Raw genomic sequence first — 57,671 nt, 5'->3', positions numbered from 1 at the left:
TTCAAATACTGGAGGATCTTTTACCTTAACTGAAGACTCTATTTTTGATATAGCCGCGATATTTTTTGAACGTAGCGGCGGCGACTATTTAGAGATATCTATTTCAAATGACATCCGCAGTAATGCCGCGCCTTCAGGTTATGAAATCTTAAAGCACGGTGCTCTCAGCTATAAGGTGAAATTTGGAGCTTGTGTTGGTCTCTCACAAATAAATCATTATCAAATAATTCATGATGGCAATGGCTTAACCTGCGCAGCAGAAGAAGTTATCATTAAAGCCTGCACTAATACTTATGACGGTACTTGTACACAAAGTGATGAAGCCGTAACGCTCGTCGTTAAAACTACAGGCTCTAATGTTGTCACTGATACTATCAGTTTTACTGGTGAGGGTACCGCCAATCTTGCATATACAAAATCTGAGTTAACCATTTTATCGATCGAAAGTGCATCGATAATACCAACAAGCCCAGCAGTCTGTTTTGATAGCAGTACCACCAGCTGTAACTTGTTTTTTGCTGACACTGGTTTTAGGTTTTATGAAAATATAGAAACGAACCCTATACCCACACAAGTATCTGCCAAGCCATCAAACATATTGAAGATTCAAGCGATTGAGAAAAATTCTGATACAGGAGCTTGTCAAGCTGCCTTTATTGATACTACTGCGATTGAAATGGCCGCTACTTGTATTGACCCTATTGCGTGTGCGGGCAGCCAAGTGGCAATAAACAATTTAAGCACATCAGCCAATATAGTTACTCTCGATAATAATGCGGTACTCTCATACAGTTCAGTTGGCCTAGATTTTAGTGATGATAAGGTGAACAGTGCTGAGTTTATTTTCACTTATCCTGATGCGGGTAAAATTCAGCTTCATGCTCGTTATAATATTCCAGATGATAATGGCGATCCAAGTGGTAATTATATGCTTGGTTCATCTAATAAATTTGTTGTTCGGCCTTTTGGATTTTTTATTGATGTTATAGATAACCCAGATCCTGTAACAACGGATGAAAATGGTGATATATTTAAAAAGGCAGGGGAAGATTTTAAAGTACAATTAAAAGCGGTTGTTTGGCAAAGTACTGATGATAGCAATGATGATGATGTACCTGATATTGGCGCTGATTTATCTAATAATAACGTAACGGTAAACTTCGGTAAAGAAAACTCACCGGCAACTGCAGAGGTGTCACATGCTTTAGTTGCACCAAGTACGGGTGTACTAGGTGCCTTAACAATAAGTGATACATTTAGTTTTACCAATGGCATTGCCAGTGATAATACAGTTAGCTATTCCGAAGTTGGTATTATTAGTTTTGCGGCTAATCTAAAGGGTAACAGCTATTTAGGAGCCAGTGATGTGCAAGGTAATGAGCCCTATATTGGGCGTTTCACTCCTGCATATTTCGAAATAACTGAAGTCATTAATGGTGACTTAACTGCAACCTGCAGTACTGGTGGAGCATCAGGTCTACTCTTTGCTTATAGTGGTCAAATGTCAGCGACGAATGTTGGTGCTATAGGTTATGAAGTGCTGTTGGGTGATATTCCGGGTATTATTATTGCAGCACGTAACAAAAGTGGTAGCTTGACCAAAAACTATATTGAAGGTTTTTTCAAGTTATCAGAAAGCAGTTATCAGCGCTTAACACCAACTACAGATGCAAGGAGAACTGGTAAGGATGGCAACTTTGTCAACCTACAGGCTCATTTATCTCCCCCCGTCATTACTGATTCTGCCGGTAAGATTACCTATCGTTATGCCAATAACGATAATTATGTTTATTTAAAAGAAACTAACAGTGAAATCAATGAATTTCCTTCTGATATTGACTTGGCAATGACATCAATTATTGATGGAGATGGTATATCAACAGAGGATTATGATGGTGATATTAATAATGGCTTGATAGTCACGCTACACCCGAGAGAAATACCGATTCGCTTTGGTCGAGCTCAGTTGGAAAATAGCTATGGCCCAGAAACGTCTAGCTTACCTCAGCCACTATCCGTGAACTACTTTAAAGATGGTCAATATGTGCTGAGTGTTGATGATAATTGCACGCAGTATAATGCTGTTAATATGAGTTTAACTAATATTGATTTAATCAACTTTAGTTTAGCTCCGCCTTTACCCAATATTCTACCTGCTTTGGGTGAATTTATCTCTGAAGTGTCACCGGGGATCACACGCGCCATTGAATTAACAGCTCCAGGGGCCGGTAATATAGGGCAAGTATGTGTTAGTTACGCTATAGCTCCTTGGTTGCAATATAAGTGGGCCGTTGATGAAGATAACTTACAATGCCCATTTGTGACGACAGATGTTGATGGTTTGTTTAATGATAACCCCTTTTCTGTAGCAACCTTTGGCATTTACCGCGGTAACGACCGTATTATTTACCAACGCGAGATAGCGAAATAAAGTAAGCAAATACTACTAAATTAAAAAATGAGACTTGCGTCTCATTTTTTTTACGCTTCTTTAGGGCTTTCTTTTAAAAAAGCAACACATTAGCTAAATACTAAGGTATGATTATCCGATCTGTTATGCGCATCTTAACAGCGTCTATTTAATTAGCACTTTACAGGACATTTTGAGCTTATGTTTAAAAAAATACGCGGCATGTTTTCTAACGATCTTTCCATCGATTTAGGTACCGCAAATACACTTATTTATGTAAAAGACCAAGGTATAGTGTTAAACGAGCCTTCTGTAGTCGCTATTCGTCAAGACCGCTCTGGTGGCTCTAAAAGTGTTGCCGCTGTAGGCACTGCGGCAAAAGCCATGTTGGGTAGAACTCCTGGGAATATTGAAGCGATTCGCCCAATGAAAGATGGTGTAATTGCTAACTTCTTCGTTACCGAGAAAATGTTACAGCACTTTATTAAACAAGTGCATAACAATAATTTCTTGCGTCCAAGCCCAAGAGTTTTAGTTTGTGTTCCATGTGGCTCTACTCAAGTTGAACGCCGTGCCATTCGTGAATCAGCCATGGGTGCTGGTGCTCGTGAAGTTTACTTAATTGATGAGCCAATGGCAGCCGCTATTGGTGCCGGTATGCCAGTATCTGAAGCAACAGGCTCTATGGTGGTCGATATCGGTGGTGGTACTACCGAAGTAGGTATTATTTCACTGAATGGCGTGGTTTATTCATCATCTGTTCGTCTTGGTGGTGATAAATTTGATGAAGCCATTATTAACTATGTTCGCCGTAACTTTGGTAGCCTAATTGGTGAAGCAACGGCTGAGCGCATTAAACATGAAATTGGTTCTGCTTACCCAGGTGAAGAACTTATTGAAATTGAAGTACGTGGCCGTAACCTTGCTGAAGGTGTGCCACGTAGCTTTACCTTAAACAGCAATGAAATTTTAGAAGCATTACAAGAACCATTAAGCGGTATTGTTAGTGCCATTATGGTGGCCTTAGAGCAAGCACCGCCTGAGCTAGCCTCTGATATTTCAGAGCGCGGCATGGTATTAACCGGTGGTGGCGCTTTATTGAAAGACCTTGACCGCTTGTTAATGGAAGAAACCGGTATTCCTGTCGTTGTGGCTGATGATCCTCTTACCTGTGTTGCCAGAGGTGGTGGTAAAGCCTTAGAAATGATTGATATGCATGGTGGCGACCTCTTTTCTTACGAATAGTCGCTGGAAGTTTTTATTGCTACTTAGTCCAATTACTTCGGTAAAAGTACTCATTGACTAGCGTCAACTCCGTGCTATTGTCTTGTACTTGAGCTAAATGCCTTTGAATAAGTAATTGATCAAATGTAGTTAAAATTTTTTATTCTTATGGTGCTGTCTTACTTTTTCTAGACACCTTTAAGTACGAAAGCCTTACACTTCTACCTGTAACTTTTTATGAACCCAATCTTTAATCAAGGCACATCCCCAGCACACCGACTTATCTTGGTACTTTTCTGCTCGGCGGCCTTGATTTTTTTCGACCATAAAATGGCAAGTTTTGAAACCGCCCGTGGTTATTTACAGTCGTTAGTGAGTCCTTTGCAATATATGGCTAATGCGCCTAAGCAAATGATGACTTGGGCTGCAGAAAATATAGTTATTCGTCAGCAATTGATGAAAGAGAATCAAGCCTTTCGTGAAAATGAACTGTTTTTCCATGAACAAGGGATGCAGCTGAGTATGGTTCGACAAGAAAATGAACGCTTACGCTCATTACTTTCCTCTCCAGTTCGCGATGAAATAAAAAAAATGTTTGCCGAAATCCTCTCGGTAGATAGCGACCCTTATTCCCATCAAGTGGTGATTAACCGTGGTGCTAATGATGGTGTCTACGAAGGTCAGCCGGTCCTAGATGAAAAGGGCATTGTTGGGCAAATACTGCATGTCGGTGTTAGTAGCTCCCGAGTGATTTTAATCAGTGATATTTCTCATGCTATTCCAGTGCGTATTCAACGTAACGGCATAAGGCTTATTGCCTCGGGTAGTGGCCAAATTGATCGTCTTATTCATAACTTTGTGCCACACAGTGCCGATATAAAAGAAGGTGATTTATTAGTTACCTCAGGTTTAGGTGGTAAGTACCCAGAAGGTTATCCAGTATCTCGCGTAGTATTTGTGCGCACCGATGAGTCACGCGAATTTGCCACTATTTATAGCAAGCCAGTCGCGCAAATCGATAGATTACGTTATATGTTATTGCTTTCTAAAGAAGAGTCTAACAAGCAGTCAACATCACCGTCAGTTAATGATGCTAACTCTGCAAAGAGTATTAAAGCAATTGCGGGTAAGTCCTAATGTTTAGTAATAACGGTTTTATTATTCTGCTAACGTTGCTTATCGCCTTGATGGCCAGCATTACCCCTATGCCACTTAGTGTCGATGCTTTTCGCCCTGATTGGGTACTTATTGTTTTAGTCTACTGGTGCTTAGCCTTACCGAATAAAGTAAACATTATTACCGCTTGGGTGATGGGCTTTATTCTTGATGTACTACTTGGCTCTGTGCTTGGCGTTCACGCTTGTGCAATGGCTTTATCTGTTTATATTGTTGTCGTTAATTTTCAAAAAATTAGAAATTTTTCAGTTTGGCAACAGGCACTCATTATTGGTGTACTGTCAGCACAATATCATCTGGTGGTTTTTTGGCTACAACGTTTCTTAAGTGATGTAGTTTTCCTGCCGAATTATTTATATCCAGTGTTAACGACTATAGTCTTGTGGCCTTGGGTATTTTTATTGTTACGCCGTGTTCGTCGTCACTTTCGTATAAAATAACAGTGCATCAAGTAACCATGTTTTAAATGACAATGTTTCAAGTAATCATGCATTAAGTCACTGAGCGCTATCTACTAACTAACAATAAGCAAGTAAGCAGCACATAATCCGACATTTCTTCAAGGGCTAGCTACAACAGCAGTAAATGATTTTTATGACAAACCCTATAGCTAATTCAAAAAATACTAGTCAAAAGCTTATTTTAGCTTCGCAATCACCAAGGCGTAGGGAGTTGTTAGCTCAATTAGGCTATCAATTTACCGTACAGGTCAGTGATATTGATGAGACAGTAGCCGATACTGAAACCGCTTATGACTATGTACTACGCTTAGCCAAGCAAAAGGCGCAACATATACAGAATTTATTGCCTGAAACAGAGCAAGCCAACAGCCAGGTTTTAGGCTCAGATACTTGTGTGGTATTAAATGGCCAGATTTTAGGAAAGCCTGATAACGAAGCCGATTGTATTAAGACTTTATCGCTATTATCCAATAATCAGCACCAAGTATTAACGGCCGTTGCCCTAGCTAGCCAAGCAGGAGTGCAAGGGCAAGTAATTACCACCAATGTTGTTTTTAAAACGCTGACAACAGCAGAGATTAAAGCTTACTGGTTAACTGGTGAGCCGCAAGATAAAGCCGGTTGTTATGGTATTCAGGGGATTGCCGGACAGTTTGTTAAATCCATTAACGGTAGCTACTCAGCTGTAGTGGGTTTACCGTTATATGAAACAGCCCAACTGCTGGCTAAGGCCGGTTTTATTGGCGCAATTAATACCAATCCGTATGAGAAAGTGATCACTTAGCGAGAGTTTAAAGGCTTATAGGCAAGGCATTGATTGTAGGCAATGGTTATTTCCCTTATCAAAATCAATAACGCAGTATATAAGCCTTTAAAACTCGCCCTATGGGAGCACATGGAACACCATGATAACGTCACAAAATAGGCTTGATGTAGAATAACTATAACTACGCCTATTTTGATTGTTCTAATGTCGCCCATGTCGTTCTAAGTAATCACTTCTTTATACGGAATGGTATAATACAAATAATTTATTGAAGTAAGGGTTATATATGAGTGCCGAGTTATTAATTAATGTTACTCCTAGTGAAACACGTGTTGCTTTGGTTGAAAATGGTTCACTGCAAGAAGTGCATATTGAGCGTCAAGGCAAGCGTGGCATTGTTGGCAATGTTTATTTAGGTAAAGTGATTCGTGTTTTACCGGGTATGCAAGCCGCTTTTATTGATATTAATTTAGAAAAAGCGGCGTTTTTGCACGCTTCTGATATTAAAAGTAAACTTATTTTAAATGAAGATAATGAGCAAGTAGCAGATATTCGCTCTTTAGTGCACGAAGGGCAGAAAATTATGGTGCAAGTGGTTAAAGATCCGCTTGGCTCGAAAGGCGCTCGATTAACTACAGATATAACCATAGCTTCACGTTATTTAGTGTTGATGCCTCATTCTCAACATGCCGGTATTTCATTACGCATTGAAGATGAGAAAGAGCGTGAACGACTAAAAGACATTGTTAGCCCCTATTGTGATGAGCAACAAGGCTTTATCGTCAGAACCGCTGGTGAAGGTGCCGGCGAGCTTGAGCTACAACATGATGCCGAGTTCTTACGCAGAGTATGGCAAAAAGTATTAACCCGTAAACAACGTAAACAAACCAAGTTACCTTTATATCAAGATTTGTCATTGTCATTTCGTGTGCTACGAGATTTTGTTGGTATTGAATTAGAACGCATTCGGGTTGACTCTAATCTTACTTACCAAGAGTTGGAGGTTTTTACCAAAGAATTTGTCCCTGAATTGACGCCACTGTTAGAATATTACCCAGGTGAACGTCCTATTTTTGACTTGTTTTCTGTCGAGAACGAAATTCAGCGAGCATTGCATCGTAAAATAGAGCTTAAATCGGGTGGCTACTTGATCATAGATCAAACCGAAGCTATGACTACCATAGATATAAATACCGGCGCTTTTGTTGGCCATCGTAACTTAGCGGATACTATTTTTAGTACCAATATTGAAGCGACTCAAGTTATTGCAAGGCAGCTAAGGCTAAGAAACCTCGGTGGTATTATCATTGTCGATTTTATCGATATGCACAATGAAGATCATAAACGTCGGGTATTACACAGCCTAGATACGGCGATGAGTAAAGATAAAGTAAAATACAGCCTACATGGTTTCTCAGCCCTTGGTTTAGTTGAGATGACAAGGCAACGAACCCGCGAAAGCTTAGAACATGTATTGTGTGGTGAATGTCCACTTTGTACTGGCCGTGGCCACCTTAAAACAGTAGAAACAGTTTGCTTTGAAGTCCTTAGAGAAATCGTGCGGGTAAACCGTGCCCATGACGCAGATAAATTCACTGTCTATGCTTCAAGTGCGGTTAGTGAGTCTTTGGTTAATGATGAATTCCATAACTTAGCTGAAGTTGAAGTTTTTATTGGTAAGGTGATTAAAGTACAAGCCGAACCCATGTATAATCAGGAACAATTTGACGTTGTTATGATGTAATGCCCCAGCACGATTACAACATAACAAATATAGGACTATCTAAGCTTTAATGAGTATTGTAAGCACTTCTAATCGTTGGCTAAATCGCCTTTATAAAACAGTTGCCATCTTATTGGTGCTGTTAGCGGTATTAATTAGTGCCTTTCGTTTATTTTTACCTTATGTGCAGCATTACAAGATCCCTCTGCAAGATTATTTAAACGAAATATCGCAAACGAATATTTCCATTGGCAGCTTAAGTATGACTTGGCAGCGGTCAGGGCCTATTCTTGTCATTGGTGATGTGCAAATACTTGAAACTGAAAGGGCTTCTGTCTTTATTAAACGACTTGAATTGCAAGTCGATTTTTGGCGAACTCTGACAGAACAAAGCCTTATCACTAAAAACCTTATTCTTTCCGGTGCTCAAGTTGATATCTCCCAAAGCTTGTGGCTATCAGCAAAAGAAGACAATATCCCCGAGATCGTTGATACAAAAAATGAAGCCAATGATATTGAAGTTATAAGTAATATTTTTCTGCATAGTATAAAACGCTTTTCTATTCGTGAAAGCCAATTGACGGTTCGAAATAAGGCCATTGCCCGTAACATTGGCCTTAATCAATTAGATTGGTTAAATACCGATGGACGTCATCAAGCACAAGGCAGTGTGGTCTTAAATGGCTTAAGTTCGAATAATTTACAGTTGAAGGTAGATTTGCAAGGAGAGCAGGGCCGTACTTTATCTGGACAAGTTTACTTACAAGCTAATCATATCGATATAACTCCCTGGTTAGATAGTGTTTTAGTACTTGAAGATGATAAAACTAAAACCGATATTAATTTTTCCGCTTGGTTACGTGTCAATAACGGTGAGTATGATCGCTTACAAATAGATATCGCACAAAGCAGCATGAATTGGTTATTTGACCAAAAAAAGCAAAAGCTAGTGTTAGATAACGGGCAAGTATTACTGGTTAAAGGTAAGGCAGAGCAAAGTTTTAAGCTTTATAGTACGCCGTTATCATTACAGTTTAACGAACAAGTACCTCAACAATTTACCGCTATGTTAGCTAAAAAAGGTGATGATTTTTCACTACACCTGTCCGAAATAGATGTTGCTATGTTAGCGCAATTAGCGCCGTTAATCGTGGCGAAGCAAGCAACACGTAATGTACTAGCAGAGATGAGTTTAACGGGTAAAGTTGAAAATCTACATATTCGTAAAGATAATGACGAGCTGCAAATACTGACAAATTTTTCCTCATTCAATAACAACTTTAGTCACGGTATACCGGGCTTAGAAAATGTGTCTGGCAAGCTAAGTTTTGTTGGCAATTATCTATCTGTTGATTTTAACGCCGAGCAGGGTAAGTTAGATTTTGATAAGTTGTTTGTACAAGCCTTTCCCTATCAAGGTTTATCAGGACAGCTCAATGCTGAATTTGATGATAAGGGTTGGGCATTAACGGTTGAAAAATTTGATTTTACTTCAAAAGAAATTAACTTATCGGCACAAATTAAAGTCGAGGCGCCGCTTGATGGCGAAGTGAATCTAGCGCTACTGGCTAATGTCTCCAATGCTAATGCGGGCTTAGTGGGCCGTTACTTACCTTTACCTATTATGAGTGATAACTTAGTTGGCTATCTTAATTCCGCAGTTGTCTCTGGCCGTGTTGAAAATGCCCAGATCTTGATAAATGGTCCTATCAGTCGTTTTCCTTTCAGCGATGGTAGTGGTATTTTTGTCGTTGATGCTGAATTAAGTAAAGCTGAGTTTAAGTTTGTTGAAAACTGGCCAGCCATCACTGACTTTGTTGCTAATTTAAACTTCACTAATAATTCTATGTTAATTACCGGTCGAGCGGGAAAACTGACCGGCTTGGATGTAACCGGTGTGCGTGCAGGCATTGCTGATTTAGCTCATGGCCAAATTTTAACGGTAGATGCAGAGATAAAACCAACAGAGCCACGCTTTATTGGCGATTTGATGAATCAAAGCCCTTTTAAAGATAGCGTTGGTAGTGTCTTAGAGCAATTAAAAGTAACGGGTGAGGTCAGTGGTGAATTTCATTTAAATTTACCACTGAACGATAATGAGCAAGCATTGGCAAGTGGCATTATCTACTTTGATAATAATAAAGCTAGTTTGCAAACACCACAGATGAATTTTACTGAGGTTAAAGGTCAATTAAGTTTTAGTAACGATAAAATTAGTACTAAAAATTTAACCCTTGTTTGGCAAGGCTTACCTATTGCCCTTGATATTTCTGGCATGGATAAAACGGATTATTACGATACTGATATTAATCTTTCTGCTTTATGGCAAGAAGAACAATGGTTGGCTTATGTACCGCAGCGATTACGACGATATACCCAAGGTGAGCTGCCGTGGCAAGGGGATTTATCCTTACACCAGCACCACCAAGGTGGCTTTTCTTACAATGCCAATTTTTATTCTGACTTAAACAAAACTCAGTTATTGTTACCGCCCCCTTATGATCGAAGCGAGAAACAAGAAAATCACTTATCGGTGCAAATTAATGGTCAGATGGAGCAGTCTAAAGTCGTGCTCAATTATGGCGATAAAATGCAATTCTCGGGCTTATTAGATCACGACACTACGGCATTCACTCGTGCTAATTTGATGTTGGGACAAGGCACTATGGCATTGGCAAGTGACGGATTTCATATAACTACTAAGTTAGAGCAAGCTGATTTTTCATTATGGCAACCACTGATCAGCGATATTTTCGACAGTATTAATCAACCCACTATAAGCACAAGTATAACTGCAACTACAGAGTTAGAAGACACCATCCCTTTTTTAGCGAAACCTAAAAGAATAAGAGGCTCAATTGGTCAGTTACAAATACTAGGCCAGCAACTCAATAATGTTTCTTTTAACTTGTTAGATAAGCCAGAGTGGTGGCTATTACAACTCAATGCCAATGAAATTCGCAGCCAAATAAAAATTTATCCAGATTGGCTAGCCCAAGGTTTAGATATCAATGCTGAGTTTTTAAAACTGACACCAGCTAAAAAAGCAGTAGCGGAGATTGAGCTGCCTTTACTAAATAAACAGCCAGATAAAGCGGAAAACGATATTATCTTTGCCAACATTCCGCCAATAAAATTTCATTGTGATAGCTGCGCTATGGGTTCAGTAGACCTAGGGGAAGTTGATGTAAATATTAAGCGCGTTGACCAACAAACCATAGAGTTTACTAACTTAACCGCTAAACGTGGAGCAACAAAATTAAACCTTACTGGTAGTTGGCTTCATAACGAGCAAGAATCGATAACCTCGTTAGCGGGTAATCTATCGGTGGCTGATATAGAGACAGAATTAAAAGCCGCGGGTTATGAATCAATTATTAAAGACAGTGGTGCTAAAATCAACGTAAACCTTAACTGGGCTGGAGGTCTACATGACTTCGATGTTAGTCAATTAAACGGTACTATCAATGGTCGACTTGATGATGGCTATTTAGCGGATGTCAGTGATAAAGCAAAGATCTTTTCTGTGCTAAGTTTGCAATCTTTAGTACGTAAGCTCACGCTGGACTTCCGTGATATCTTTAGTGACGGTATGTTTTACAGTAATATCACCGGTGACTATCAATTAAGTCAGGGGCTGTTAACGACCAATAATACCGAAATGAAAGGTACTGCCGGTGATTTGTTTATGACGGGGCATACTAACTTAGTAACAGGTGAGCTAGCTTATGATATGTCTTATAAACCGAATTTGACCTCTAGTTTACCTGTACTTGCTTGGATAGCTACATCTTTGAATCCAGTGACTTTTCTCGCGGGCGTTGCCATTGATCAAGTCGTTAGGTCTCAAGTTATCTCTGAATTTAAATTTGAACTAACTGGCACTGTGGATAATCCTGACTTCAAAGAAGTTGATCGTAAAAGTAAGAGTATTAGCCTCAAGGGCACAGTGCCAACGGAAGATAAAAAACAAGATGAGTCAAAGGGTGATAAGCCACTAGCAGCTATAAGCAATGAGGTAATTGATGGTTAAATTGACAGCGATACAATTATCATCAGCGGCTAATGTCGCCACCAACCTTGCTAAAATAGCTGAGTTACTTGCTAAAATTACCGCGCCTCCGATAAGGGCTAAAAACGGCAGTACTAACATAGTTAAACATGATGATACTGTTAATGAGCCGGTTCAGAATTTAGTGGTTTTACCCGAGTGTTGTTTATACTTTGGTGGTAAAGACAGTGAACAGCTAAGCTTGGCAAAAGAATCGGCACTCGCGAACGATCTTTGTTTTGCGCTTGGACAATTAGCTAAGCGCTTTAAGGTATACCTAGTCGCAGGTACTGTGCCTATTCTAACGTCTTCAGCTAAAAAATTTACTAACAGCAGTTGTGTCTTTAGTCCTAATGGCGAATTAATAGGGCAATACGATAAAATTCACTTATTTGATGTCAATGTCAGTGATAGTACTAACAGTTATTGTGAATCGCGTTATACCCAAGCTGGTAAAGAAATAAAGGTTGTTAACACCGAATTTGCTAACATTGGTTTATCAGTGTGCTTCGATTTACGCTTTCCTAACTTATTTCAACAGCTAGTAAAAGCTGGGGCAGAGATAATTACCGTACCCAGTGCCTTTACTAAAGTAACAGGCAAAGCACACTGGCAAACATTATTGCAAGCACGCGCGATAGAAAACCAAGTCTATATTGTTGCCGCAGGACAAGAAGGCGTTCATGAAAATGGCCGGGAAACTTGGGGACATTCAATGATCATTAACCCTTGGGGTGAAGTTGAACAGAGTATCGCCACGGGTGAAGGTTTTATTACTGTTGAATACCAAAAACAAGAAGTAACACGTATACGTCAAAGCATGCCTTTGACTACACCTTTAAACACGCCGCTGAATAATTAATTGCAGCGCTTATAATTAAAGAACATAGAAGTAGAGCTTATACCTAATGAATAGTGTTGAAAAATCCTTATTAAGTGATAGTCATATTGATGATGAAGTATTAGCAAAAACCTTAAGAAGCATGATGGGACGAAAAGTTGATTATGCTGATTTATATTTTCAAGCGAGTCAGCATGAATCTTGGGTGCTAGAAGACGGTATTGTTAAAGAAGGCTCGTATAATATTGAGCGTGGCGTTGGTGTAAGAGCAATTTCCGGCGAAAAGACCGGCTTTGCATATTCGGATGAAATATCTCCTGAAGCACTGCAACAGGCCGCTGATGCAGCTAAAGGTATTGCTGATAGTGGTACAGGCGCTACCGTTAAAGCTTTTACTCGTCAATCACCTATTCAGGTTTATCAAGCCGTTGAGCCACTTGGCAGTTTAACCCAAGAACAAAAGATTGATTTACTGCACAAGATCGAGGCACATGCGCGTCAAACTGATAGTCGGGTTAAACAGGTTATTGCGAGTATTTCCGGTGTATATGAAACTATTTTAATCAGTGCCAGCGATGGTACTTATGGTACGGATATCCGTCCATTAGTACGGTTAAACTGCTCAGTGTTAGTTGAAGAAAATGGCAAACGAGAGCGCGCAAGTGCTGGAGGTGGAGCACGTACTGATTACAGTTACTTCTTTGAAGTTGAACCTGGCGATAACAAAGCACGTTACCTGGCTTATGCCGAAGAGTCGGTTAGACTAGCGTTAGTTAATTTAGTTGCCATTGAAGCCCCAGCAGGTACTTATCCAGTGGTGCTGGGAGCCGGTTGGCCTGGAGTATTATTGCATGAGGCCGTTGGTCATGGTTTAGAGGGTGACTTTAACCGTAAAGGTTCGTCGGCTTTTTCTGGTAAAATTGGTCAGCAAGTTACCTCCGAGCTTTGTACCATTGTTGATGATGGCACCTTAGCTAATCGTCGAGGCTCTATTACTATAGATGATGAAGGTACACCTGGACAATATAACGTCTTAATCGAAAAGGGTATCTTAAAAGGCTACATGCAAGATAAACATAATGCCGGTCTAATGGGGGTAAAACCCACAGGTAATGGACGACGTGAATCTTATGCGCATTTACCTATGCCTCGCATGACTAATACTTATATGTTAGCTGGTGAGTCTAGCCCTGAAGATATTATAAAGTCAGTGAAAAAAGGTATTTATGCGCCAAACTTTGCCGGTGGTCAGGTTGATATTACCTCTGGGAAATTTGTTTTTACCACTTCAGAAGCGTATTTAATTGAAGATGGTGTAATAACCTCACCAGTAAAAGGCGCTACCTTGATAGGTAATGGTCCTGAAGCGATGAAACGAATCAGCATGGTGGGTAATGACTTAAAGCTTGATGCCGGTGTTGGTATCTGTGGTAAAGATGGCCAAAGTATACCTGTTGGTGTCGGTCAACCGACGCTGAAAATTGATGAGATGACTATTGGTGGTACCCAGTAATTAGCTAGTTTAATAGTTCAGCAAGCACTATTAATAGTGCTTGCTGATACTTACTGGTTTGCCTTTTAGGCATTAGCTTTTAGGTAAGTGAACAAGTTTTTATAATGTTTACCTAGTTTTTCAGCTTTTTTCTCTTTCGCGGCATTGCGAACTAACTGCTTGATTTTTTGTCGTTCAATTTTAGGAAATTCACTTATTAATGCTTCAACAGCGTCATTACCTTGCGCTATTAATTCATCTCTAATAGTTTCTAAACGGACAAATTTTGCCGATTCTTGTTGATGCTTATTAGCCATAACTTCGATAGCATGATGAATTGGCTCTAGGTCAGTTTCCAATAATATTTTAGCTATATGACGAATGTGGCGACGCAAAGCTTCATGTTTATTGGAGATCTTGTCAGCTAAAACCATGGCATATTTTAGGTCTTCACTTAAAGGCAGACGACTACGCTGATGCTTAGACATGTCCACTAAGCTTTGGCCGAAATCTTGCAGTTTATGCATTTCACGCTTTATTTCGGTTTTACTTTTAAATTCTTCTTCCATTTCTTGTGATGAATCGTCGATATCGTTGGCTGACTGGGGCATAATAATGTCTAATACCATGGTAAAATAAATAATAATTACCCTTATTATATCACTAAATTTATAGGGGCTGTTGATCTTTTGCGGTCAAACCTTGTTCGAGATAAAAGCGTTTTAATCACGGCGAGCGGTATCCAGCTTAGTCGCGCCAAGAAAATAGCTTAATATAATCTCGATAGTTCACAGTACTTAATATGTAAAGTTACTGTTTTAACCTTGTTACTCCTTAAAAAGAAAAGAGAAAGTAGAAACCAATATGACCCCAGCCTCCAAATCGAATGATCTAATCTACCAACAACTCAGTGAAGTAAAAGCACGTGTTGCTACTGTACTTGAACTCGCTAAATCTCTTGGCGCAGATGGCGCTGAAGTGGCAATGAGCCGTCAACAAGGTTTAAGTGTTAGTACTCGCATGGGTGAAGTAGAAAATGTTGAATTTACTAATGATGGCGCTTTAGGTATTACTGTTTATCGGCAGGGGCGTAAAGGCAGTGCTTCTACAGCTGACTTATCCGAACAAGCACTCACTAAAACGGTTACCGCTGCAGTAAATATTGCTAAGTATACTTCGGTTGATGATTGCTCAGGTTTAGCGGATAAAGCACTGTTAGCAATGCAGCCACTTGATTTAGATTTATATCATCCACATGAAATCAGTACCGAAGAAGCAATTGAACTGGCTAAAGAATGTGAGGAAAGCGCCTTAGCAGTAGACCCACGTATTAGTAATTCAGACGGTGCGAGCTTTGATAGTTTTTCTGGCTTTAAAGTCTATGGTAATAGCCATGGCCAGTTGGTGGGCTACCCAAGCACTCGCCATAGTTTAAGCTGTGTGATGATTGCCAGCGATGGTGACGATATGGAACGCGACTATGCCTACACGGTTAATCGAGATTTTTATTTACTTGAAAGTGCAAAAAATATTGGTCTACAAGCTTCGAAAGAGGTGCTATCTCGCTTAAAACCGCAAACAATAGCGACTGGAAAAGTACCGGTATTATTTAGAGCGGATATTGCCAATACCATTTGGGGACACTTTATTGCCGCGATTAGTGGCGGGAATTTATATCGTAAATCGTCATTTTTACTTGATGCCATTGGTAATGATGTATTCCCTAAGTTTTTGAATATCAGTGAAAGACCTCATATTGCTAAAGCGTTAGCCAGTAGCGCTTTTGATAGTGAAGGCGTATTAACCCAAGATAGGGAGATAATTAGCCAAGGTGCATTACAAACCTATTTATTGACTAGCTACTCAGCCCGTAAATTAGGACTAACTACTACAGGCCATGCCGGTGGTATTCATAATTGGTTCGTCGACGCACAAGGTCATGATGGTAGCTTTGATGCTATGTTAAAAACACTAGGAACAGGTTTACTGGTAACTGAATTAATGGGCCAAGGCGTTAATGTTATTAATGGTGATTACTCTCGCGGCGCGGCAGGATTTTGGGTCGAAAACGGAGAAATTGCTTACCCAGTGAGTGAAATTACTATCGCTGGAAATTTAGCGCAGATGTTCAAAGGAATTGTTGCCGTTGGCTCTGATGTTGATTTACGCGGTAGTATCAGAACTGGCTCTATTTTGATTGATGAAATGCAAGTCGCGGGACACTAGTTCCTCTATTGCTAAAATAAAAAGCGTTATCAATGGTTTCATTGATAACGCTTTTTTATAAGTGAGACTAGCTAAATTATTACTAGGTATCCTGTATCAAGTACTAGAAAAACTGTAAATAGATAACAGTTACTAGGTAAGACTTTTTTATGTAAGTAATAACGTTGCTGTTCCTAGGAAAGCAAAGATACCCACTACATCCGTGACTGTGGTAATAATCACACTACCTGCCAGCGCAGGGTCTATCTTCATACGTTTTAATATCAATGGAATACTTACACCAGCAAGTCCTGCGGCAGTCATATTCATCAACATGGCGAAAGCAATAACGCCACCAAGCATTAAATCTTGTTTCCAAATAGCTACGACAGTAGCAATTAACGTCGCCCAAATAATGCCATTTAAAAAGCCAATCGCTACTTCTTTACTCAATAGTGCCCGAGCATTACTGTCACCGACATGGCCTAATGCCATACCACGAATAACCAATGTTAAGGTTTGATTACCGGCAACACCACCCATACTTGGTACTAAAGAATTTAATACGGCTAAAATGGCTAGTTGTTGAAATACACCTTCAAACATACTGGTAACGGCTACAGCCATCAATGCGGTAATAAGGTTAACACCCAGCCACAATGAGCGCTGCTTAGTACTCTTGAGTACCGGAGCAAAGGTATCTGCTTCATCGTCTAAACCGGCCATACTCATCATGGAATGCTCTGCGTTTTCACGAATGATATCGATGACGTCATCAATGGTTATACGACCGAGTAAGTGACCATGTTTATCAATAACGGGGGCAGAAAACCAATCGTGACGTTCAAAGAGCTGAGCAACATCTTGCTCATCCATATCGGCTTGTACCGCTTCAACTTCCGCCTTGATTAAACGAGAGACAATCACATCTGCTTTGGCTGTCACTATGGCAGCAAGTGACACTACACCAATAAAACGATTACTACGATCAACAACATAGAAGGAGTCGGTTGCCTCGGGCAAGTCACCTTTTAGACGCAAATAACGTAACACTACATCAACACTTACGTCGGGACGTAGGGTAATAGTGTCGGTATTCATTATGCCGCCAGCAGTATCTTCTTCATAAGATAATGCCGTTTCGACTCTGCTACGGTCTTGCGAGTCCATCGAATTAAGTACTTCGTTAAAAGTACTGTCAGGTAGGGTACGTAGAACTTCAGCTAAATCATCAACGTCCATGCCTTCGGCAACAGCCGCAAGCTTTTCCGGTCGCATGCTTTTAAGAATGCCTTTGCGGACTTCTTCATTAAGCTCTTCGAGTACCTCACCATGAAAATCAGGATCAATAAGTTGCCAGAGTACCGGTCGACTTTTTGCGGTGGAGGATTCTAATATAAGGGCTAGATCGTAAGCAGGCATGTTCTGCAGCAGTTTTCGTACATAGACGAACATACCACTGCCAAGTGCTTCGTTAACTTGCTGTAGTCTTTTTTGGTTAAATTCTTGTTCTGATATTTCTGGCATAGCGACTCTGCTTCTTTAGTGTATACCCGTTCAACTTGAAGATGCTCGTTTCAGGAAACTTGAGCGAATCATAATAAGGCACATTTATTGTTAATGGCTATTCCCTTAAAAACAAATGTAACAACGAATATGGTTTGCTCAGTTTTCCCTCAAAAGGCTGGTTTATAAACGCTTTATGCTACGTTATTGATTTCGACAAGGGAGCAACCATTATCTTCAATCAATGTCTTGCCTAAAGGCACTTATAATTCCAGCTGAACCCTGCACTTTCAAGTGGAACGGGTATATATTACACAGAAAACCCTTCAAGAGAGTATCGCTGAGGAAATTGGCGATACTTAGGGGTATTTGATGATGAAAAGAAAAAAGCTTTCTTTGGAAAACAGTTTAAGTTTATCGTAACTCAGTGGTTTTATCAGCTTTTTTATCTTGAGCTAGGTGCTGCTTTAGTCGTTTTATGTTATTCGTTTTCATCGAATTTATCAGAAATAAGTTGGCATATTTCAGTTAAAGCTAGCTGCGCATCCTCGCCTTGAGCGGTAATGTTGACGGTTTTTCCTTGGCCACCCGCTAATAGCATCAGCGCCATAATACTACTAGCATCGGCTTGTTTACCTGCCAATTCTAGGGTGATTTTTGCGGAAAACTTTTGGCTTAATTGCGCGAGTTTAGTAGCCGCACGAGCATGTAAGCCTAATTTATTACAAATGGTCACTTGTTGAGATTTTTTTTGCAATACTATTGCGCTCATTGACTATCCGTTTAGCTAGGTTGATTTAATATGAATATCTCTATGATGCGTTTGAATATCTTCGCGCTCTTTACGGAAGTTTTTTGCTAACATTTCTGCGATATAAACAGATCTATGTTTACCACCAGTACAACCAATAGCTATGGTGACATAACTACGATTATTACGTTCTAAATGCGGTAACCATGTCATCATAAAGCTGTTAATTTGCCATATAAACTTAGTAACTATTGCTTGGCTAGCAAGAAAATCTTTGACCTCTTGATCGACGCCTGTTTTACCCTTAAGAGATTTCTCCCAAAAAGGGTTAGGTAAAAACCTTGCGTCAAAAACATAATCAGCATCGGCAGGAATACCATGTTTAAAACCAAACGACTCAAAGACTAGGACCATGGAACCAGTCTTTTTGCCTAAAATCCTTTCCCTAACTAAATCAGCTAGTTGATGAGGAGTCAGCTGGCTAGTATTTATGTATAAACCGGCATTAGTTGATATTGGCTCTAATAATGATTTTTCTAGGGCAATTGCTTGCTCAAGGGCCATATTCTCTTTAATAAGCGGGTGTAAACGACGTGTTTCACTAAAACGTCTGATTAACTCTTTATCGTCGGCATCAAGAAATAGCGTATTAACGTCAACTGCTTTGGGTAAGTAAGCAATAATTTCCGGAATATCTTGCGGGTCTTTAGGTAAATTACGCACGTCTAAACTGACCGCAACGTTTTCATAGTCATTAATTACAGTATGAGTTAATGCCGGAAGGAGATTAATAGGGATGTTATCGACACAATAGTAGCCAAGGTCTTCTAACACGCGTAGGGCAACTGATTTACCTGAGCCTGAGCGGCCACTGACTATAAGTAGTTTCATTCTTGAATTCCGTGTACGTTACTATATGGCATCTATGGTATGACTAGCTTGTTGAATTAAGTTATAGAGGGCTTGATTATCATGGCACCTTCGCACTTGCTTAATCACCTTTTTATCACTAAATAACTGAGCGATACTTTGTAAGGTCTTTAAATGTTCTTTGCAGCTGTTTTCTGGGACAAATAAAGCAATAAAGATATCGACGTTTCTATTATCTATGGCGTCAAAGTCAATCGCTTGCTCGGTTGTTATTAACACGGCGACAGCTTTACTGGTATTAGGTAATCGACCATGCGGTATGGCAATGCCGTTACCTATACCTGTGCTACCCATTTTCTCTCTATTGAGTAGACTTTCTAATAGCTCATCTTGTTCTATATCTCCAACTTGATTGGCGGCGAGTTGACAAATTCTTTCTAGAATGCGTTTTTTACTGGTAACTTTTACATCACAGCTGGTACAGCTGATAGTTAATATTTCTGATAATTGCATAATGGTGTTAGTGGTATTTAGGCGCCCAATAGTGCTAATTCATTTAGCTTAGGGCGCCAGGTTTTACATGCTTTAATTACATTTAAAGCGTTGTTATAGTTTAGTTCAGCTTAGTGCTGAGCTAGCTTACCTTTATACTTAAGGATTTGTCGATCAAGCTTATCAACTAAAGTATCAATAGAGGCATACATATCGCCGTTAACCGCTGAGGCAAAAACTTCACTACCATTTATATGGACATTGGCCTCTGCTTTTTGGTTAAGCTTTTCTACGGTAAGTACGACGTGAATATTATTGATATGATCAAAATGTCGCTCTAGTTTTGAGAATTTAGTATCTACATATTCGCGTAATGAACGTGTTACTTCTACATGATGGCCAGAAAGATTAATTTGCATAAGCATGATCCTTTTATTGTAGTACTCTAAAGTAAACTCTTACGTTGGTTAGACGGCGGTATCGCTAATGATTCACGGTATTTAGCAATAGTGCGTCGTGCCACTTTTATTCCCTGCTCGGCCAATATATCAGCCATTTTACTATCACTTAACGGTTTAGCAGGCGTTTCCGCTAAGATAAATTTTTTAATTAAAGAGCGAATTGCTGTAGACGAACACTCACCACCATTTTCAGTACTAACATGGCTGGAGAAGAAGTACTTCAACTCGAAGATGCCTCTAGGGGTGTGCATATACTTTTGTGTAGTAACTCGCGATATGGTCGATTCATGCATATCAACTGCTTCGGCAATATCGTTTAGTACCATAGGGCGCATCGCTTCAGCACCATGTTCTAAAAAACCTTGCTGGCGTTGCACAATACAGTTAGAAACTTTAAGCAGAGTGTCATTGCGAGACTCTAAGCTCTTAATAAACCATTTAGCTTCTTGTAAGTTAGATCTAATAAATTGACCATCATTGGTTGATGATTTCATTGTTTTAGACATGGCTGCATATTGCTGATTAATAGATAGCTTTGGCGCTGTGTCAGAGTTTAATTCAACCACCCAACGACCATTTTTCTTTTCAACGGTTACATCAGGAATAACATATTGATCATCGCCTTTAATAACAGCATCACCTGGGCGAGGGTTTAAGCTTTGGATCAAGCGCATCACTTCACGCAGTTGATCTTCTTTTAGCTTAGTTTTCCGCATTAACTGACGATAATCTCGGTTACCAAGTAAATCAATATGCTCATTGATAATTAATTTACTTTCTTTTAGGTAAGGGGTATCGACACTAAATTGATTTAATTGAATAAGTAAACAGTCAGGAATTGAGCGAGCGGCGACACCAATGGGGTCAAACATATTAATACGTTTTAAGACCGCTTCCACTTCATCGAGCTCAAGGCCTTCGGTACCAACACTTTCAAGAATATCTTCTGGTGATACTGTTAAGTATCCGGCATCGTCAACCGCTTCAATAATAGCAATAGCAATGGTTTTATCGGTATCAGTGAACGGCGTTAATTCCATTTGCCACAAGAGATGATCTTGAATGGAATCAGTGGTTTCACCTTGATAGGTATAATCATCTGCGGGGCTGCTGACTGCGCCGGTATTGGAAACCCCTGCACTGTAACTTTCTTCCCAGGTAGTATCGATATTAAGCTCTTCTGGGATGTCCTTTTTTTCCATGGCCTCAGTGGTGCAAATTTCGTCAATACTTGCCGGTTGCTCTTCACTGCCGTCACTTGTTGGCAACTCAGTGCTAGTTTCAGAGGTACTGGTTGTAAAAGCTTCTTCGAGGTTGTTTTGTTCACCAGTACTTTCACTTTGAATTTTTTCATCAAGCTCAAGTAATGGATTGCTTTCTAAAATTTCTTGAATTTCTTGTTGTAACTCTAATGTCGACAATTGCAGCAGCTTGATTGCTTGTTGCAATTGGGGAGTCATGGTTAATTGTTGTCCAATACGGAGCTGTAATGTAGGGCGCATCTAGGTTATATGTTTTCCTATTTATTATTCTTAGCAGTTATCACTGGTAATGTTTAACTACTTTGCTATTAAACTGTTCTGGCTAGAGCTACTTTATATAGCTTTACTATAGCGTGAATTGTTCGCCTAGGTATACATCTCTCACTTTTTGATTAGCAAGAATTTGCTCGGCGTTGCCTTGGGCAATTATTTCACCGTGGCTAACTATATAAGCATGTTCACAAACGTCTAAAGTTTCTCTTACATTATGATCGGTAATTAATATACCGATACCTCGTTGCTTTAATTGTAATATTATTTTTTTAATATCGCCAACCGAAATAGGATCAACACCGGCAAAAGGCTCATCTAATAAAATAAATTGCGGGTCTGCCGCTAATGCTCGGGCAATTTCAACACGTCGTCGTTCACCACCTGATAAGCTCATACCGGTATTATCTTTGATATGACAGATATGAAACTCTTCTAAGAGATGTTCAAGCTTTTCTGCGCGTTGTGTTTCATTAAGCTCTTTACGTGTTTGTAATATAGCCATGATATTGTCAGAAACGGTGAGTTTTCTAAAAATTGATGCTTCTTGCGGCAAATAACCTATGCCACGACGAGCTCTTTCATGCATAGGAGCAAGCGTTAAGTCTTCGCCGTTCAGTTTAATGGTGCCATTGTCATTAGGTACTAAGCCAACGATCATATAAAACGAGGTGGTTTTTCCTGCACCATTTGGCCCTAATAAACCAACTATTTGCCCAGCATCAACTTGCAAACTGACATTTTTAACAACCTGCCTGCTTTTATAAGACTTAGATAAACCCTCGGCAATTAAAGTGTTTTTAGGGGGATTACTATCGATATTAGTTGTCACTGCCATTACCTTTTTTTTCTGATTTTTTATCAACTACTTTATCAGAGGTTTTTTCTGCTTTAGACTTTTCGTAAGTTTCTTTTTGTTTCTTTAATATTGTTGGTTGCAGTACGGTAGTAACAGACTGATTCTCCGAGCCTTGTGCTTCTAGTTTTTCGCTTAAGGTATTGTAAGTAATTTCATTACCTCTAACTTCACTACCCGCTTGCTTGACTAAGGCATTTCCTGAAATTGTGATCATATTAGCGTTAGGGATATAGGTGATTTCATCGGCTTGTAATTTAATTAAGCTACCGTCTTCGAGTTTCTGCTGAAAGACCGCTGGATTACCTTTGGCTAGATAGGTATCAGTTTTTTCACCGCTGTTTTTATCGATACTGCTAAAGACCTTAACTATATCGGCGGTAATAGAAATAGAGCCTTGTTGGATGCTAACATTATCCAAATAACTGGCGATTTTATTTTTAAGATCGGCAGATTGGCGTTGTGACTTAATAGTTATTTCTTGCTCTAAATCTTTTTTAGCAGCTTGGGCGCTAGTGAATAAGAATAGGCTGCAAGTTAGGGCGAGTACTTTTAAGGTACCTGAGTTTAAATTAGCTTTTATCATGTTTTTTATAAATAGTACGTTCATGCTGGGTTATTGTCATTTGTTTAGTGTTTAAATCGATAATTAATCCTGAGCCGTAGATGGTCAAGTCTTTACCGACCACAATAACGGCTTGCTCTGAACTAATTATATTGGTTTTTAAATCTAATGTTATTTTTTTGCAATGAATCTCTTTTATTAAGCTATCAACTTCAGTTGCCTGAATAAGGACCTGTGTTTTGAGTTCAACACGATTATCTTTGTACAGTGTCGCTTCTTGAGCACTAACTTTCCATGGCTGGCCATCTTTTTGCGGGTACAAAGTATAATGTGGCGCTTCAAAGTAACTCACCTCTAAATCAGCATAATGCTCCATTCGCTCTGCTTCGATAGTGTGAGATAATTGCCCCATTTCATTATAAATTCTACTTTTTAGTTTCTCAGCGATAAAGTCAGGGCGCTCTACATCAACAATTAAGGTGTCTTGTTCAATGGCTGCGGTACGCCATTCGATAATGCCATATATTAGCGCACTAAGCAGTAAAACAAATAGCGTGAGGCTATTTAACCGGTTCATACACTAGCGCCTGTCGCACTGGTTAAGCTACCCTGAGTTTGCATGATTAAATCACATGTTTCCCTTACTGCGCCAAAACCGCCACGGGTAAAAGTAATGTAATTTGCGCCACGCATTACCAGAGGATGACCATCAGAAACACAAATACCAAGGCCTACTGCTTCAATACAAGCCAGATCAGGCACGTCATCGCCAATATAAGCCACTTCGCTAAGGTTAATGGCTAATTTTTTTGCTAATTCGATTAGTGCTGGCAGTTTATCTTCTTGACCTTGAATAATATGCGCAACATTTAAAGCTTTCATACGATTTGCTACGATAGCAGAATTCCTACCGGTAATAATTGCTACCGCAACACCACTTGCACCTAAAGCTTTTATGCCAAAGCCATCTTTAGTGTGAAAAGCTTTTAGCTCTTCACCATCATTACCTAAATATATTCTGCCATCAGAAAATACACCGTCAACGTCACAGACCAGTAACTTTATTTGCTTAGCTTTGACTAAAATGTTGCTCTGAACATTACCGTATAAAGTGTTCATTAAAGTACTCCAGAGCTTAAGAAGTCATGCATATTCATCGCACCAACGACCTGGTTATTATTATCAACAATGATAAGACCATTAATTTTTTTATCTTCCATTATTTTTAGCGCCTGAGCCGCGAGCATATCACTTTGCGCTACCTGCGGGTTGTGGGTCATTACTGTGCTAATACTATCGCTGTGAATATCTATTCTGTTATCCAGTACTCTGCGAAGATCACCATCAGTAAATAAGCCGACTAATTGCTGCTCATTGTTAACTATCGCGGTCATGCCTAAGCCCTTCAATGACATTTCAACCAAGGCATCTTTGATAAGTGCATGCTCAGAAACCACTGGCACTCGTTCACCTTGATGCATAATATCGTTGAGGCGCAGTAATAAGCGTTTACCTAAACTACCACCAGGGTGAGATAAGGCAAAATCATCAGCGGTAAAGTCACGGGCATTTAATAAGGCTACAGCTAAGGCATCACCCATTACTAGGGCGGCGGTCGTGCTTGATGTTGGCGCTAAACCAAGTGGGCAAGCTTCAGCAGAGACTTTAATGCAAACATGGGTGTCGGCTAATTTAGCTAGGGTAGAGTCCTTATTACCCGTCATTGAAATCAGTTTCGCGCCAATGCGCTTAATCACCGGGATGATAGCGAGTACTTCACTGGTTTCACCTGAGTTAGAGATGGTTAACACCACATCGTTACCGGTGATCATACCTAAGTCACCATGACTGGCTTCGCCTGGGTGAACAAAAAATGACGGTGTGCCAGTGCTAGCAAGAGTGGCTGCTATTTTTCCACCAATATGACCTGACTTGCCCATACCGATAACAATCACTCGACCTTTACAATGGAACATAAGTTGGCAGGCAAGTTCAAAGCTATCATCAATGAATTGCACTAATTCAGCAATGGCTTGCTGCTCAATCTCAATTACGTTTTTTGCTAACTGTTTGAAATTTTTCATAATGATTAATTTATATCAACTCTGCTTATGATAATCGACTAAAAAGTAATACTTGATAAGCAATAAAGCTTAACAGTAATAATACGCCTTTTGCACGAGTAATTCTAAATGCGCCCAATCGGCGACTAAAACATAAAATAAATAGTAATAAAGTAACACCTAACATATAGGGTGCATCTCTACTGGCGGCTGAGGGATCAATATCACCGGGAGAAATGAGGGCAGCTAGTGGCAATACCGCTAAAATATTAAAGATATTTGAGCCAATGATATTACCTAAGGCTAAATCGTCTTCTTTTTTGATTATGCTCATAATACACGCGGCTAGCTCTGGTAAGCTAGTACCTATAGCAATAATGGTTAAGCCAATCACTAGGTCACTAATACCAAATGCTTTAGCAATAAATACCGAAGAATCCACCAAAAAGCTCGCACTTAATGGTAATAAAATGATTCCAACGCCTAACCAAAGTAAAGATAACTTCATACTTACTGCTGGGGCAACATCATGTTCAGCTTCAATAATTAAGGGGTCATCACTGGGCTTTCCTTGGGTTCTCTTTAATGTGATAACGAGTAGCGCAATGATGTAAATAGCAAAGCCGGACATTAAAATAATGCCTTCATAAAAACTAAAGTGGTTATCACTAAGTACCCAATAGCCTAATGCGGTGATGGCTAAAATCAGTGGGATTTCACGTTTTATTGTTTGTGATGATACAGTTAAAGGTTGTAACAAGGCGGTAATACCAAGCACCAAAGCAATATTAGTAATATTTGAGCCAATGGCGTTACCAATGGCGGTATCTGGATTACCTTGCAAAGATGCCGTTGCCGCTACCATCATTTCGGGGGCTGAAGAACCCATTGCAACAATGGTTAAACCAATAATCATGGGTGAAATGCCTAAATTTCTCGCTAATGATGAAGCACCAAATACGAATTTGTCTGCGCTCCAAACTAAAGCAATAAGGGCAATGAGTAATATAAAAATTTGTTCTAGCATTAATGACTCCAAGGTGATACCTAGTCGACTAAGTCTTTTCCCGCTCAGCGAGAATTAAAAAGGTTTAGAGGCAAGAAATTGATTGCAGAGAATGGTTATTCCCTTGTCAAAATCAATAACGCAGCATATGAACCTTTTTAAACTCGCCCTTTAGGAGCTTATTAGCAAACTGATAACTGCCCAAAATTAATGAAATATAGAATGACTATGTTTAATCAATTTTTCTTGTTTTAAGCTCGCTAATATAGCTCTGAGTTGGGAGCAAACTGAATCGAATTGGTATTATGAGTAAATTGTCGCTGGTTGTTGAGCAAAAAAGAAGTAAATAATGTCAACAACAGGGAAATAGTATTAATTTGTCTTAGTTTTAAGCGAAAACGATCACTTTCTTACAAATTAGCTTAGAGTTTTTACACTTATTGCCTCGTTATTGGTTTATTTCTAATGAACAATTGTTATGGCTCAGGTAAAATCATCGGCTACTAAAGAAATTATATTGCGGACTTAGTCTAATGGTCTGCGGCAATAAATTAACAGTGACGTTGAATAATGACAAAGCCTGCATCTGAAGAAAATTTGGTTGAAATTGAAAACCTAACCTTTAAACGGGGTGAGCGAGTTATCTTTGACGATCTCAGCTTGTCTATTCCGAAAGGAAAAGTGACCGCAATCATGGGACCCAGTGGTATAGGCAAAACAACCTTGCTGCGTTTAATTGGCGGTCAAATAAAACCAGAAAGTGGTAAAATACTCTTTGCTGGCAAAAACATACCTTTGCTATCACGTAGCGAGTTATATGAAGCACGTAAACATATGAGTATGCTTTTTCAAAGTGGCGCCTTATTTACCGATATGAATGTTTTTGACAATATAGCCTTCCCCATTCGAGAACACACCAAATTATCTGAAGCCATCATTGAAAAAATAGTATTAATGAAGCTAGAAGCCGTTGGCTTACGTGGTGCAAGGCATCTACAGCCTAGTGAACTTTCTGGCGGTATGGCTCGTCGAGTAGCATTAGCACGCGCAATCGCTTTGGATCCCGAGCTGATCTTGTATGATGAGCCCTTTGCTGGCCAAGACCCTATTTCAATGGGGGTTATAGTGCGATTAATACGTTCATTAAGTGACGCGTTAGGATTAACTTCAGTGGTCGTTTCACATGATGTTCCCGAAGTTATGAGTATCGCTGATTATATTTATATTGTAGCGGAAAAGAAAATCATTGGTCATGGTACCCCAGAGCAAATACGCCAAGATACCTCGCCTTTGGTACAGCAGTTTGTACAAGGTGAAGCTGATGGTCCAGTACCTTTTCATTATGAAGCTCCAGCTTATCGTGATGAACTTATTAAAATATCTTAAGGGATAGTGAGTAAATGAACCTTATTCGAAGTCGTAAAATTCGAGGCGTTAACTAGTGCAGCAGTTACATTATTTAGGTAAAAAAACCCTTAGCATGATAAGTGGTTTAGGACGCGCAGTAATTTTGTTGGTATCAGCGTTAATGCATGTGCCTAATATAAGGAAGGGTACACCTTTACTTATCCAGCAGCTTTATAGTGTCGGTGTTTTATCTTTATTGATAATTATCGTCTCGGGTACGTTTATAGGTATGGTGTTAGCTTTACAAGGCTATACTATTCTTGTCGGCTATGGCGCAGAAGCTAGCTTAGGTCCTATGGTTGCGCTGTCGTTATTACGAGAGCTTGGTCCTGTGGTTGCTGCGTTATTATTTGCTGGCCGAGCAGGCTCTGCTCTAACAGCTGAAATAGGTTTAATGAAAGCTACTGAGCAATTATCAAGCTTAGAGATGATGGCTATTGATCCGTTAAGACGAATTATTGCGCCACGCTTTTGGGCCGGTTTTATTAGTTTACCTTTATTGGCCGCTATTTTCTCAATGGTGGGCATACTCGGTGCTTACGTCGTTGGTGTTGATTGGTTGGGTGTTGATGGCGGAACCTTTTGGTCAGTGATGCAAGATCAAGTCGATTTTGAAAAAGATATCCTCAACGGCGTAATCAAAAGTGTCGTCTTTGCTTTTGTAGTGATGTGGATAGCGGTATACAAAGGTTATGATTGTGAGCCAACCTCTGAGGGCATTAGTCGGGCAACTACCTCTACTGTGGTACAATCATCATTATGGGTTTTGTGTCTAGATTTTATTTTAACGGCGTTAATGTTCGTAAAATAATCACGGAAATAGTTAATCAGTCAGATGTTTATATTGAATTTTTTATTACAAGGCGTTGGTGAAAGACATGGTGTCTAAGAAAGTAGAGTTATTAGTAGGTTTTTTTGTTGCATTAGGCATAGCTGCCTTATTAATGTTGTCGTTAAAAGTTGCAGATGCAGGTCTTGGCGGGGGTAGTGAAAGTTATCAGCTTTTTGCTAAGTTCGATAATATTGGCGGTTTGAAAGTACGTTCGCCGATTAAAATTGGTGGCGTTGTTGTCGGCCGTGTCAGCGATATATCGTTAGACGACGAAGACTATACACCCGTAGTCACTCTTGATATTTATATTCAATACAATAAGTTATCAGAGGCTACTTCTGTGGCAATATTAACTGCCGGCTTATTAGGCGAACAATATTTAGGTGTGCAACCAGGCTTTGTCGATGAGTCGGTTGATACTTTGCAAGCAGGTGATTTCATTGAAGATACTAAGCCAGCCTTAGTATTAGAAGAGTTAATTGGACAGTTTTTATTTAGCCAAGGAAGTGGTGATGAATAAGTTAGTGAATATAAGTAAGCTATATATAGGTAAGCGCAACAGTAATATTTTTGCAGGCTTAGTTTTAGGCCTGTTACTGAATAATACGGCTATGGCTAATACAGAAGTAGCAACTAAGTTACCTGCAGAGGCTACTAATCTCTCTTCGCAGCCTACTCGACTTATTGTTGACCAAAGTAATCCTTATAACATGGTACGAGGTGCTGCCGAGCAGACCTTTAAGCGCTTTGCTGCCGAGCAACAAGCTATCCAAGCAAATCCCAATTTGCTAAAAGATATAGTTCGTGAAGAGCTTATGCCTTATATCAATCATAAATATTCTGCTTTTAAGGTTATTGGTAAGCATTTAAAGAAAACAACCGACGCTGAACGTCGCGCGTTTGTACCGGTTTTTCGTGAATACTTAGTGAGCTCTTATGCACAAGTCTTTACTTTATATGATAATCAAGCGGTGGAGTTTTCCCCTGAAAAGTCTTATGAGGGTAAAAGAATCGTTGCGGTGAATACTCGCATTATCATGCCAGGTAGAGCTAATATTAATGTTGCTTTCAAAGTTAGACTTAATAAAAAAACTAAAGAGTGGCAAGCATTTGATATGGTGGCAGAAGGCATAAGTTTACTTGACTCAAAGCAAGCCGAGTTAGGTAGTATCATTAGGCAAAAGGGCCTACCTTATGTGACTGAATTATTAAAAAGAAAAAGCACTCGAGACATTGTATTTAAAAGTCGTGCAGCTAAAGACAGTGGCGCAACTGCAAAAAAAGCACAGCAAGGGTAAATCGTGAGTAAAGCGAATATAGTTCTAAATCATGGTACTCTTGCTATTGCGGGGGAATTAACCCGTCATAGTGTCGCCGAAATTAAAAAAAATGCCTATGTTAACTGGTTTGCCCATGGTGCGGTGAACGTTGACCTAAGCCAAGTGAACAAGGCCGATACGGCTGGACTTGCTTGGTTGTTTTACCTTTTGGAGCAGGCATCTCATCATAGCTGCGAATTAAGCTTTAGTAATGTTCCTGAGAAATTAACTAAACTAATTAGTTTAAGTGGTGTGGACGGTTTATTGCCCTTAGCATCTGATTAGTAACCATAAAATAACGTACATAGGAGACTCCCTTGGAAGTTAAAGAAATTGAAGAATTAGTAAGTAAACTGATTAATGACGCACTAGAACTTGATGAAGTGCATGTGAAATTTGATGGCTCACAATGCCGTATTAATGCAGTGAGTGATATGTTTGATGACTTAAGCCGCGTCAAGCGTCAACAAGCTGTGCTTAAGCCGTTAGCTGATATTATAAAAGACGGCACAATTCACGCCGTAACCGTGAAAACCTTTAATAAGGCGCAATGGCAGCGTGATAAATTATTTAATTAATGGTTAAGTTGTTACTTAATTGTATTTTTAATGCCTAGCTTTTTAATGCTGGGCATTTTTGTGTATACTGGCTGAATATTGTTTCATCATTTTAAGTAAGTAGTAGTTATTTTGGACGCATTTAAAGTTATTGGTGGTAATCCACTTCGCGGCGATGTCGTGATCTCTGGGGCAAAAAACGCAGCTCTTCCTATCTTAATGTCGGCATTGTTATCTAAAACGCCGATCGTTTTTAGTAATGTACCTCAGCTTAATGATATTTTAACTACGGTTAAGTTATTGGGTCAGCTAGGCGCTAAAAGTGAGTGGCTTAGCGAAGACAAATTAATGATCGATGCTAGTACTATTGATACTTGTCGCGCACCTTATGATTTAGTTAAAACTATGCGTGCTTCAATCTTAGTACTTGGTCCTTTACTTGCGCGTATGGGTCATGCTGAGGTTTCTTTACCAGGTGGTTGTGCTATAGGCGCAAGACCGGTAAATCTTCATATTCAAGGTTTAAAACTGATGGGTGCCGATATTACCGTTGAAGACGGTTATATAGTTGCCAAAAAAGAAGGTCGCTTAACTGGTGCCACTATTTTTATGGATACGGTTAGTGTAACCGGCACAGAAAACTTAATGATGGCAGCAGCGTTAGCCGAAGGTACCACCGTCATTGAAAATGCGGCGCGTGAACCTGAAATTGTTGATCTAGCTAATTGTTTAACAAGTATGGGTGCTAAAATTACTGGTGCTGGTAGTGATACTTTAACTATTGAGGGTGTGAGTGAGCTGAAGGGCTCAGAGTACACAGTGATGCCTGACCGTATAGAAACAGGTACATTTTTAGTGGCTGCTGCCGTTACTCAAGGCCATATCAAGTGTTTAAATACCGACCCTACTGCATTAGAGGCAGTGTTAAGCAAGTTGCAAGAAGCAGGCGCTAAAATCACTACTGGTAAAGATTGGATTGAGCTTGAAATGACAGCACCGGCGAAAGCGGTAAATGTTAGAACGGCACCACATCCGGCGTTTCCTACCGATATGCAAGCACAATTCATGACCATGAATGTTTTGGCTGAAGGTACTGCAACCGTTATCGAGACTATTTTCGAAAATCGCTTTATGCATGTTCCAGAATTACAACGTATGGGCGCTGATATCACGCTAGAAGGTAATACTGCGATAGTTAAGGGTGTTACTAGCCTTAATGGTGCACAAGTGATGGCGACAGATTTACGTGCTTCAGCAAGCCTGGTAATTGCAGGTTTAGTGGCTAAATCACCTACCCAAGTTGATCGTATCTATCATATCGATCGTGGCTACCTTTGTATCGAAGGAAAGTTGCAAGGCTTAGGCGCTGATATTATCCGTTTTAAAGTGGATTAATTATCCACTAGGGTTTTAATTAATACCGCTAGTGGCAGTGTTAATTAAAAAACTATAAAGGCTAGTACTTGCAAAAGTTCTGGCCTTTTTTGTGTCTGCAGAAAGTGCATAAAATAAAAGTTGCAGAGATTATTATGGAGGTTAGAATCTTGTATGGTTACAAAGTACTTAAAAATTTTCCCTAGTAGTTAAGGCTATATACAGAGACGTGGTCAGATACTGAGAAGAGTATAGCTTAAGTTAATTAGTTGTATTGAAGGGATCTGTTTGAGAGCTAAATTTTTAAAGGCATAAATTAAAGGCAATAAAAAAGGACATCCTTTACAGGAATGTCCTTTTTCAAACATCTAATGTAAGTTAGCTGATAGCTAACTTAACAAGTGCTAATTAAAGAGCAACGATGTTTTCAGCTTGAGGGCCTTTTTGACCTTCAGTAACTGTAAATTCAACTTTTTGACCTTCAGCAAGAGTTTTGAAACCGTCACCAACGATAGCGTTGAAATGAGCAAAAACGTCTGGACCGTTTTCTTGCTCGATAAAACCAAAACCTTTAGCTTCGTTAAACCATTTTACTGTACCAGTAGTAGTAGACATAATGTATCCTATAAATATTTAAGAGTAATTGTGCTGCTAATTGCTTATGCAAGTAGCTCGCGGGTTTGCTAAAAAGAGTTGCTATTACTTATAAATCAGGACGTGTTACAGATATCTTATCTAAGGTAAGCATGAGATAACATCGAAATGGTGTACAAAAAAATAAACTAACTTCAAGCTGGGGGCATTATATAGTTAGCGCGTCATATGTCAACCATAAGTGTGTTTTAAGCTGCAAGTAAATTAGAATATTATACTTACAGCTTATGTTTATCCTTATAATTTAAACTCTTGCACCGATTGTTGTAGTTCTTCCGCTAAACGAGCAACCTCACTGCTTGATGCTGCAGTTTGTTGCGAGCCAGCAGTGGTTTGCTCGGCAATAGTCACAATAGACTCAAGGTTTTCACTAATTTCATGGGCGACAACACTTTGCTCTTCGGCTGCCGTAGCAATTTGTGTACTGCGATCAAATGCCTCATGTACTGCATGGGTAATGACTTCTAGTGCTTGATCTGCTTCTTCGCTTTGGCTGACACAGTCACTGGCTTTAGCTTTACCGGCATCCATTACCGTTACCGCTTTACCTGCGCCGGTTTGTAGCGCCTCTATCATGGTTTGAATTTCTGAAGTCGACTCTTGAGTTCTGCTCGCTAATGTTCGTACTTCATCAGCAACTACGGCAAAGCCTCGACCTTGTTCACCCGCTCGAGCTGCCTCAATGGCCGCATTCAAAGCTAGTAAGTTTGTTTGTTCGGCAATTCCACGAATTACATCTAAAATGCCACCAATTGAAGCACTGTCTTGCTGTAATTGATTGATAACCTGAGATGCTGAGTCAACCTCACTGGCTAATAATTCTATCGTCTGGCGGTTTCGCGCTGAAATAACTTTAACACGCTCGGCTTCGTCATCGGCATGCTTTATTTCGCTCAAGGCATCATTAGCACTTGCCAGCACGCTTTGAGCGGTACTGCTCATTTCTGTCGTGGCAGAAGCGGCTTGTTCTACTTGATTGCGTTGCTCTTCAATTGCCGTGGTACTTTGCGCGGTAACTGCAGATGTTTGCTCTGCGGCGGCAGCCAGTTGGGCGGAGCGATTAACAATACTTTCGATCAGGTTACGTAAACTATCAATCAATAAGTTGCAGTTTCTTGATAACTGAGCAAATTCATCAGTGCCACTTTCATCAAGTTTCATTGAAAGGTCACCAGAGGCAACAATATTAAGCATTTCATTAACGCGAGCTAGTGGACGAGTAATACCGATAAGCGTTGCTCTAGCAATAAATAGGGCGACAACAATTGAGATAAGCATGATAATTGTTGTTTGGGTATTACCACTACTCACAGCGTCTTCTATCAACTGACTTGCTTTGATGGTAGTTTGATTAGCTAACTCAATTTGTTTTTCTAAAGCGCTATTAACTTGTTTAGCCGATAGCTCTTCTTGTTTGAGCATACGAGCTGCTTTTTTATTGGCGGCAAGTTGCGCTGTTTTATGAGCAAGAATGCCATCTTCTCGAGATAAAAGTGCTTGGATTTTGTTAAAGGCAAGGCTGACTTGCTGTGAAATGTCGCTGATATCATGGGTATCTAATTCAGAGATGATATCGTCTACAGACTTGTTTGCTTCACTTAGGCTGCGTGAAAGTTCACTTTCGATGAGTTTGGCGGTACTTGCATCGAGGATATCTCGGTATTCAAATGAGGAAGAGACTATGGAGTTAAATTGGTTTTCTAAATGCTCGCTCAAACTTATAGCGCGCTGAAGTTTAGTGTCTGCTAAATCATGATCTGCTAAATCTAAAAGTAACATCACTGTGTCATCAGCTTGCTCTTCTAAAGTATCTACTTTTTCTATTAATTGTTGCTGTTGTTCGATACTTGTTTTATGGCTACTAAATAAACCAAGGCCAGCACGGTGAAAATTAGCGGAAAGATTGTCTACCTGTCCCAAGTTTGCTAACAAATTTTGCTCTGTAGCAACAATCTGTTTAAGCTCTGATAATCCTTTTGAGAAAAGACTATTGATTTTCTTATAATCTCTCAGCTGTTGAGCTAACAGATTAAGATCTGTTAGATAGTAACCTTCTAAAGTTAAATTACTCATTTGGCTCAATTCAAGGGCAAGTTTATTACTGGCTTTAAGGGTTGGGATTGCCAAAGTATTTTGTTGCTGAGTGGCCTCACTTATAGTATCTAAGTTCGATAGCGATATGATACTAATTACTACCAGTAAAATTGAAATAATGGCAAAGCCACCAATAATTTTTACAGCTACAGTTAAATTCATAGAATCCACCCAATTGGTAGGCTACTTGCCTAGTTAATACGTTAATTTGTTTTGATATTTATCAAGTTTAGCTTGTATCGGCGCGCAATAGGAAATATTTAATTTTATTTCCAACTACTGTTAACATTATACTAAGTGAAAATATATCCGCTATGGATTCTTTGTTTTTATCTGATATAAAATTCTTTATTATTCTATATGCTCAGTATTGCCGCTTGACTGAAGTGTTTTTTATCATGCCAGCGTAGCATGGTCAATTGATTCCCCCAGACACACCCGGTATCTAAGGGATAAATATTAGTGTGTGAACATTGGCCCATTAACGAAGCCCAATGACCAAAAACCCAAGCAGTATCCTTGATAGTATGTGATAACTCATACCATGGCACTATGCCGCTAACATTAATATCATCAGGAGATTCTTTTTGGGTAAACTCTAGAGAACCATCACTAAAGCAATAGCGCATACGGGTAAAGGCATTAATACTGAAACGAAACTTGTCAATTTCACTTTTTACTTGTCGCCAACTATTAGGTTCTTCGCCATACATTAGTGCTAACCAGGTATTACGCTCACTACTGGCAAGTTTAGAGTGGACAAACTGAGCTTGCTCTATGGCATCGGCTAGTTGCCATTGTGGGGATATTCCCGCATGACTCATGTAGGCATCATTAGTTATGTTTTGCTGTTCTGCTTGAGAATTAAGCTGGGGTATTTTTTGTAATAAAGGTTGCGCCGCGAGCCAGTCCATCAAGTCATCAATATCATCAGCAGCCAATAGTGCCGCTAAATGATCTGACTTTTTTGCTTTTTTAATGCCAGCATAAACCGCTAATAGATGTAAATCGTGATTGCCTAAGACAACCTTGGCACTTTCACCAAGAGACTTTACTAAGCGTAAGGTTTTTAAAGAATCAGGGCCGCGAGCGACTAAGTCGCCCGCAAGGTAGAGGGTATCTTTCTTGTCATCAAAATTAACTTGCACTAACAGAGCCGTTAATTCGTTAAAACAACCTTGTATATCACCTACCAGATAGATCGCCATAAGCTATACCATTTTGATTTAGTTTCTTTTCACTCAGCGAGAGTTAAAAGGTTTAGAGGCAAGGCATTGATTGAAGAGAATGGTTATTCCCTTATCAAAATCAATAACGTAGGATGTCAGCCTTTTAAACTCGCCCTTCGGGAGTTTGTCAGCGACTCGATAACCGCACTGAATTTCTTTCATATAGAAATAACTATAATGTAAAAAATTCAATTTGTTCTCAAACCGCTGATAAGCTCTGAGTGGGAAAAAACTGAGTCAAATTGGTATTACTCTGCTTCTGGCGCAGAGCCCTTATTTAAATCGTTTTTAGCACGTTGAGCGAGTCTGCTTTTTGACATGTGTCTTTTTTCTTTTACTGGCGCAACCTCGGGTGGGTTATCAACAATAAAGTTGGCAAGCTTTATATATTCATCAATACTTAGGTTTTCTGGGCGTAAATTAGCATCAATATTTAATTCAGCTAACTGCGCTACGCTAACTAAGTTCTTAAAACTATTACGAATAGTTTTTCTGCGCTGACCAAAGGCGGCTAAACAAATAGTATTTAAGGCCTTGATATCTTTAACAGGGTTAGCAATATGTTCGTGCGGGATCAACCGAACAATGGCAGAATCAACTTTCGGTGCGGGTTTAAAGGCTTCTGGACCAATTTCCATCACTGGGAATACTTGGCACTGGTATTGAGTCATTATTGATAAACGACCATAGGCTTTACAATGAGGGCCAGCCGCCATACGCTCTACCACTTCTTTTTGCAGCATAAAGTGCATATCTTTCACTTTATCTTTGAAAGTAAGTAGGTGAAATATTAGTGGCGTGGAAATGTTATAAGGTAAGTTACCAAAAATTCGTAATGGCTTTTCTTCGCTAGCTAACTGAGCAAAATCAAATTTCAAGGCATCTGTTTCATAGATGGTTAAGTCATCGGCTATAAAAGGATGGTGACGCAGTCTATGAGCTAGATCTCTATCTAATTCTACTACCGATATTTTACCTGCTCGTTCAATAACTGGCTCAGTTAATGCGCCTAAACCAGGGCCAATTTCTACAAGGTTTTCACCGGGCTCTGGATTAATAGCATCGACAATATCACTGATAACAGCTTCATTATGGAGGAAGTTTTGTCCAAAGCGTTTTTTGGCTTGGTGACCTAAATGTTTTTTATCGTTCATAACTCTTTCTTTGTTAATCTATTTGTTACTGGCTAAGTTGATAGCATTGCGCATCGCTTCAATGAAACTACCTGAATCTGCGGTACCTGTACCAGCAAGATCTAGTGCTGTGCCATGGTCGACCGAAGTGCGAATAAAAGGTAGCCCAAGGGTAATATTTACCGATGAACCAAAGCCTTTATATTTTAGCACGGGCAGACCTTGATCATGGTACATGGCTAAAATAGCATCCGCTTCAACAAGGTACTTTTCTTGAAAAATGGTATCCGCAGGCAAAGGACCAATGATATCAATGCCATCGGCACGAAGCTCGGCAAAGGCAGGCTCCATTACGTCAATTTCTTCACGGCCTAAATGACCGTCTTCTCCGGCATGAGGATTGATGCCACAGGCATAAATTTTAGGTGATTTAATACCAAATTTTTCTTGTAAATCTTGGTGTAAAATACGGGTTACTTTTTGTAAACGTTCAGCCGTTATAGCTTTAGCAACATAGGCTAGCGGTATATGTGTGGTAACTAAAGCGACCCTTAAGCCTTCAGTCGCCAGCATCATCACCACGTCGGTACAATTAGCTTGATTAGCAAAGTATTCAGTATGACCACTAAAGGCAATGCCAGCTTTGTTTATCAAGCCTTTATGTACTGGGCCAGTAACTATGGCATCGAATTCGCCAGAGATATTTTTTTCACTGGCTATTCGCAACGTTTCTACCACATAAGCACCGTTGGCACTGTTTAAGGTCCCAGGGATAGAGGGCTCAGCCAGTTCGACATCAAGCACGGTTAAACTTCCAGCTTTTTGTGGGCTTGCGGGAGTATGCTGATCATAATCGATTATGGTCAATGGTAAAGAGAGTAGTTTTGCACGCTCTAATAGTAATGATTTTGAAGTAATCACCACCATTTCTACTGGCCAATCTCGCTGGGCGATACTAATGACTATATCGGGACCTATACCTGCAGGCTCGCCTGGCGTAATTGCAATGCGATGAGTCATTACTTGTCATCCTGTTCGAAAATTTCAATGTAGGCTTCATCTCGAGTCTCTTTCAACCAGCGAGTACTCTCCATACCATACTTACGGTTAAAGAGAATTTGATGAGCGCGATTTGTATTCATTTGTGAGGTGGCATCAACCATGCGGCGATCGTTCAACTGAATTATATGCCAGCCAAAAGATGAGCGGAATGGTTTATGTAGTTCGCCTTTTTTCATTGACGCTAACGCATCTTTAAAGGCTGGATCGTAGCTGGTTGGATCTGCCCAGCCTAAATCACCGCCACGTACAGACGTCGGCCCTTCAGAGTGCTCTTTAGCTAAATCTTCAAAAGTGGCTTCTCCAGCGTTAATTTTGTTTAAGAAACCTTGCAGTAGGTCCTGTGCTTTTGCATCACTTAAAATGATCGAAGGTTTAATTAATATGTGACGTGCTTTTACTTCTTCGACTTCAACAATTTTTCGTCCTCGGATGTCCAGTACTTTAACTATGCTGAAGCCTAAGCCGGTACGGATAGGGCCAACAATAGTACCTTTAGGCTTTTCGTTAATTAACTCGGAGAAAAGTGTCGGCATTTCATTAATATTTTTCCAACCCAAATCACCACCTTTTAAAGCATTAGCATCACCTGATGAAGTAATGGCTATTCTAGCAAAGTCTGAGCCATCATTAAGTAATTCAACAACTTTATCGGCGCGAGTTTTTGCTGCTGCTAAGTCCTCTTGACTCGCGTTAGCTGGAAACTCAATTAAAATGTGACCTAAATGATATTCAACATTATTAGTGCGTTGTTGTTTCATTATATCTAGTAGGTTAATAATTTCTTGTGGTGAGACAAAGATCCGACGTTGAACACTATTACGGCTTACTTCGCCAGAGATTAACTCAGTACGAACACTTTCTCGGTATTTCTCATAGCTACTACCTTCATCAATCACTTTTTGGCGAAATTGAGCTAAAGTCATTTTATCGTCTTTAGCCATATTATTTAGCGTCTGATCCAGCTGAGCATCACTAATTTGGATACCCATGCGCTGGCCAATTTGGCTAAGCAGGCTGTCATTAATTAATTTATCCATCACCTGAATACGTAAAGCTTTATCCGATGGTAGTTCTTGGTTATTACTTTTAGCTTGTTGTTTTATGCTGGCAAGTAAATCATTAACTTCAGATTCAAGTACTACACCGCTATTAACTATGGCTGCTACTCTATCGAGTAATTCCTCATTGGCGTGAGCGGGGGTTATAGCACTAACGATAAGGCTAGATACTAACAATATTGTTTTTATGGTATTTTTCATTATTTAGGTCTTGTTTTATAATTTATAATTTATAATTTTCGAATTATGCTATTTTTTAAGCTAATTTTGCAAACTAATTTTGTAAGTAATAAGGGCGCTTATAACCAAAGATACTTTTATCAAACATCTCTTGAGTGCCTATGGCCGATTGCTTGCCATTTAATCCTTTAATGATGAACTTGAAGCTAATACCTTTATCAAAATCTTCTCGGCCGTCTGGAGCGCTTGCAGGATCTAAATTAGAGTTAATATGGCGATGAAAGGCAATACGTACTGCCCAACAACAGCTTTCATACTGAAAGCCTGCATATGATTCTAAACTTCTATTTTGCTGTAAATCTTGCGTTAAACGGCCGACAAAGGCCCAGTTTTTGTCAATAGCGAAGCTAGTTAATAGCGAAACTTGTTCTAAGCTATCTCCTGAGACATTACGAGTATAGCGATGGTTCAATTGTACAAGATTATATTTATCAATTTGATAATCAACTTTGACTTGACCTTTGTTGGTAAAGTCTTCGATGGTATTGTATTGAATATCGCCACTTACCTGCCACTGATGATTAACCCGATAAAACAAGTCAGCTGCGACTGATGACTGATTATCGTTAATGCTGTCATTATCAATTAACAGGGGGTCATTGGCAAGGTCAGTATTTTTATCACCAAGATATTGAATGCGGCCAATACTCACTCGAACTATTTCTAAGTTTTCTTTATCAAGTAAGCGGCTAGTAAGCCCCCAGGTATACTGGTTAGCTGCTGCTATTCTATCTAAACCACTGTAATTAGTATCTCTAAAAATACCGTGAAAGTCGTCTTGTAATAGCGTGGTATCATATAAACCAATATTTGATTGATCTTTTTCTGGCACGTAAAGGTATTGTAACTGTGGCTCTAAAGTATGACGGTAACTTTGCCCAAAAGCGACTAGCTCTCTATCAAAATTAATACCACCATGAAGACGCACTTTCGGCAAGGTTCGTTCGACAGTCTCATCCAAGTTACTACCTTGAGTAATATTATCTTGTTGATAATAAGTGTGCATTATTTTTATTTCAGAATTTATAAACCAAGCAGGTCTAATTATAGGGAAAATAAAACCCGCCTCAATATGGTAACGATTTGCTTCGACTTGATCTTTTTCTGAGGCCTGAAAACTCGTTATTTCAGAATAAAGTTCAAATTGTCCAGCTAAAAAGTTTAACGGTTGCTGGGCTGATAATTCAATGTGCGGTAATGTTTTATAACTGGGTTGATGGTCACCTAGTACTTCGAAATCTTGTACTTGCATTGTCGCTTGCCATTGCTCACTAAAGTAAGCCAACTCACCCGTTTGATAAAGGTAAGCATCATTTGAGCTATATTGCTTGCTGCCAATATCGACTAAATAATTATCATCACTGATGGTGGTATAATCGATATAAGCGCGGAAGTTGTCAGAAAAAGTACCTACATGTTGAAAGCGGACTAAATAACGCGGATCGTTATTAGACTTTATTGCTTTGTCATTATCTAAATACTCAAAATCAATTTTCCCTGATTGCATGTCATTTAAATAACGGAATTCAGTTTGTAATTGCAAGCCACGCTTAGACATATAACGTGGTGTAATGGTGGCATCATAATTTTCGGCAATATTGAGATAAAACGGAGCGGTAACTTCAAAGCCATTATTGGTGCTTTGGTCTATTTGAGGATATAAAAATCCGCTCAGTCGCTCTTTAGAAAGAGGAAAATAAAAGTAGGGCACATAAAGTATAGGTACATCTAATACTCTAAATTGTGCATGGTAAACTTCACCAAAATCGCCACTGGCAGATAAATTAATCTCAGCGGCTTTGATTTGCCAGTCAGGCACTTCTTGCAAGCAAGTAGTAAACGTTGAGTCCACTAAACTGAGTAGGCCATCACCATCAATGGACAAACTTCCTGCTGTACCGTGGCCAGGGTTACCCTGGAGTTGATATGAAGCAGAAGTCATTTTAGTGGCGCGATCTACTTTACTTGCACTAAGGGTCTCTGCAAAAATGTTAATTTGTTTGCCTTGGTAATGAATATTGCCAACTGCTTCTATTTGCATTTTTAATCGATCGAAGGCCAGTTGGTCGGCAAGTATTCTTTGGCTTTTATCAACCAAAATAACCGAACCGTTAAATTGAGCTATTTGATCTTGTTTAATACTGGCATGTAATGATGAAATACGGATGTTGTCATCAAGGACCTCCGGAATGTCAATGGCAATATCAGCAAACTCAGGTAATGGGCATATCATTATTTGAGCTTCAGGCGCTGGGATTTTTATATCAGCGTTCGCTTGCGTGACTTTAGATAAGCATGCCAGCAACGCAACTAAGGTAAAATTCAATGTACGGGAAAAAAGCATTTATTGTCCGATAAAGGGTAAAGTTTTTATAAATTTATTTTCTAATGGTGAATCAAGTATTTTAACGGCTAATTGCTTTATGATATAGCAATTTTTTCAGTTGGACTCAATTCTTCTGTCATAGTTCACCGGTTAACAAGAAATTATTATAAGGAATGCTCAAAAATATGCATATTTGGGGTAAGATTTTAGGGTTTTTATTTGGCTTTATGCTCAGTAAAAGCTTATTTGGTGCTTTACTTGGCCTTTGGCTTGGTCATATTTTTGATCGTGGCCGTGGGTTTAATTTTAATGGTTTATCTGGCGGTAAAGAAGATGATATCTCTAGACAAGCCGCCTTCTTCTACACCACTTTTTCGGTTATGGGCCATGTAGCCAAAGCTAAAGGGCAGGTGACTAGCCATGAAATTGCTTTTGCTAGTGCCTATATGGATAAACTGGGATTAAGTACTGAATTACGACAGCAAGCTCAAGATGCCTTTCGGGAAGGTAAGTCCTCAGGCTTTCCGCTCAAAGACCGTCTGGTAAAATTTAAGCGTTTGATGGGCAATAGACATGACTTATTGTTAATGTTTTTGGAGATTCAAATTCAAGTAGCTTTTAGTGACGGCGAGTTAGATAGTGCCGAGCGTTCAGTTCTGCATACCATCGCTAAGTTTCTAGGCTATTCAGCTCGTGAGCTTGATAATTTGCTGGAAATGATTATTGCCGGTGCTAACTTTCAGCAGCAAGGAAGCGGCTACCGTCAGCGAGGGCAAGCACCTACTAGCGGACAACAACTTGCCAATGCCTATAAAATACTCGGTATTGAGCAAGGTACAGCGATGCCTGCCATCAAAAAAGCTTATAAAAAATTAATGTCTCAACATCATCCTGATAAATTAATTGCCAAAGGTCTACCACCAGAAATGATGGAAAGTGCCAAACAAAAAACTCAAGATATTCAAGCAGCCTATGATGTGATTGTTAAACAGCAAAAGTAATCACAATTAAGTTAGGAAATTCAAGCAGAAAGCTAAAGTAGAAAGATAAAGAAGAAAGTAAAGCCGAAGAGTCTTAGTACTTGTGTGCAGAGAGCTTACCAACCAATAGCTTTTAGCCAGCCATTGATTTGATTCAATAACTCCTTTTCCGGGTAATAGCCGGTAACATTGTTATTGAGCTGGCGCTGGCGGTAATACACTTTCATTTCTTGTTGGGAAAAATATTTTCTTTGTGCTGCTTTTGCTAATACCAGTGGGTTATCGTGTTTAAGGTATAGATCAAGTACTGGTAGTTCAGTAAAGGCTAATTGGCGGGCAAACTCTTCATTGACGCTGTTGGTCAGAGCTTGATTACTTTTTCTATAGCTACTTAGTAATATAAGCGCGTTTGGTAATTGATTACCTGTTTCACTATATAAGTCTACCAATAAAGCGGCATTATTCCCCTGAGCAATGACCAGCACTATGCCCGGGTATTCTTTTGCTGTATTCATCACTGCATTCAGCATTGCCCCAAGTTTATTTTTATACTCTTTAAGTATTAATTCATTTTCTTTTTTCTGCTCGGTAACTGTTATCGCCGTCGAGGGATAATTGTCTGGTTTGTTACTAGGTTGTATGGCAATGGTACTCCAACCTTGCGAAGGTAAAGCATTACGTAAAAAGTTGATCGCTTTTGGATTTGTAGCTCCTTGCTGCCATTCAGGTAATAAAATAGCCACGCCTTTACTATTAGCACTAGTATACCTTTTCACTAACGTTAGATAATCATCAGGTCCTGCCAATAAAGGTTTCACTTGTTCACTTGCTAGGTAGTGTTTGAGGTCTGCTTTATATTGCTTGGTTAACGGGATCGGTTCTTTTATTGTTGTTGCACTATTAGCTTTCTTTTGAGATTTATCTTGTGCAGTATCAGCTTTTTTTTCTTCAGCAACCGAGGGAGCGATTGTGCAAATATAAATAAGCGAGCAGATAAGTAAAGCCCATAACTTTGAACTGCCTTTCCTTTGACTGTTTGTGCTTCGAATTTCTTTATCAAGACTTATCTGTTGCAATTACCTTTCCTCTACGGACTAAACTTCCCACGCTTTATATCGACTATAGAATAAAAAGCGTGAAAGAAATAACGTTAAATAAATGGACAAGGCGCGTTAAAACTAATGGCTTGCTCAGTACTTGGGTGAAACAAACTTAACTGCAAAGCATGTAGCTGTAATCTATTTCTCATTGTTAATGCTGGCTCTGGAGCATAAAGTCTATCCCCTAGAATAGGATGGCCTAAGGCGAGCATATGTACTCTAAGTTGATGTGAACGGCCAGTAACAGGTGTTAACTCAAGTAAGGTACTTGCATGTTCATCTGTTGAATCACTACGGCTAAGCACGCGATAATGGGTTAATGATTGTTTGCCGTTTTCATGGTCTACTTTTTGTTTTGGTCTATTGGGCCAATCACATATCAAGGGTAAATCGACACTGCCTGCATCTTGCGCAACCGAACCAAAAACTCGAGCAAGGTAACTTTTTTGGGTTTTCCTCTGCTCAAATTGGCGGCTGATGACAACGTGTGCTGGTTTGTTCAATGCCATAATCATTATGCCGGAGGTTGCCATATCTAATCGGTGCACTATAGTTGCTGTCGGCAATACTCTTTGTATACGGTTTTGTAAACAATCTTGGTGCTCAGGCAAGCGTCCGGGCACACTTAAAATGCCACTGCCTTTATTTATGACAACAATATCATCATCTTGATAAATAATATCAAGGTAAGGTGACATAGGAGGTAAATAGGTAAAATCGGGGTTTGCGCTCATTACTTTCTCATTAATTTATGGCAGAGCTAAGGTTAATACAACCTAGCCCTGCGTCATTAATTTAATACAATTGCTGTTATAGCAATCCGCATAAATAAGAGGTCACTTTTTTATACGGATTTTCTATTAATGGGTAACCACTATCATGCGAATTGCTTCAAAGGTCAATTGCGCCTTATCAATATAGTGGCTTAATTCATCTTGTTGTTGACTGATAAAATCAATCTCTTCTTGGCGAACACTTGGGTTAATTGCTTTTAACGCCGTTAACCTTTGTTGCTCGACAGAGAGTTTGCTTTGCATAGCCGCTAAAGATTTTTCTTGAATGGCAACAATATGTTGTGCGCCGTGTGCTTCTGCTTTAGCAACCAAAGGTGTAATTTGAGGTTTAAGCGCTTTGATAAGTTGTAAGGCCATTTGTTTTTTTACTGGCGATAATTGTTTGTCAAGTACTTTTTCACTGACCTTATCCGCTAAATTAGTGCCATTTTTATCTACTAAAATCCTAATAGGCGTAGTCGGTAAGTAACGACCTAGCTGTAAATGTGCTGGTGCAGTTGCTTCCACAGTAAATAAGCACTCAAGGAAGAAAGTCCCTACAGGTAGCGCTTCATTTTTTAACAAGCCAATACTGGCATTACCAATTTCATCACTTAATACTAAGTCCATGACGCCACGCACCATAGGATGATCCCAAGTTAGTAATTGGTAGTTTTCATTGGCTAAAGCAGTATCTCTATCAAAAGTAATGGTGGTGCCGTCTTCTGGTAAACAAGGGAAGTTGCTATTAAGCATATGTTCGCTTTGATTTAAGGCAATGGCATTATCGGCTTTATCATCTTGTTGCACACCAAAAACATCCAGAGCTTGAAACATAAACTGCGGCAACCCTATGTCATCATCGGCTTGTCGAATCTTTTCAACCAGTTCAAGTGCACGCCCTTGACCAGAAGAGTTCAGCTCTAATAACTTATCTCGACCTGACTCTAGCTCAGCTTTGATGGTTAAGTGCTTTTGCCAAGTATCGCTAATAAGCGCTTCGGCCTCGGCTGATTGCTGCTGGCAAGTTAACGCTAGCGATAATAATTGCTCGCCAAAGCTTTCAAATATTACTCGACCGGTAATGCAGGTGTGCTCAAAAGCTTGCATACCTTGCTGATACCAATCAAATAATAATTGCTGTGCAGAGTCTTCAAAGTAAGGCACGTGAATACGGATTATCTCTGTTTGACCTATACGGTCTAAGCGACCAATACGCTGCTCTAATAAATCAGGATTACTTGGTAAATCAAATAATACTAAATGATGAGCGAATTGGAAGTTACGCCCTTCACTACCGATTTCAGAACAAAGTAGCAGTTGCGCACTATCTTCATCTTGAGCAAAATAAGCGGCGGCTTTATCACGATCAAATATTGATAAACCTTCGTGGAACACTGCGCTGCGAATACCTTCTTTAATGCGCAGAGCAGCTTCTAAATCAATGGCTGTTTGCGCGTGGGCACAAATTACTAATACTTTTTCTTTATTAAGTGATTGCAGTAGCTCAATTAAATAATCAACTCTAGGATCAAAATCAGTCCAAGTGTCATTTTGTAGGTTTAAGCCATGGAGCATTTCCGGGGTAAATATATACTTAGCTTGTTTAGATTTAGCTAATACTTCTGGGCAGTCACTAAGCATAAATTCATTGATATTATCTTGATACTGCTCTGGCATAGCTAATGGTGCGGGTACTACTTGGCGTGCCGGAAAGCCTTTAATTGTGTTGCGCGAGTTTCTAAATAAAATACGGCCAGTACCATGTCTATCGAGTAATTGTTTTAATAAATTTTGGCGTACCTTGGCTGAACTTGCCGAGTCAGCCTGATTTAATTCAGTTAACTGGGCGCTGATATCTGTTTCTTTTAATAAATCAGCTAATGTTTTTTCTTGCTCAGCGTTAAGTTTTTCACCATCGACTAAAGCATTAGCGGCATCAGCAACCTCGCTATAGTGGGACTCTTCTTCGGTAAATTTTTGATAATCATAAAATCTGTCAGGATCAAGTAGACGTAAACGGGCAAAGTGGCTTTCATGACCTAATTGATCAGGGGTAGCTGTTAACAATAAAACCCCAGGGATAACTTTTGCAAGTTGCTCAATACATTGGTATTCAATACTTGGCTTGTCTTGTTGCCAGTTTAAGTGGTGCGCTTCATCAACGACCATTAAATCCCAGTCTTCACTGACAAGTGCGTCATACCATTCTGGATTATTAGTAATAAAGCCTAAGTTAACCAGTACCAGTTGCTCTGAACTAAAAGGGTTAGCTTTTTTACCATCAACATAATTATCTTGGCTGGTTTCAACACAACGTTCATTATCAAAAATACTAAAATTAAGATTAAAACGGCGTAGCATTTCTACTAACCATTGATGCATTAAAGACTCTGGTACTATGATGAGAATTCTTTTAGCCCGGCCAGTAACTAATTGTTGATGAATGATTAAGCCTGCTTCAATGGTTTTACCTAAGCCCACTTCATCAGCGAGTAAAACACGAGGAGCAAAACGATTACCCACTTCATCGGCAATGTAGAGTTGATGTGGTATTAAGCTAACTCGACCACCGGTTAGGCCAGTTAAGTCAGATTGTTGCTGCTGATATTGATGTTGTAAACAGTCTTTACGCAAGCGAAACCAATCTAAACGATCTACTTGGCTATTAAGCAAACGGTCGTGCGGCTTATTGAATTTAATAAAATGATCTATCATCACTTCTTTTAAGCTTGCTTGCTCTTTGGTGTCCTGACGTATGCCCTCATAAGTCAAAATACCATGTGCTTCACTCTTTGACTCTACTTTTAACATCCAGCCTTCATGACTGGGAACAAGGTCACCTTGGTTAAAGATAACACGGGTTAAAGGAGCATTTTCTTTAGCATATTGTCGAGACTCTCCGGTCGCAGTGTAAACAATATTAACAAAGCGGTGTTCAACCCCAGTTACTGTACCCAATCCTTGATCTGATTCACTGTCACTGATCCAACGCTGACCTAGCTGAAATGGCATAAACTTACTTCTCCGACGATTGCTTAGTAATTACCTTATATTTGATAAAGAGCGAGACTAAGCATTAAAAACTTGGGGTAAAAAAAGGGCGCTATAATACTCTTTATCATAGACGGAATCATTAAAAAATTGTGCTTGCTTCACGATAATTTAGAGATTACTGTGGTTAAGCTATACTTTAGTAGGTATAGATTAAAGTATTGCTCTTTTATATTTGTTTTGTCAGTGACTCACGGAGATTGCCCATGACTAAAGAGAATATGAATAATGAGAATATGTTAAGTGATAAATTAGCCCATCCGTCTTCAGCCGAAGAGACCGCCGACCAACAAATTGTCTATATTTTAGATACCAATATCCTTTTGCACGAACCTTTCGCTTTTTTATCGTTTAAAGAGCACGATGTAGTTGTGCCTATGACAGTGCTAGAAGAGCTCGACTCAATTAAAGACAGGCGCAAAGATGTTAGTCGTGATGCTAGAGTTGCTATTCGAGCATTAGAAGATACGCTAAGAGATGCCAGTCCAGAGCAGGTGCTCGCTGGCGTTAAACTGCCACAAAATGATGATCAGCATCCTAGTGGTTGTCTCGCCATTATTAATGATTATGCCTTAAAGCAAACAGCGCATACGTTATCTTTTAATGAAAATGATAACCGTATCATTAACGCGGCCTTACATATTCAAAAGAAAACCCCACACAAGAAAATTGTTTTAGTGACTAAAGATATCAATATGCGTTTGAAAGCCAAAGGAGCAGGGCTGGCGCATGTTGAAGATTATAGGACCGATCAACTTATTGATGATATCCAATTCCTCACTAAAGGTTATCATCAATTTGAAGGGGATTTTTGGCAACAAATTCAGTCCGTAGATACAGAGACAGAAGGACGGAACACTACTCATTATGTTGCTCGCGATGCTGTGCCATTAGCTTATATTAATGAGTATCTACTTGATGATGGCGATAGCTTTGCTGGTAAAGTTACTGGTTGGGATGACGACCGTATTTCAATATTAGATCTTGGTCGAGAACGCTTATTAGCCAAAAATGCTTGGGGTATTCATCCTAAAAATGTTTATCAAGGCATGGCGATGGACGCTTTACTCGATCCTAATATTGATTTAGTCATTCTTACGGGGCCGGCAGGCTGTGGTAAAACCCTACTTGCCTTGGCAACTGCTTTAGAGCAAGTGATAGAACGTGGTTTATATGACAAAATTATTGTCACGCGAAGTACGCCGGAAATTGCCGAGTCCATCGGTTTTTTACCGGGTACTGAAGAAGAGAAAATGGCGCCTTGGCTAGCTGCAATAACCGATTCACTTGAGGTATTGCATAAACAAGATGAAAGTATGCATGGCAGTTTGAATTACATTATGGAAAAAGCCAATATTCAGTTTAAGTCAGTAAATTTCATGCGAGGACGTAGTATTCAAAATGCACTAGTGCTGCTTGATGAGTGTCAAAATTTAACCGCGGCTCAGTTAAAAACTATTATCACCCGTTGTGGTGAAGGTACTAAATTAGTCTGCTCTGGTAATTTAGCGCAAATTGATAGTAACTATTTAACCGCGGTTACTTCAGGGTTAACTTATATTGTTGAGCGCTTTAAAGATTTCCCAGGCTCTGCTACGGTTAATTTAAATGGCGTGGTGCGAAGCCGACTGGCTTCTTTTGCCGAAGAGAATTTATAGCTTTTCATCGCGAAAGTAGCAACGACTTCTAAGGAAGATGATTAAACCTTACTGAAGGAGCTTCTATTTTGTTAGAGCCATTTTATTAAGACTTTTTCATCAATGTATAGAAAAGGCTCTGAAAACAATAAAGCACCGCTAAAAATTAGTTTTAGCGGTGCTTTTTCTTGGTGTTTTTTTTAGTGAACCTGTTCTACTTTTTCGTTTCTATTTATGATTAGTGGTTGCACTTGAAGCCAGTATTTACCGGTAAGTTTAATGCTTTAGCAATACCCGCCCATGGAACATATTTAAAGTTGGTTCTTTCTCTTTGTTGATTAGCTTTAACACCTTGAGTACTTTTAGCCTGGTTGTCACCATCTTGCATTATTAATACACCTTGGCTAAATCCTTTTCCTAAATCCGCATTAACCACCATCATGCCATCGGTTTCTTTTACGCCATCAATACTGCCGTCTGCGACGGTAAATGATTTGATAGACTCGGTTTCACAGGTAACAAATAACATTGCCCATGATATTCGTACACCATTATCGCGTATTCGCATCGCAGTTGAAGATAGTATTGATAACTATAGTGCACTGTATCAAGATGATCAGTGGAAAGAAAAATTATTAGATGAAATTGATAATGTCATCCATACCTTCAATACCATGTTGGAGTTATCACGATTAGAAAAAGGAGTTCAACATAAGCCCAATAGCTGCGTTGATATCAGCACATTTTGTCAGGATGTATTTGAGTTAGCACAACCCCTAGCTGAGGATAAAGAGCAACAATTTACCTTCATTGATAACACGTCTTCAGAGAGGCTTAGTAAGCCCATTTTGGCCGACGCCAACTTACTCTTTAGAGCGATATATAACATCGTTGAAAATGCCATTAAGTACACGGGAATAAAGGGAGTTATTACTTTACAGGTAAATTATATCGAGGCTGGCGTTGAAATATTGGTGACTGACAACGGCCCTGGTATTGCTAAAGGGGAACATGAAGCGGTTTTTAAACGCTTATATCGCTTAGATGCCAGCAGGCAACAAGGTGGCTTTGGCTTAGGTCTTTCAATTGTAAAAGCTATCACTGAACTTCATGGCGGTAAGGTGTATTTAACATCGCTATCACCAGGATTAGCCATTTGCCTGTCGTTACCTAGAACCTAGCCCCGTTACTTCCTCATTAAATGAACGTTTAAGTAAAAGATACGCAGTCCATACTCACTTTATTTGAAGAAGCAGTAGGGTTAAATCAGTTACTTTTCCTTGTTTAACTCTTGTTTAAATGGGGTGACTGCTTTAACTTATCTAGTTAACTGGCTATATAAAAAAATTAAGGCAATTTAGTGTATTACCAAGCGGGCATAAATACAGTTTTTAGGCGTTATAACACCACAGTTGTGGTTGCCTTTATTGTTATTATTCTCGTTGCCTTTTCGGCTGCTTCTTTTCGTTATTTTAATCAGATTTCCAAACATAAACAGCAAAGTCTGGCTGAGCTTAGTCAAGAAGCTCAGCAGCTAAATAATATGCTAGAGCAAAGCGCTCAAGCTGTGGTGGGTATACAAGAATTTTCAGAATACGTTCTCAAGCACCCCAATGAAATTAATATCCCTATGCCTTCCTTGTCACAACAAGGGGAGATGTTTTATTTAAACAAGCCGCTGCATGATGTCATTAAGCAAGGTAAGCGTTTAAGCAGTAATATTACTGGCATAGGGCAAGTGAGTCAGTTTAGCGAGGCTAAAAAACAAGAAATCGCTATGGCTAATGCGCTAACACCGGCATTTATTGCTGCACAAAATATCATAGAAGAAGCGACTTGGTTTTATTATGTATCCTTCAGTGACTTTGTCAATATCTACCCTTGGGTTGACCGAGAGGTTTGGCAGTTTAGTCATAAAACATTAATGAGTCCACATAACCAAGCGGTGCGAACACTTACGTCAAGTAATAATCGTGTGCTCTGGTCTCCTCCTTATCTTGATGCGGCCGGTGGTGGCATGAATGCTTCAGTGGGTACCGGTGTTTTTTATCATGACAAGCTGTTAGGCGCAGTCGTTATTGATGTCAATTTATCGCGTTTGCATGCGAGTTTGACCGAGCTAGAATCAAGTGATCAAGGACTTATTTTATACAATCAAAATAATGATATTTTATTGGCTAAGCACTTGGGAAAAGAGTCGTTAAGTTATCGTGCTTCTTGGCAAGATTTACTGCCAAAATCATTACAGAGTTTGCGCGCTGAAAAGTTAACTAAAGTAAGTGATTCGGAGCGCTTTGGTGATTGGTTTATAGAAAAACAAGTGCTTGCAGTTAACGGCTGGACTTTACTTAAATATCAAAATTACGAGAGTTTTGCCGCGCCTCAGTACAGTGATTTTGTTTTCGTCTTTGCCACGCTGTTCATTGGTTTGTTAGCTTTTCTTATGTTAGTTAATACCATGACAAAGCGCACTTTTATTAAGCCAACAACAGAATTTATTAGCCATATTCAATATTGTGCCGAAGGTGACCCAGGTAAAATTACCCCCGCAGCTGATTGGTTACATTGGTTTCAGGTGGTTGAAGATATCTTTGTGCAGAATAGAAGTTTACTCTTACAACTGACTGAACAAAATGATGTGCTAGATAGTCGTGTTATAGAAAAAACCAAAGCGTTACAAGAAACGAGTGCAAAACATCAACGTGATTATGCGCTATTACGCTCGGTGATGAATGCCATTCCCGAATTGATTGTCTTTAATGACCCAAACGGCTTGTTAATGGGCTGTAATAAAGCCTTTGAACGTTTGGCTAATCAATCCGTTGAGCAAATGTTAGGGTTTAAGTCCGCGAGTTTTATGCCTACTGCATTAGCGCAAGAAGTGAATCGTTTAAACGACACATGTAATGATATTTACCCTCAACAAGCACTCATAAGCGCAGGGGATTATATTTACCAAGGCTTTTGTAATCAATTCACCGATGAGCAAGGTAATATTCTTGGCTCTATCAGTATTTTTCATGATGTGACATTACAGCAAGCAACACAGTCAGCGTTGGAAAAAGCAAAAGACCAAGCGGAATACGCGAATAAAGTAAAAATACAGTTTCTTGCCAATATGAGTCACGAGGTCAGAACGCCAATAAATGCTATGCAAGGCATGATGGACTTATTGGCACATACCTCTTTAGATAATCGCCAACAACATTATTTAGTCAACGCGCAGGGTGCTTCCTCAACCTTGCTACACCTTGTTGATGAATTATTGGATTTATCTAAGATTGAGGCGGGTAAAATGGTCGTCAGTCAAGATGTGGTCAACCTGCCGATCATAATTGATAAGGCGTTAAAGCTAAACTTAAGTAATGTTGATCATAAACGGGTCGAAGTGATCGTTGATATGGCGGTAGAGGTGCCCAGCAATGTCATCAGTGATGAAATGCGCTTAGTACAAGTGTTGGCTAACTTATTTAATAATGCCATCAAATTTACAGAACAAGGCGAAATTAAGTTAATTGTTGATGCACTGTCGACTAATGATAGTGAGGTTCAAGTACGCTTTCGGGTAATAGATACGGGTATCGGTATTGCCAGTGACAATCAAAGTCATTTATTTAACGCCTTTAGTCAAGCTGATGAGTCAATGACGCGAAAATATGGTGGCTCAGGCTTAGGTTTATCCATTTGTCAGCAAATTATCAAATTGCTCGGTGGCGAGATCAGTCTTACCAGTGAATTAGGGCAAGGCAGTGAACTGAGCTTTGTTATACCCCTGCAACGTGCTCAGTTTGAATGCACCAATAAAGTAATTGCTGATACGTTATTTAAGTCAAACCATCATTCTACTGAAGGAGTATCGAGTCTGCCAGTAGAATTAACTCAGCCGCTAATCACAGGTATTACCATTTATGCGATAAATCAAAAGCTATCGGCGAGCTTTGTCGAAAGTATTACTCAGATGAATTGGTTATTGCATGAAGTGCATAGTGTTGACGATTTGTATCAATTAGAGATTGTCGAAAACAGTATCTTATTTATTGATGAAGCAGCCTTTGTTGCCGAGCAAAGCCGACAAGACACTGTTATGTCATTAACTGCGTTTAGATTACTTTGTCTGTGTCAGCCGGCATTAACGCAATTGAGCAATGAAACCTGTGATTACCTCGATAAGCTATCTGCTCCCTATTTACTGGTTGATATGCCGTTATTTCGTTATTCCCTTGATCAAATATCACAGGCTTTACTTGCTAAAGCAGGCTCTGCCACCGAACAATATAAAAGTGCTGGCGTGAATAGTATTGTCATGAAAAGAGGACATAGCCAAGCTTACCGACCAAGCTCAAGCAATCAAACAGCAAGGGGTAATACACAAAAGCCATTAATGATAAAAGATGAACAGAGCTTACAAGGTGTATCAGTTTTATTAGTGGAAGATAACTTAGTTAACCAGCTCGTTGCTAAAGAGTTACTGCTGAATATGCATGCTAAGGTCACCATTGCTGATAACGGTCAACGGGCTATAGATACCCTAGCAGAGTATCATTTTGATGTGGTATTGATGGATATTCAAATGCCTATTATGGATGGCCTTACCGCCGCTAAACTTATTAGAGCGCAAAGTAAATATCAACATTTACCTATTGTGGCCATGACAGCTCATGCTAGAGAAGAAGATAAACAACAGAGTTTAGCCGCTGGTATGAACTTGCATATGCCTAAACCCGTTACCGGGCAAGCTTTGCTTACTTGCATAAAACAAGTTCTTAGTGAGGTAGAAACTTAAGCTATGAGCCTAAGTTTTCAGGTTCGACAGTTAGCTTAAGTTTTTAGAGAAAAGTTGCTCTAATTTTTTGATGGTATCACTGATTTTGCTAACATCGGTAGGAGCAATAAAAATAGTATCATCGCCGGCAATAGTACCAAGTACACCATCACTCTTACTTAAACTATCCAGTAGACGAGCTATTAACTGGGCTGCGCCTGGGCTTGTTTGCACAATAATCATTACTTCGTTGTGCTCTATTTCTAACACTAATTGCTTGAGTGGGCTTTGTGCTGTTGGTACACCTAACTCTGCAGGTAAGCAATAAACCATTTCTTGGCGAGCATTACGGGTTCGTACAGCACCATATTTACTGAGCATGCGAGATATTTTTGATTGGCTGATATTTTCAAAACCATTGGCTTTTAATGCCTCAACAATTTCACCTTGAGAGCCAAACTGTTCTTGTTTTAATAAACCTTTAAATGCTTGTACTAGTGCTTCTTGTTTTTGTAAAGCGCTCATCATGCGTAATTAACCCTGTAATAGACTAAAGTGGCGTTTGTAATCAGTGTGATAAACGCTAGTATACGTTATCGTGTCATCATACTGGAAGTTAATATCCGGTATAAGGTTATAACAATTGTTTTTTACCTGCTTATACTATATCTTTTGCTCTGCAAAAATTAACGTATTTACTCGAATAATATTTTAATAATTCATTGTATAACAAATAAACCCCACTTAATTTCGGAGAAATCACATGAAAGTAGCTGTTTTAGGCGCCGCAGGCGGTATTGGTCAAGCATTATCTTTATTATTAAAAACTCAACTTCCAGCAGGTTCTGAGTTATCTTTATATGATGTTGCCCCTGTAGTTCCGGGTGTTGCTGTAGATTTATCACACATCCCAACTGACGTTAAAGTTGCTGGTTTTGGTCGTGACGACCTTAACGGTGCGTTAACAGGTGCTGATATTGTTTTGATCCCGGCAGGTATGCCACGTAAGCCTGGTATGGATCGTGCTGATTTATTCAACGTAAATGCTGGCATTATTAAAGTATTGGCTGAAGGCATTGCGGCAAGCTGTCCAAAAGCATTAGTTGGGGTAATTACTAACCCAGTTAACGGCACTGTGCCAATTGTTGCTGAAGTATTCAAAAAAGCGGGTACTTATGATGCTGCTCGACTTTTCGGTATAACTACATTAGATGTTATCCGTTCTGAAGCTTTTGTTGCTGAGCTTAAAGGCCTTGATGTTGCGACTGTTAAGGTTCCAGTAATTGGCGGCCACTCAGGTACAACTATCTTACCATTACTTTCTCAAGTTGAAGGTGCTACTTTCTCAGAAGAAGAAGTTGCTACGCTTACTCCTCGCATCCAAAATGCAGGTACTGAAGTTGTTGAAGCAAAAGCGGGTGGCGGCTCTGCAACACTTTCAATGGGCGCAGCTGCAGCTCGTTTTTGTATGTCTTTGGTTAAAGGTTTACAAGGCGAAGACGTTGTTGATTACGCTTATGTTGAAGGTAAAGGTGAAGATGCACCATTTTTCGCACAACAAGTACGTCTTGGCGTAAACGGTGTTAGTGAAATTTTATCTTACGGCGAACTAAGTGCTTTTGAGCAAAAAGCAAAAGAAGATATGCTAGCGACATTAAAGAAAGACATCAAAGAAGGTGTTGATTTTATGGCTAGCTAAGCTGCCATAAAACTTATACCTAAACCGCTAAAGCGTCTTGAAAAACGCGCCTTCAAGTGGTTTGGGTATATACCTTATAAAAAAACGCTGTTATCGATTGGTTTTTACTTCTTGGTAAGAGTGTTTTTTTATGCCTGGTTTTCAGGTGTTAATTCCGATAGGTAGTCGCAAGAGGTAACCATGACAGACGCTGATGAAAGGTGCTCATGATAGAGAATCACAGCAAATAACTACTGTGATATATTTATAGGGAATTAATGACTTCTATTAGCGGCGATATGCGCTAAGGCAATTAATGCTTGCTTGTGTTCACTGTCAGCAATAATGTCTAGTGCCTTAATGGCTTTGTCCGCTTCAATTTCAGCCCGTTGCTGGGTATAACGTAAAGAACCAGTTTCTTCCATAGCTTCGAGTATTAAATCAAGGTTATCCATGCCATTACCAAGTTCAATCGCTTCTTTGATCAGTGCTTGTTGAGCGCTATTACCATGTTTCATGGCATAAATCAGTGGTAGGGTAGGTTTGCCTTCAGCAAGGTCGTCACCGACATTTTTGCCCATTTCTTTGGCATCAGCAGTGTAATCCATAATGTCATCAACTAACTGAAACGCAGTACCAAGAAATGTTCCATAATCAGCCATGGCTTGTTCAATTTTTTCATCTTTTTGTGCGATTACCGCAGCAAGACGGGTTGCCGCTTCAAACAATTTAGCCGTTTTACAATAAATGACCTGCATATAACTTTCTTCTGTGGTGCTAGCATCATTGCAGTTCATCAACTGCAATACTTCACCTTCGGCAACTATATTAGTGGCTTCAGATAAAATATCCATAATGCGCATATCACCTAATTTGGTCATCATTTGGAAAGAGCGAGTATAAAGAAAGTCACCAACGAGTACGCTGGCGCTGTTACCAAATAAAGCATTGGCCGTTTCTCTGCCGCGGCGCATATTAGACTCATCAACAACATCATCGTGTAATAACGTTGCGGTATGAATAAATTCGATAATGGCGGCAATATCCAAGTGCTGTTCGCCCTGGTACGACAAAGCTCTAGCAGCAAGCACTGTTAACATAGGGCGCATACGTTTACCGCCGCCGTTAACAATATAAATACCGAGTTGATTAATTAATGCGACATCAGATTGCAATTGATCATAGATAAGATCATTGACTGCTGTCATGTCGCTTTGCGCTAATGCCTGTATTGCTTTAATATTTACTTTATTGCCCATGCTGCTTTTCTTTAGCTGTTTTGACTAGATATTAATCAAAAATATTCAATTGGTGAAGATGGCAAAGTTTACACTAAATTTTAGGCAAAAGTAGTTTTCTAGTGGCTTTGTGTTAATTCTTAGGCCAAAAGCAAAATAAAAGCATAAAAGGCCAATAAAGTTAATAAATGATCATATTTATACTTGCCCTAATTATATTCTTCGCGTAGAATTTGCGCCCTATATTTTTAAAATTAGCGTCACATATTTGATGGCGCAGTACGGAGTAGCTATGTACGCGGTATTCCAAAGCGGTGGTAAACAGCATCGTGTAACCGAAGGACAAACAGTTCGTCTAGAAAAGCTTGAGCTTGAAGTAGGCGCAACAGTAGAATTTGATAACGTTTTAATGATCGCAGATGGCGATAACATCAATGTAGGCGCGCCTTACGTTGCTGGTGGTAAAGTTATAGCTGAGGTTGTTACTCAAGCTCGTGCTGCTAAAGTTACCATTGTTAAATTTAAACGTCGTAAGCATTCACGCAAGCAAGCGGGCCATCGTCAATGGTTCACTGAAGTGAAGATTACTGGTATTAACGGCTAATAGGAGCATTTTGACATGGCACATAAGAAAGCTGCAGGTAGTACACGAAATGGTCGTGATTCAGAAGCAAAACGTTTAGGTGTTAAACGTTTCGGTGGAGAATCAGTAT

At 39.5% G+C, this 57,671-nt stretch carries 50 protein-coding genes (1 of these 50 running past the window's edge); 24 read left to right on the top strand and 26 right to left on the bottom strand.

What is annotated here, in order from left to right:
• From HRT50_RS04065 to tldD, 9 genes are all read left to right on the top strand, one after another.
• Positions 1 to 2,431, top strand: part of the annotated coding region (locus tag HRT50_RS04065) for a DUF6701 domain-containing protein (protein WP_291611591.1) (this coding region is incomplete at its 5' end). Its footprint begins 902 nt before the window's first position; 2,431 of its 3,333 annotated nt are in view.
• Between the two features lie 180 nt (positions 2,432 to 2,611).
• Positions 2,612 to 3,655: a rod shape-determining protein gene (locus tag HRT50_RS04060; RefSeq protein WP_291611589.1), complete on the top strand. Its 1,044-nt coding sequence runs from the start codon at positions 2,612 to 2,614 to the stop codon at positions 3,653 to 3,655.
• 216 nt (positions 3,656 to 3,871) lie between these two features.
• A complete protein-coding gene (gene mreC, locus HRT50_RS04055) occupies positions 3,872 to 4,771 on the top strand; it encodes a rod shape-determining protein MreC (protein WP_291611587.1) in 900 nt (299 codons plus the stop codon).
• On the top strand, positions 4,771 to 5,250 hold the full coding sequence (gene mreD / locus HRT50_RS04050) for a rod shape-determining protein MreD (protein WP_291611585.1): 480 nt from the start codon (positions 4,771 to 4,773) through the stop codon (positions 5,248 to 5,250). Before mreC ends, mreD begins: the two co-directional genes overlap by 1 nt.
• Positions 5,251 to 5,395: 145 nt before the next feature.
• Positions 5,396 to 6,055, top strand: coding sequence for a nucleoside triphosphate pyrophosphatase (locus HRT50_RS04045; protein WP_291611584.1), 660 nt, complete (start codon positions 5,396 to 5,398; stop codon positions 6,053 to 6,055).
• A 268-nt stretch (positions 6,056 to 6,323) separates the two neighbouring features.
• Positions 6,324 to 7,781, top strand: a complete 1,458-nt coding sequence (rng, locus tag HRT50_RS04040; RefSeq protein ID WP_291611582.1) for a ribonuclease G — start codon at positions 6,324 to 6,326, stop codon at positions 7,779 to 7,781.
• Between the two features lie 49 nt (positions 7,782 to 7,830).
• Positions 7,831 to 11,793, top strand: a complete 3,963-nt coding sequence (locus tag HRT50_RS04035) for a YhdP family protein (protein WP_291611580.1) — start codon at positions 7,831 to 7,833, stop codon at positions 11,791 to 11,793.
• Positions 11,786 to 12,673 (top strand): carbon-nitrogen hydrolase family protein, encoded by an 888-nt coding sequence (locus HRT50_RS04030; RefSeq protein WP_291611578.1) that lies wholly within the window; start codon positions 11,786 to 11,788, stop codon positions 12,671 to 12,673. Before HRT50_RS04035 ends, HRT50_RS04030 begins: the two co-directional genes overlap by 8 nt.
• Positions 12,674 to 12,719: 46 nt before the next feature.
• Positions 12,720 to 14,165, top strand: a complete 1,446-nt coding sequence (gene tldD / locus HRT50_RS04025) for a metalloprotease TldD (protein ID WP_291611576.1) — start codon at positions 12,720 to 12,722, stop codon at positions 14,163 to 14,165.
• 65 nt (positions 14,166 to 14,230) lie between these two features.
• On the opposite strand, the gene yjgA is transcribed toward tldD, so the two are convergent.
• Positions 14,231 to 14,755: a ribosome biogenesis factor YjgA gene (yjgA, locus tag HRT50_RS04020; RefSeq protein WP_291611574.1), complete on the bottom strand. Its 525-nt coding sequence runs from the start codon at positions 14,753 to 14,755 to the stop codon at positions 14,231 to 14,233.
• Between the two features lie 253 nt (positions 14,756 to 15,008).
• On the opposite strand from yjgA, the gene pmbA reads away from it, so the two are divergent.
• Positions 15,009 to 16,370 (top strand): metalloprotease PmbA, encoded by a 1,362-nt coding sequence (gene pmbA / locus HRT50_RS04015; protein ID WP_291611573.1) that lies wholly within the window; start codon positions 15,009 to 15,011, stop codon positions 16,368 to 16,370.
• Positions 16,371 to 16,517: 147 nt separating this feature from the next.
• Here the strand turns inward: pmbA and mgtE are convergent, their stop codons facing one another.
• The 12 genes from mgtE to HRT50_RS03955 form a co-directional block, all read right to left on the bottom strand.
• Positions 16,518 to 17,876 carry a magnesium transporter gene (gene mgtE / locus HRT50_RS04010; RefSeq protein WP_291611571.1) on the bottom strand — a complete coding sequence of 453 codons (1,359 nt, stop codon included), beginning with the start codon at positions 17,874 to 17,876 and terminating at the stop codon, positions 16,518 to 16,520.
• Between the two features lie 460 nt (positions 17,877 to 18,336).
• Positions 18,337 to 18,612: an HPr family phosphocarrier protein gene (locus HRT50_RS04005; protein ID WP_291611599.1), complete on the bottom strand. Its 276-nt coding sequence runs from the start codon at positions 18,610 to 18,612 to the stop codon at positions 18,337 to 18,339.
• A gap of 30 nt (positions 18,613 to 18,642) precedes the next feature.
• The gene (gene rapZ, locus HRT50_RS04000) at positions 18,643 to 19,497 is read right to left on the bottom strand and encodes an RNase adapter RapZ (RefSeq protein ID WP_291611569.1); all 855 of its coding nucleotides are present in this window, start codon (positions 19,495 to 19,497) and stop codon (positions 18,643 to 18,645) included.
• Positions 19,498 to 19,518: 21 nt separating this feature from the next.
• Positions 19,519 to 19,989: a PTS IIA-like nitrogen regulatory protein PtsN gene (ptsN, locus tag HRT50_RS03995; protein WP_291611567.1), complete on the bottom strand. Its 471-nt coding sequence runs from the start codon at positions 19,987 to 19,989 to the stop codon at positions 19,519 to 19,521.
• A gap of 110 nt (positions 19,990 to 20,099) precedes the next feature.
• On the bottom strand, positions 20,100 to 20,387 hold the full coding sequence (gene hpf, locus HRT50_RS03990; protein ID WP_291611565.1) for a ribosome hibernation promoting factor: 288 nt from the start codon (positions 20,385 to 20,387) through the stop codon (positions 20,100 to 20,102).
• 26 nt (positions 20,388 to 20,413) lie between these two features.
• Positions 20,414 to 21,931, bottom strand: coding sequence for an RNA polymerase factor sigma-54 (locus HRT50_RS03985; protein ID WP_291611562.1), 1,518 nt, complete (start codon positions 21,929 to 21,931; stop codon positions 20,414 to 20,416).
• Positions 21,932 to 22,037: 106 nt separating this feature from the next.
• Positions 22,038 to 22,793, bottom strand: a complete 756-nt coding sequence (lptB, locus tag HRT50_RS03980) for an LPS export ABC transporter ATP-binding protein (protein WP_291611560.1) — start codon at positions 22,791 to 22,793, stop codon at positions 22,038 to 22,040.
• Positions 22,783 to 23,403 carry a lipopolysaccharide transport periplasmic protein LptA gene (lptA, locus tag HRT50_RS03975; protein ID WP_291611558.1) on the bottom strand — a complete coding sequence of 207 codons (621 nt, stop codon included), beginning with the start codon at positions 23,401 to 23,403 and terminating at the stop codon, positions 22,783 to 22,785. Before lptA ends, lptB begins: the two co-directional genes overlap by 11 nt.
• Positions 23,390 to 23,959, bottom strand: coding sequence for an LPS export ABC transporter periplasmic protein LptC (lptC, locus tag HRT50_RS03970; RefSeq protein ID WP_291611556.1), 570 nt, complete (start codon positions 23,957 to 23,959; stop codon positions 23,390 to 23,392). The genes lptA and lptC overlap by 14 nt, the downstream gene beginning before the upstream one ends.
• Positions 23,956 to 24,501: a 3-deoxy-manno-octulosonate-8-phosphatase KdsC gene (gene kdsC, locus HRT50_RS03965; protein WP_291611554.1), complete on the bottom strand. Its 546-nt coding sequence runs from the start codon at positions 24,499 to 24,501 to the stop codon at positions 23,956 to 23,958. The genes lptC and kdsC overlap by 4 nt, the downstream gene beginning before the upstream one ends.
• Positions 24,501 to 25,466, bottom strand: coding sequence for a KpsF/GutQ family sugar-phosphate isomerase (locus HRT50_RS03960; RefSeq protein ID WP_291611552.1), 966 nt, complete (start codon positions 25,464 to 25,466; stop codon positions 24,501 to 24,503). The genes kdsC and HRT50_RS03960 overlap by 1 nt, the downstream gene beginning before the upstream one ends.
• A 25-nt stretch (positions 25,467 to 25,491) precedes the next feature.
• Complete coding sequence (locus HRT50_RS03955; protein ID WP_291611550.1) at positions 25,492 to 26,472, bottom strand: calcium/sodium antiporter; 981 nt, start codon at positions 26,470 to 26,472, stop codon at positions 25,492 to 25,494.
• A 549-nt stretch (positions 26,473 to 27,021) separates the two neighbouring features.
• Between HRT50_RS03955 and mlaF the strand changes: the two genes are divergently transcribed.
• The 7 genes from mlaF (at position 27,022) to murA (ending at position 31,961) form a co-directional block, all read left to right on the top strand.
• Entirely contained in the window at positions 27,022 to 27,837 is an 816-nt protein-coding gene (gene mlaF / locus HRT50_RS03950) for a phospholipid ABC transporter ATP-binding protein MlaF (protein WP_291611548.1), read from the top strand.
• Between the two features lie 55 nt (positions 27,838 to 27,892).
• Positions 27,893 to 28,669, top strand: a complete 777-nt coding sequence (gene mlaE / locus HRT50_RS03945; protein WP_291611546.1) for a lipid asymmetry maintenance ABC transporter permease subunit MlaE — start codon at positions 27,893 to 27,895, stop codon at positions 28,667 to 28,669.
• Positions 28,670 to 28,736: 67 nt separating this feature from the next.
• Positions 28,737 to 29,210, top strand: a complete 474-nt coding sequence (gene mlaD, locus HRT50_RS03940; protein WP_291611545.1) for an outer membrane lipid asymmetry maintenance protein MlaD — start codon at positions 28,737 to 28,739, stop codon at positions 29,208 to 29,210.
• Complete coding sequence (locus tag HRT50_RS03935) at positions 29,203 to 29,988, top strand: ABC transporter substrate-binding protein (RefSeq protein WP_291611543.1); 786 nt, start codon at positions 29,203 to 29,205, stop codon at positions 29,986 to 29,988. Before mlaD ends, HRT50_RS03935 begins: the two co-directional genes overlap by 8 nt.
• 3 nt (positions 29,989 to 29,991) lie before the next feature.
• Positions 29,992 to 30,294 (top strand): STAS domain-containing protein, encoded by a 303-nt coding sequence (locus HRT50_RS03930; RefSeq protein WP_291611541.1) that lies wholly within the window; start codon positions 29,992 to 29,994, stop codon positions 30,292 to 30,294.
• A gap of 32 nt (positions 30,295 to 30,326) precedes the next feature.
• A complete protein-coding gene (locus HRT50_RS03925) occupies positions 30,327 to 30,587 on the top strand; it encodes a BolA/IbaG family iron-sulfur metabolism protein (RefSeq protein WP_291611540.1) in 261 nt (86 codons plus the stop codon).
• Between the two features lie 111 nt (positions 30,588 to 30,698).
• On the top strand, positions 30,699 to 31,961 hold the full coding sequence (gene murA / locus HRT50_RS03920) for a UDP-N-acetylglucosamine 1-carboxyvinyltransferase (RefSeq protein WP_291611538.1): 1,263 nt from the start codon (positions 30,699 to 30,701) through the stop codon (positions 31,959 to 31,961).
• Between the two features lie 387 nt (positions 31,962 to 32,348).
• Here murA and HRT50_RS03915 read toward each other — a convergent pair whose 3' ends face one another.
• From HRT50_RS03915 to HRT50_RS03885, 7 genes are all read right to left on the bottom strand, one after another.
• Complete coding sequence (locus HRT50_RS03915; protein WP_057182578.1) at positions 32,349 to 32,555, bottom strand: cold-shock protein; 207 nt, start codon at positions 32,553 to 32,555, stop codon at positions 32,349 to 32,351.
• Positions 32,556 to 32,831: 276 nt separating this feature from the next.
• Positions 32,832 to 34,850, bottom strand: a complete 2,019-nt coding sequence (locus HRT50_RS03910; RefSeq protein WP_291611532.1) for a methyl-accepting chemotaxis protein — start codon at positions 34,848 to 34,850, stop codon at positions 32,832 to 32,834.
• Positions 34,851 to 35,044: 194 nt separating this feature from the next.
• Positions 35,045 to 35,896, bottom strand: coding sequence for a symmetrical bis(5'-nucleosyl)-tetraphosphatase (locus HRT50_RS03905; protein ID WP_291611530.1), 852 nt, complete (start codon positions 35,894 to 35,896; stop codon positions 35,045 to 35,047).
• A gap of 269 nt (positions 35,897 to 36,165) precedes the next feature.
• On the bottom strand, positions 36,166 to 37,071 hold the full coding sequence (gene rsmA, locus HRT50_RS03900; protein ID WP_291611528.1) for a 16S rRNA (adenine(1518)-N(6)/adenine(1519)-N(6))-dimethyltransferase RsmA: 906 nt from the start codon (positions 37,069 to 37,071) through the stop codon (positions 36,166 to 36,168).
• A gap of 18 nt (positions 37,072 to 37,089) precedes the next feature.
• A complete protein-coding gene (gene pdxA, locus HRT50_RS03895) occupies positions 37,090 to 38,070 on the bottom strand; it encodes a 4-hydroxythreonine-4-phosphate dehydrogenase PdxA (RefSeq protein ID WP_291611526.1) in 981 nt (326 codons plus the stop codon).
• Positions 38,070 to 39,371, bottom strand: coding sequence for a peptidylprolyl isomerase SurA (surA, locus tag HRT50_RS03890; protein ID WP_291611524.1), 1,302 nt, complete (start codon positions 39,369 to 39,371; stop codon positions 38,070 to 38,072). Before surA ends, pdxA begins: the two co-directional genes overlap by 1 nt.
• A 73-nt stretch (positions 39,372 to 39,444) precedes the next feature.
• Positions 39,445 to 41,754 (bottom strand): LPS assembly protein LptD, encoded by a 2,310-nt coding sequence (locus tag HRT50_RS03885; RefSeq protein WP_291611522.1) that lies wholly within the window; start codon positions 41,752 to 41,754, stop codon positions 39,445 to 39,447.
• A 167-nt stretch (positions 41,755 to 41,921) separates the two neighbouring features.
• Between HRT50_RS03885 and djlA the strand changes: the two genes are divergently transcribed.
• The gene (gene djlA, locus HRT50_RS03880; protein WP_291611520.1) at positions 41,922 to 42,737 is read left to right on the top strand and encodes a co-chaperone DjlA; all 816 of its coding nucleotides are present in this window, start codon (positions 41,922 to 41,924) and stop codon (positions 42,735 to 42,737) included.
• Between the two features lie 95 nt (positions 42,738 to 42,832).
• On the opposite strand, the gene HRT50_RS03875 is transcribed toward djlA, so the two are convergent.
• From HRT50_RS03875 to rapA, 3 genes are all read right to left on the bottom strand, one after another.
• Complete coding sequence (locus HRT50_RS03875) at positions 42,833 to 43,792, bottom strand: DUF3530 family protein (RefSeq protein ID WP_291611518.1); 960 nt, start codon at positions 43,790 to 43,792, stop codon at positions 42,833 to 42,835.
• Between the two features lie 74 nt (positions 43,793 to 43,866).
• Positions 43,867 to 44,550, bottom strand: coding sequence for a pseudouridine synthase (locus tag HRT50_RS03870; protein ID WP_291611516.1), 684 nt, complete (start codon positions 44,548 to 44,550; stop codon positions 43,867 to 43,869).
• A gap of 126 nt (positions 44,551 to 44,676) precedes the next feature.
• Positions 44,677 to 47,604 (bottom strand): RNA polymerase-associated protein RapA, encoded by a 2,928-nt coding sequence (gene rapA, locus HRT50_RS03865; RefSeq protein WP_291611515.1) that lies wholly within the window; start codon positions 47,602 to 47,604, stop codon positions 44,677 to 44,679.
• A gap of 275 nt (positions 47,605 to 47,879) precedes the next feature.
• Between rapA and HRT50_RS03860 the strand changes: the two genes are divergently transcribed.
• The gene (locus HRT50_RS03860; protein ID WP_291611597.1) at positions 47,880 to 49,301 is read left to right on the top strand and encodes a PhoH family protein; all 1,422 of its coding nucleotides are present in this window, start codon (positions 47,880 to 47,882) and stop codon (positions 49,299 to 49,301) included.
• Between the two features lie 217 nt (positions 49,302 to 49,518).
• Here the strand turns inward: HRT50_RS03860 and HRT50_RS03855 are convergent, their stop codons facing one another.
• The gene (locus HRT50_RS03855) at positions 49,519 to 49,809 is read right to left on the bottom strand and encodes a phytase (RefSeq protein ID WP_291611513.1); all 291 of its coding nucleotides are present in this window, start codon (positions 49,807 to 49,809) and stop codon (positions 49,519 to 49,521) included.
• Here HRT50_RS03855 and HRT50_RS03850 point away from each other — a divergent pair.
• Together HRT50_RS03850 and HRT50_RS03845 are read left to right on the top strand one after the other, a co-directional pair.
• Positions 49,775 to 50,461, top strand: a complete 687-nt coding sequence (locus tag HRT50_RS03850) for a HAMP domain-containing sensor histidine kinase (RefSeq protein WP_291611511.1) — start codon at positions 49,775 to 49,777, stop codon at positions 50,459 to 50,461. The genes HRT50_RS03855 and HRT50_RS03850 overlap by 35 nt on opposite strands.
• A 179-nt stretch (positions 50,462 to 50,640) precedes the next feature.
• Positions 50,641 to 54,063 (top strand): ATP-binding protein, encoded by a 3,423-nt coding sequence (locus HRT50_RS03845; protein WP_291611509.1) that lies wholly within the window; start codon positions 50,641 to 50,643, stop codon positions 54,061 to 54,063.
• A gap of 30 nt (positions 54,064 to 54,093) precedes the next feature.
• Here the strand turns inward: HRT50_RS03845 and argR are convergent, their stop codons facing one another.
• On the bottom strand, positions 54,094 to 54,567 hold the full coding sequence (gene argR / locus HRT50_RS03840) for a transcriptional regulator ArgR (protein WP_291611595.1): 474 nt from the start codon (positions 54,565 to 54,567) through the stop codon (positions 54,094 to 54,096).
• A gap of 238 nt (positions 54,568 to 54,805) precedes the next feature.
• On the opposite strand from argR, the gene mdh reads away from it, so the two are divergent.
• Positions 54,806 to 55,741, top strand: a complete 936-nt coding sequence (gene mdh / locus HRT50_RS03835; protein WP_291611507.1) for a malate dehydrogenase — start codon at positions 54,806 to 54,808, stop codon at positions 55,739 to 55,741.
• 254 nt (positions 55,742 to 55,995) lie between these two features.
• Here the strand turns inward: mdh and ispB are convergent, their stop codons facing one another.
• Positions 55,996 to 56,979, bottom strand: coding sequence for an octaprenyl diphosphate synthase (gene ispB, locus HRT50_RS03830; protein WP_291611505.1), 984 nt, complete (start codon positions 56,977 to 56,979; stop codon positions 55,996 to 55,998).
• 271 nt (positions 56,980 to 57,250) lie between these two features.
• Between ispB and rplU the strand changes: the two genes are divergently transcribed.
• Together rplU and HRT50_RS03820 are read left to right on the top strand one after the other, a co-directional pair.
• Entirely contained in the window at positions 57,251 to 57,562 is a 312-nt protein-coding gene (gene rplU, locus HRT50_RS03825) for a 50S ribosomal protein L21 (RefSeq protein ID WP_291611503.1), read from the top strand.
• A gap of 15 nt (positions 57,563 to 57,577) precedes the next feature.
• On the top strand, positions 57,578 to 57,671 hold a 94-nt coding region (locus HRT50_RS03820; RefSeq protein ID WP_291611593.1), incomplete at its 3' end, for a 50S ribosomal protein L27.

The sequence above is a fragment of the Colwellia sp. genome, from assembly GCF_013215345.1.
Taxonomy (GTDB): domain Bacteria; phylum Pseudomonadota; class Gammaproteobacteria; order Enterobacterales; family Alteromonadaceae; genus Colwellia.
Note: the sequence above shows the minus strand (reverse complement) of the source record. Positions and strands in the feature narration are given on the sequence as shown.

Coding starts and splice junctions, on each gene's coding strand:
- HRT50_RS04060 (WP_291611589.1), top strand. CDS start 2,612: ATGTTTAAAAAAATACGCGGCATGTTTTCTAACGATCTTTCCATCGAT.
- mreC (WP_291611587.1), top strand. CDS start 3,872: ATGAACCCAATCTTTAATCAAGGCACATCCCCAGCACACCGACTTATC.
- mreD (WP_291611585.1), top strand. CDS start 4,771: ATGTTTAGTAATAACGGTTTTATTATTCTGCTAACGTTGCTTATCGCC.
- HRT50_RS04045 (WP_291611584.1), top strand. CDS start 5,396: ATGATTTTTATGACAAACCCTATAGCTAATTCAAAAAATACTAGTCAA.
- rng (WP_291611582.1), top strand. CDS start 6,324: ATGAGTGCCGAGTTATTAATTAATGTTACTCCTAGTGAAACACGTGTT.
- HRT50_RS04035 (WP_291611580.1), top strand. CDS start 7,831: ATGAGTATTGTAAGCACTTCTAATCGTTGGCTAAATCGCCTTTATAAA.
- HRT50_RS04030 (WP_291611578.1), top strand. CDS start 11,786: ATGGTTAAATTGACAGCGATACAATTATCATCAGCGGCTAATGTCGCC.
- tldD (WP_291611576.1), top strand. CDS start 12,720: ATGAATAGTGTTGAAAAATCCTTATTAAGTGATAGTCATATTGATGAT.
- yjgA (WP_291611574.1), bottom strand. CDS start 14,755: ATGCCCCAGTCAGCCAACGATATCGACGATTCATCACAAGAAATGGAA.
- pmbA (WP_291611573.1), top strand. CDS start 15,009: ATGACCCCAGCCTCCAAATCGAATGATCTAATCTACCAACAACTCAGT.
- mgtE (WP_291611571.1), bottom strand. CDS start 17,876: ATGCCAGAAATATCAGAACAAGAATTTAACCAAAAAAGACTACAGCAA.
- rapZ (WP_291611569.1), bottom strand. CDS start 19,497: ATGAAACTACTTATAGTCAGTGGCCGCTCAGGCTCAGGTAAATCAGTT.
- ptsN (WP_291611567.1), bottom strand. CDS start 19,989: ATGCAATTATCAGAAATATTAACTATCAGCTGTACCAGCTGTGATGTA.
- hpf (WP_291611565.1), bottom strand. CDS start 20,387: ATGCAAATTAATCTTTCTGGCCATCATGTAGAAGTAACACGTTCATTA.
- HRT50_RS03985 (WP_291611562.1), bottom strand. CDS start 21,931: ATGCGCCCTACATTACAGCTCCGTATTGGACAACAATTAACCATGACT.
- lptA (WP_291611558.1), bottom strand. CDS start 23,403: ATGATAAAAGCTAATTTAAACTCAGGTACCTTAAAAGTACTCGCCCTA.
- lptC (WP_291611556.1), bottom strand. CDS start 23,959: ATGAACCGGTTAAATAGCCTCACGCTATTTGTTTTACTGCTTAGTGCG.
- kdsC (WP_291611554.1), bottom strand. CDS start 24,501: ATGAACACTTTATACGGTAATGTTCAGAGCAACATTTTAGTCAAAGCT.
- HRT50_RS03960 (WP_291611552.1), bottom strand. CDS start 25,466: ATGAAAAATTTCAAACAGTTAGCAAAAAACGTAATTGAGATTGAGCAG.
- HRT50_RS03955 (WP_291611550.1), bottom strand. CDS start 26,472: ATGCTAGAACAAATTTTTATATTACTCATTGCCCTTATTGCTTTAGTT.
- mlaF (WP_291611548.1), top strand. CDS start 27,022: ATGACAAAGCCTGCATCTGAAGAAAATTTGGTTGAAATTGAAAACCTA.
- mlaD (WP_291611545.1), top strand. CDS start 28,737: ATGGTGTCTAAGAAAGTAGAGTTATTAGTAGGTTTTTTTGTTGCATTA.
- HRT50_RS03935 (WP_291611543.1), top strand. CDS start 29,203: ATGAATAAGTTAGTGAATATAAGTAAGCTATATATAGGTAAGCGCAAC.
- HRT50_RS03915 (WP_057182578.1), bottom strand. CDS start 32,555: ATGTCTACTACTACTGGTACAGTAAAATGGTTTAACGAAGCTAAAGGT.
- HRT50_RS03910 (WP_291611532.1), bottom strand. CDS start 34,850: ATGAATTTAACTGTAGCTGTAAAAATTATTGGTGGCTTTGCCATTATT.
- HRT50_RS03905 (WP_291611530.1), bottom strand. CDS start 35,896: ATGGCGATCTATCTGGTAGGTGATATACAAGGTTGTTTTAACGAATTA.
- rsmA (WP_291611528.1), bottom strand. CDS start 37,071: ATGAACGATAAAAAACATTTAGGTCACCAAGCCAAAAAACGCTTTGGA.
- pdxA (WP_291611526.1), bottom strand. CDS start 38,070: ATGACTCATCGCATTGCAATTACGCCAGGCGAGCCTGCAGGTATAGGT.
- surA (WP_291611524.1), bottom strand. CDS start 39,371: ATGAAAAATACCATAAAAACAATATTGTTAGTATCTAGCCTTATCGTT.
- HRT50_RS03885 (WP_291611522.1), bottom strand. CDS start 41,754: ATGCTTTTTTCCCGTACATTGAATTTTACCTTAGTTGCGTTGCTGGCA.
- djlA (WP_291611520.1), top strand. CDS start 41,922: ATGCATATTTGGGGTAAGATTTTAGGGTTTTTATTTGGCTTTATGCTC.
- HRT50_RS03870 (WP_291611516.1), bottom strand. CDS start 44,550: ATGAGCGCAAACCCCGATTTTACCTATTTACCTCCTATGTCACCTTAC.
- rapA (WP_291611515.1), bottom strand. CDS start 47,604: ATGCCATTTCAGCTAGGTCAGCGTTGGATCAGTGACAGTGAATCAGAT.
- HRT50_RS03860 (WP_291611597.1), top strand. CDS start 47,880: ATGTTAAGTGATAAATTAGCCCATCCGTCTTCAGCCGAAGAGACCGCC.
- HRT50_RS03855 (WP_291611513.1), bottom strand. CDS start 49,809: ATGTTATTTGTTACCTGTGAAACCGAGTCTATCAAATCATTTACCGTC.
- argR (WP_291611595.1), bottom strand. CDS start 54,567: ATGAGCGCTTTACAAAAACAAGAAGCACTAGTACAAGCATTTAAAGGT.
- mdh (WP_291611507.1), top strand. CDS start 54,806: ATGAAAGTAGCTGTTTTAGGCGCCGCAGGCGGTATTGGTCAAGCATTA.
- ispB (WP_291611505.1), bottom strand. CDS start 56,979: ATGGGCAATAAAGTAAATATTAAAGCAATACAGGCATTAGCGCAAAGC.
- rplU (WP_291611503.1), top strand. CDS start 57,251: ATGTACGCGGTATTCCAAAGCGGTGGTAAACAGCATCGTGTAACCGAA.